This window comes from Clostridium paridis (genome assembly GCF_016765615.1).
Lineage (GTDB): Bacteria > Bacillota > Clostridia > Clostridiales > Clostridiaceae > Clostridium_T > Clostridium_T paridis.
This window is the reverse complement of sequence record NZ_JAESWA010000001.1, coordinates 1-57,671: the sequence shown is the minus strand read 5'-3', so window position 1 is coordinate 57,671 and position 57,671 is coordinate 1. Positions and strand designations below refer to the sequence as shown.

Here is a 57,671-nt window from a genome sequence, read left to right as displayed (position 1 = left end):
ATAGTATATTAATATCTTTATATTTTGAATATATTAAAAATCCCCCAATGAGTACTATTGGCAGAACCATTAATACTTGTGAATAACTTGAACTATTAAAACTACCCAAGGTCCAAAATATTATTTTATCCATTGCCTCCTTCTTAAGAATCATCATAAGTGAGATTAAGGAACTAAATAAGAAATTTACAGCTATTCCTGATAACAATAGCGTTTCTGTAGGTATTCTTCCGCCTACTTTAGCTATGTTATACACAAGCAATATTGTAGTTATAGCTCCTATAAATGCCAGAAGTGTTATGTATATATAATTACTACTCTCTAGATTAAACACTAATCCAACAGCTGCCCCTAAAGCTGCACCTGATGATACTCCTAAAACATAGGGATCCCCCATAGAGTTTTTAAATATCCCTTGAAAAGTGGCTCCGCTAACAGCCAAACCTATTCCTGTTAGCATTGCCATAAGTATTCTTGGTCCCCTAATATTCACTATAATTTTTGAGATTATATCTCCGTTATATTTACCTAGTATAGTATCTTTAATAATTGCTAGTACCTTATTAAATGAAATATCTGCTGCTCCCAATGTAAGAGAATATAATTCTAATATAACTAATAAAATTAAAACTATAAAAAACAACTTTCTATGCTTCACTTTTTTCTCCTATTATTTAAAAGCTTCTGGGTGAAGTATTTTAGCCAATGCTTCTAATCCATCTGCCTGTCTTGGTCCCTGTCTAGATAACATATTATCATCTATCTCATATACGTTTCCTTCTTTAACTGCATTTAATTCCTTATATCCTTCACCAGTTGTAAAACCTTCTTTAGAATTATATTTATCTGACAAAACTACAACTTGTGGATTTTTCTCCATAAGTTTTTCTTTTGAATAATTCCATCCATCTACATCTTTTGCTATATTATCCCCACCAGCTTTTTCTATGATTTGACCTATAAAAGTATTACCTCCTGCAGTAAAATCCGATTTTCCAAATCCTACAACATAATAAACACTTGGATGCGGTAATCCATTAATCTTCTTTTCTACATCAGCAACTTTTTTCTTCATTCCATCTATTATATCTTGCCCTTTTTTCTCTTTACCTAATATCTTTGAAATGTCTTCTATATTCTTATAAGCTCCATCAAAAGAATCTTCTCCATATAGTACCGCTACATTAATTCCTAATGCTTCAAGCTTATTTACTAATTCCTTACTAAAATGAGCTCCTGCTATTACTAAATCTGGCTTTAATTCTGTTATTTTTTCTATGTTTGGTTCAGTAATTTCTCCAACAGATTCAATCTCTTTAGCCTTTTCTGGATAATCACAATAATTTGATCTACCCACTAGTACTTTTTCATCCCCAAGGGCAAATATTGTTTCTGTCGCCCCTGGAGATACTGATATAACTCTTTGAGGAGCTTTATCTAAAGTTATTTCTCTGTTATATGAATCAGTTATCTTTATAGCTGTATCTTTCTTTTCTACGTTATTACTTGAACATGACACTAATACAAAAATTGATATTAAAGTTATGATTGCTGTTATTACTTTCTTATTTATTCTCATTAAATTTCCTCCTAAATTAAATTATTCAATTTTATCATAAGTAAGATATATATGACCATAATTAATATGGTTGATGCGTAAAGAAGTTTAATTGATTTAATTATGTCATATGCTTCTAGTTCTTTTTTCTTATCTCCTATATATGGTTTTTCTAATACTTTTCCAAAATAACTTGTAGGCCCACCTAGTCTTACTCCTAATGCACCTGCTCCTGCTGCTTCTGGATGAGCAGAGTTAGGACTTTTATGATTTTTTCTATCTCTAATAAAAATATGAAATGCCCCTTTAGTATCATATCTAAGAAAGAAAGATGAAATAATAATTAAAATTCCACTTATTCTTGCTGGTATCAAGTTAAACAAATCATCTACTTTAGCTGAAAAAAATCCTAAGTCCATATACTTTTCATTTTTATAACCAACCATGGAATCCAGTGTATTTACTGCCTTATATGCCATAGCTAAGGGAGCCCCCCCTATAATTGCAAAAAATAATGGAGCAATTACTCCATCTGACGTATTTTCAAGTATTGTCTCAACTGTAGCTTTGCATATTCCTTCCTTATCCAATCCTTTGGTATCTCTAGAAACCAAATAAGATATTCTTTCTCTTGCTTTACTTATATCTTCTTCTTTCAATGGCTTATATACCTTATAGCCTTCATCACTTAAACACTTGGGGGCAATTGTAGTCCACAAAATTAAAATGTTAATTATGTGAAATAAATATATGTTTACATTATAAGCTAATTTTAAAATTCCATATGTGACCAAAAACACAATTAAAATTGTTGAAATGCATAACAATGGTCCCCAAAAATATCTTAACTTCTTATTACCAGGATTTTTACTCCGTGCAAACTTTTCAAAAGTTTTTATATATTTTCCAATAAATTTTACTGGATGAGGAAAGCTGTATGGATCTCCTATTGCCGTATCTAGTAAAAAACTTAAGAACAAATCCATAATTATACCCCCTCATTTAAAATCTTATATATCTTCTCCATATCTAAAGACTTCCTAACTATTGATGCTAGTTCAGCATATTGACTATTCTTATAATCATAATAATTAAATACTTTATTTTGAAGTTCTATATTAAATGTTCTTCTAACTTTATTTAATAATTGTAGTGTAAATTCTCCATTATCAAAAATACCATGAAAATAGGTTCCTATAACCTTCTCATCTTGTGATAAAACTCCATCTTCGCCATCAGTTGATGTCAATTTTATGAAGTTTTTAATACCAGATGTTTCAGTTATATAAGTTTTTCCCATATGAATCTCATATCCTTTGACCTTATTTCCTGATAGGTTTTCGTATCCTTCTGAAAGCACAGTATTCTTGTCTTTCTGAAATTCTGTGTATATTGGAAGTAATCCTAGTCCCGTTTCCTTCGATAAATTGCTTTCTACACCTGAAACATCACTGACTTCTCTTCCTAACATTTGATATCCACCACATATACCAAAGATGAACTTCCCTTTCTCTCTCTCTTTAATTATCTTGTCATACATACCACTTTCCTTAAGTGCCTTTAAATCGCCAATGGTGCTTTTGCTTCCAGGTAGTATTATTAAATGATATTTATCTATCTCCTGATTTAGTTCAACAAATTCAACCCTAACCCCAACATTTAAAGCTAATGAATTAAAGTCCGTGAAATTAGACATATATGGTACTTTTATTACCCCAATTTTCAATTCCCCATCCCTATTAAACTTACTAAAGTCTGTGACACTATCTTCATCTTCCAAGTCTAGCTTAAAATGTGGAATTACTCCTACAACTGGTACTCCTGTAAGTTCCTCTATCTGCTTAAGTCCAGGTTCTAAAAGTTCTATACTCCCCCTAAACTTATTTATTATAATTCCTTTAATTAATTTTCTCTCTTCTTCAGGTAATAACATAATAGTCCCATATAAGGATGCAAAAACCCCCCCCTTATCTATATCTCCTACTAATAAAACTGGGCTTTCTGCAATTTTTGCCATACCCATATTTACAAATTCATCCGAAAGATTTATTTCTGCTGGGCTGCCCGCCCCTTCAATAACTATGACTTCATGTCTAGAGCTAATATCTCCATAAACATTCTGAATTTTTTCTTTTAATTCCTTTTTCTTTTTAAAGTAATCAACAGCATCTAAGTTATTCCAAACCTCACCTAATAAAACCACTTGAGATTTTCTGTCTGAAGTAGGCTTTAGCAAAATAGGATTCATTTTGGAACTTGGAACCTTATAACATGCTTCAGCTTGCATTATTTGTGCTCTTCCCATCTCATGTCCATCAGGTGTAACTCCAGAATTTAAAGACATGTTTTGCGACTTGAAAGGGAAAACATCATAATTATCTTCTGTAAATATTCTACATAACGCAGTACACAAAATACTTTTTCCCACTGTCGATGCTGTTCCTTGTAACATTATACTTTTTGCTTTTTCCACAGTTATCCCCTCCCCTAATTGTCCTTATTAACATACTTTATCTCTACTCCACCACCAAAAATATTTATTTCACTATAAGCTCCCTGTATAGGATTTACTCTATAAAATCCTTTTAATCCTAAAGACAAAATGCTACTAAATAAAGCTCTTATTACCCCTCCGTGAGTGACAATTAATATAACCTCATTATCTTGATCATTTCTGAGTTTATCTAGAAAACTATTACATCTATAATAAAAATCCTTAAAGGAATCTCCTTCTGGGAAAGTGAAACTGATATAATCTGCTATGAAACTTTTCCATTCCCCAGGAAATATTCTTTCTATTTCTTTATAATTTAAGCCTTCCCACTTTCCAAAATTAATTTCTCGAAGTTCTTCACTTAATACTATATTTTTAAACTTCTTATTCATTAATTCCAATGTTTCTATACATCTTTTTTGAGGTGAACAATATACTTTTGAAATATTATAGTCCTTAAGTAATTCTCCTAACTTAATTGCTTGTCTCTTTCCTTCTTCATTTAAGACATATTCACTTTTCCCTTGATATAAACCTTTGAAGTTTCCCTCTGTTTCACCGTGCCTAACTAATAATATCTTCATTATTTCTCCTAAAATAAATAACAACTATAAATCAAAAATACCAATAACTCATTTAATTCTACTGATGCACCTAATATATCTCCTGTTACGCCGCCTATTCTTTTCTCTATGTAATTTCTAAATAGTATCGTGAAGAAAAAGCAAATGATTAGTAAAATCACTCCTTTTATTCTTCCTATAATAGAAATCAACGTAATCCCAGTCAATAATGCAATAACAAAGTTCTTTTTCTCTAATACTCCAATAAACAAATCCCCCATGCCTTCTTTTTCTCTAGCATACTTTCTTTTATACATTAGAAGAGTAATCAAAGTTCTTGAAATTATAGGTGCTAAAATGATGCCCTTATATACTTCTATATGGTTTATTGAAGAGAGTGTAATAATCTTACCTACTATTAAAAATATTATTCCTAATGCTCCAAAGGTTCCAACTCTTGAGTCTTTCATTATCTCAAGTATTTTCTCTTTACTTCTACCTGAAAAAATTCCATCTATGGTATCACCTAAACCATCTATATGAATAGCACCAGTAATAACTACATGAGAAATTACGGTTATAAAAATAGAAATATTAAAAGGGAATACTCTACTACCTATATAAAATATAGCTGCTTCAAAAATACCAACAATAAGTCCTACTAACGGAAAAAAAGCTACGCCTTTTTGAAAGTTTTCTCTTTCAACTTTTAAATTAATATTTATAGGTATTCTAGTCATAAATTGAAGTATCAATATGAAATTTTTCAAGGTTATTCCCCCTTAATCTTAACTGGTATACCGCTTATAACTAAAAATACCTTATCTGCTTCTTTTGCAATATATTGATTTACTCTTCCTGCAATATCTCTAAATTCTCTTCCTAACTTATGTTCTGGAACAAGCCCTGCTCCAACTTCATTAGTAACAATGACTATCTCTGTCCCATAGTTATCTTCAATATTTTTAAATTCTTCTATCATAAAAGAAACTTCTTTTAAAATATCTTCTTCTTTTTTACTATAATCAACTTTAATTAGATCTTCCTCTTCAAAAGATTCCATATTCATAAAGAGTAGATTTGTAATCATAACAGTAATGCAATCTAAGATAATTCCATCATATACATCTTTAATTTTTGTAACTATATCCTCATAAGCTTCTAATGTATCCCAATTTGGATTTCTGCTACTTCTATGTTTTTGTATTCTTTTCTTCATTTCGCCATCAAAGGGTATTGATGTTGCAATATATAATACTTTTTCTTTGTCCTTAAGTAACGCTTCTCCAAAAGAAGACTTTCCACTTCTGGCACCACCTGTCACTAAGATCATATTTCTTCCCTCCATAGGTCTTTATAATCTTTTATATCTACATTTCCTTCCTCAAAAGTTCCCATTTCATTTATAACTTTTAATGAGTTTTCTATAATATTAATTGCTAGTGGGCATCCTGATCCCTCTCCAAGTCTCATTGAAAGATTTAACATTGGATTTAATCCTAGTTCATTCATTGCAATATTATAGCCCTGTTCCTTTGAAATATGGGATGGGAACATATAATTTTTTGTTTCAGGATCTATTCTATATGCAATTAATGCTGCTACTGCCGAAATATACCCATCTATAACTATTGGTAAATCATACTTTTTAGCTCCAAGATACAATCCAACCATTCCAGCTATATCAAAGCCTCCAACTTTATGTAATACATCCATAGGATCTTCTTTAATTGGTGAATTAACTTCTATTATTTTCTTGATAACCTGCTTTTTTAAGGTTAGTTGGTCGTCTTTAAGTCCTGCTCCTCTTCCTACGGCTTCGTCAATATCACAATTGGTTAGTGCAATAAGTGCTGAAGAAGAGCTAGTCGTGTTACCTATTCCCATTTCCCCTGTTCCGACAATATCATACCCTTGCTTTTTTAGTCCATGAGCTATTTCTATCCCAATATTAATAGCCTCATTTGCTTCTTCAAGAGTCATAGCTTCACCCTTTGCTATGTTAGATGTACCTTTTCTTATTTTTTTTATTATTAAACCTGGATAATTAATTTCTTCCTTAATCCCAATATCTATAACTTTAAGGTCACAATTATTAACTCTAGCAAGAACCCCTATGCCTGTAATTCCTCTTAGAAAATTTATTGTCTGCATAGCAGTAACACTTTGAGGTGCTGATGCTACCCCTTCTTCACATACCCCATTATCACTAGAAAAAATAACAATTGCTTTTTTATTTATTTGATTTTCTACCTTGCCTGTTATTCCTGCAAATTTAATTGCTATACTCTCTAATTCCCCAAGGCTTCCAATAGGTTTAATTAAATTATCTAACTTTTTCTTTGCTTCAATCATAGCATTCTTGTGCATCTTGATCCCCCCAATAATATCTAATAAATAAAAAAGCCAGCGGAATATCCACTGGAAACATTAATCTAATATTTTAGCAATATAAAATAAATCTATGTAATTCCTTTTATCTTTGATAATGCTAATCACTTAATGGTTTCCTTTCTCCCTCCGAAAAATTTACCTTATCACATCTTAGGCAGGTCTTCTGGCTTTGATTCATCCTACTCCCTATCCTTCCCAAGGTTTGTTCCCTCAGTGGTTTATATAGGTTTCATCCTCAATACAGTAGCGGGGGCTGCCTGGGCTTTTAACCCAATTCCCTTTTAACCAGTAAAATAACTTCTCTTAATCTTGAAAATACTATCTTTACTAGGCACCATAAGATATACTATTCAGTTTTATAAATAATATCACACTAACTATTCTTTGTAAATGCGCTATAAATTCTTCAAATTATCTATTAGTAATTTATTTAAATTTCTAGACTTTATTGCAAACCTTACATAAGTATCATCAAGCTTTTTAAAATTCGAACAATTTCTTATAAGTATTCCTTTGTTTAATAATATCTCATATAATTCACTAGTTTTCATTGTGTCTAGCTTACAAAGAATGAAGTTACAATTTGTGTCATAAACCTTTTTAAATATTGATAACTTAGCAAATTCATTTTTCATATAACCTATTTCATTAGCTATCCACTCTCGACTTTTACTTATATAGTTCTCGTCTTTGTAAGATTTTTCCAATGCTATTTCTGCAAAAGAATTTATATTCCAAGGAAGCTGATATTTCTTTAATTCTTCTATAAATTGCTTATCACTAGTTATTCCGTATCCAAGTCTAGCTCCCGGCATACCAAAGAACTTAGTAAATGCTCTAATTATTACTAAACATTTATAACTAGCTATTTTATCTACTAATGAACTGCCTTCCCTGGAGAACTCTACAAATGCCTCATCTACTATAATTTTTTTATTCTCTTTTTCTGCAAAATCTAATATATCTTTAAATTTCTCTTTGTCAATTATATTTCCAGTTGGATTATTGGGATTTCCTAAGATTATTCCATCTAACTTATTTAAAGAACTTAATATTTCACTATAATCATACTGAAAGTCACCGGTTAAATTTATATATTCAATTTCTGCATTATACTTTAATGCAAAATCTTCATATTCTACAAAAGAAGGCACAACTATTCCTAATTTTCTTATCTTACTTAAAGATAAGTCTAGTATCTCTGATGCACCATTACCTAGAATCATTTCCTCACTAGATACATTAACATTCTCATACCTTAATAAGTATTCACTAATACTTGCCTTTAATTCTCTATACTGATAATCAGGATATCTTACTACCTCATTAAATAATTCCTCTATAGAATCTTTAAGTAAATCAGAAACACCTAACGGATTTATATTAGAACTAAAATCTACAAGGTCTTTTCCCTTAAATACACCATTAGTATATATATCTCCACCATGCTTCCATCTTTCATCCTTCAAATTACTTCTCTCCTTTAGCAGAACTTACTATGAATTTATCTATTACAAATGCTACTCCATCTTCTTCATTACTCTTGGTTATAAAATCTGCAATATTTTTAATTTCTTCCTTAGCATTTCCCATCGCAACACCTAGTCCTGCATATTCAATCATTTCAACATCATTATCTGCATCTCCAATTGCGATTACTTCCTCTTTAGAAATTCCTAGATATTCACCTAGTTTCTCCAATCCCGAAGCCTTATTGCACCCTCTATTCATAAATTCCAACATAAAGTCAACGCTTCTAATAACATTATACTCTTCAAATAATTCCTTAGGAACTTTTGGTGTAATTCTATCTAATACATCCTTCTCTTCTTCTAAAACCACTTTAAGTATTTCATCATTATCTAATACATCTTTAATAAAATCTACTTGATTAATCTTTAAATTTAATCTCTTCTCTTCATTATCAGAAAACTTGCTTATTTTATTAACTAAGTCACCATTATTAGTAAATGCATGTATATATGTGTTAAGGCCTTTTACTTTATTGTAAATATATTTTAGATCTTTTCCTGTTAATGTGGCATTACTGCTTATAACTGAATAATCACTTGTTTTACAAATTAAAGCACCATTTAAGCCAATAACATAATCTTCTTCTCCTGTAAGCTCTAATTCATCTAAATAATTTTTTATACCTTGAATTGGTCTTCCTGAAGTAAGCACTATCTTTACCCCTAATTCTTGGGCTCTTTTTAAGCTCTTCTTTGTTATCTCAGATATGCTCTTATCATCTTTTAACAAAGTTCCATCCATATCAATAGCAATAAGTTTGTACATGAATAACCCTCCTATAATAAATGTCTTTAGTTATTTTGCATTAATTATAAACTTTTCTAGTGCATAAGCTACGCCATCTTCATCATTGCTCTTTGTTATATAGTTTGCAATATTTTTAATTTCATCTCTAGCATTTCCCATTGCTACTCCCAGTCCTGCATATTCTATCATCTCAAAGTCATTAAGTTCATCACCAATGGACATTATTTCATCTTGTTTTATCCCTAAATGTTTTCCAAGCTCCATTAACCCTGTTGCTTTGTTACATCCCTTATACATAAACTCACATAAGTGATCAAAACTTCTGACAATACTATATTCATTACTAAATTTTTTGTTTATGTCCTCATATATATCTTCTAGCACATCAACTTTTGATATGATTAAAAACTTAATAACTTTCTCTTCATCATCTAACTCTTTATTCAAATCAATTATCTTTGTATCTGATGAAGACAATCTCCAGTTGTTTGGTAATACATTTACAATATCTTTTTCTACTAATGAACCTCTATCCATATGAGCTTCAAAAGCTAGTCCATCTCTTTTGAATACTTTATATACTCTTTTAAGATCCTTTCCTCTTAAGTGTCTTTCATATATAATAGATAAATCCTTAGTATTATGCACTGTAGACCCATTATTGGCTATAACATATTCTTCATCTTTGTCTAATCCAAGTTCTTTGACTAAATCAATAACTCTATTAATTGGTCTTCCTGATGTTATAACAATTTTCACTCCTAGCTCTGTAGCTCTTTTGATTGCTTCCTTTGTTTTTTCTGATACTAGTCTATTACTTCCAAGTAATGTACCATCTATATCAATAGATACTAACTTATACACTTTATTCATTCCCCCAAATCTAATTCGACATAATGAATGTCTATATTTTATTATTACTTATATAATAATACTTCTATTTATAGCAGTGCAAATTTCTAAAAATGAAAATAAACATATATTTGAATTTCGTTCAAAATCAAATTCACTGTTATTTCTTCAATCTCTATACTTTTGTTCCTCTATTTTTAGTTGAATTTTCTCGCTTCAATTGATATAATGTAGTTTGTTTTAAAGATAGTAATTCTATTTGATTAATATATTCACTTAAGGAGGAACTCAAGGTGGCAGATTTTATTAGAGAAATTGAGAAAAGAAGAACCTTTGCTATCATTTCTCACCCAGATGCTGGTAAGACTACCCTAACTGAAAAATTACTTTTATACGGTGGAGCTATAAGACTTGCTGGATCAGTTAAAGCAAGAAAAGCTTCAAAGCATGCAGTTTCTGACTGGATGGAAATAGAACAGCAAAGAGGAATCTCTGTTACTTCCTCAGTTATGCAATTTAATTACCAAGGTTACTGTATAAATATATTAGATACCCCTGGACACCAGGACTTCTCTGAAGATACATATAGAACACTTATGGCTGCAGATTCTGCTGTAATGGTAATTGATGCCGCTAAAGGTGTAGAGGAACAAACAAAAAAATTATTTCATGTATGTTCATTAAGAGGAATTCCAATATTTACTTTCATAAATAAGATGGACAGAGAAGCTCAAGATCCATTCCAATTATTAGAGGATATTGAAAATGAACTTGGAATTAAATCATATCCACTTAACTGGCCTATAGGTTCAGGTAAGGACTTTAAGGGTGTTTATGAAAGAGATAAAGAAGCTATTGCAGTATTTAATGGTGGTAATCACGGTCAAACAGAAGTTGAAATGCTTGAAGGAAACATTGAAGACCCTGCATTTAGAGACCTTTTAGGAGCACCACTTCATGATAAACTTAAAGAAGACATTGAGTTATTAGATGTTGCTGGAGACGAATTTGATCTAGAAAAAGTTATAGCTGGAGAATTATCACCTGTATTCTTTGGTTCTGCACTAACAAACTTTGGTGTAGAAATATTTTTACAACACTTTTTAGAACTTACTACATCTCCATTACCTAGAAATTCTTCAATGGGAGAAATTGATCCATTTAACAAGGATTTTTCAGCTTTTGTATTTAAGATACAAGCAAATATGAATAAATCTCATAGAGATAGAATTGCTTTTATGAGAATTTGTTCTGGTAAATTCGATAAAGGACTTGAGGTTCATCATATTCAAGGTGGAAAGAAGATAAAATTATCTCAGCCTCAACAATTCTTAGCTCAAGATAGAGAAATTATTGAAGAAGCTTATGCTGGTGATATAATTGGAGTTTTTGATCCAGGTATTTTCTCTATTGGAGATACCTTATGTAGTGGTAAGAAGTTTAAATTTGAAGGAATTCCAACCTTTGCTCCAGAACACTTTGCAAGAGTTAGACCTGTAGATACTATGAAGAGAAAACAATTTATTAAAGGTGTTACTCAAATTGCTCAAGAAGGTGCAATACAAGTATTTAAAGAGATCCATGTAGGAATGGAAGAAATAATAGTTGGTGTTGTTGGTGTACTTCAATTTGAAGTATTAGAATATAGACTTAAGAGTGAGTATAACGTTGATATTAAGATGGATAGACTTTCTTATAGATACGTTAGATGGATTGAAAATACTACTATCGATATTGATTCATTAAATTTAACATCAGATACAAAGAAAGTTAAGGACTTAAAAGATAGAAACCTATTGATATTCCAAAATGACTGGGGTATTTCTTGGGCATTAGATCATAATAAAGGCTTAGTACTTTCTGATGTAGGTAAAAGTGAAGATTAATAATTTAACCCCACTAGATATTTTTCTAGCGGGGTTTTACATTAATTATTTATTCATATACTTCAAGTAATTCTTAATCTCTCTATAGTTATAATTTCTAATAAAGAAATCAAACTTTTTCCCATCTTTCATCTCAATTATAACCTCACTTTCCCCTCTTGGTCTCACATATCTACCTATATGATATCCTAAAAATATAGCTACTAACGCTACAATACCATTTACTATTTCATTATCAAATCCAATAGCATTTTTAAATAAATAATATGGATAAAGAAATAACATAGAAGTTGTCATGATTGGTACTATAGAATTAATAAGCTCCCATCTTGCATATTTACTTTTTTTCTTATCCTTTCTATAAAGGGGTATACTCTTATCCATTCTTATAGCTACAATTTCTTCTTTGTCATATATATAAGTGATATACCTATTGGATGTAATATTATAACCAACAATAATAATTCTTCTATTGGTGAAGAAATTTATGTGGCTATATTTTATATCTCCACCACCTATAAATGCTATAGGCATAATTGCTCCAAATGTCATCATTGCTTCTAACATCGGAGGATCTGTAGCTTTTACTGTCTTCTCTATATATTCACCTTCGAGTAAAAGTTCACTTACAAATTGTCCTATATCTTTAACTTTTTCTCTAGAATAGTTTGTTTGAAGATCGTAAGATATTTTATTTAACTCTACATCACTTATTGTTCCCCAAGCTTCATATTCTTTTAATTCATCTATATTAAAACTCATTCCATTTAATTCACTTACTATCTTATCCTCTAACATGGTTGCACCTCCATTTCTAATTTTATCTTTTTCCTTCCTCTTGATAACTTTTGATAAATATAATCATTTGATTTCCCTATATCTTTTGCAATCTTTTCTATTGACTCTTCAAATAAATATCTTTTTATAAATATTTGCTTTTCTTCTTCATTTAAGTTTTTAATTAAGTTATAAAATCCTTCATCACTATCATAATTAAATCCATCTTCTTGATACTCTTGCTCAAGTAAAAATTCCTCTTTTAGCTCTAACTGACTATTCTGCTTAACAAGCTTTCTTTTATAATCTATTGCTTTATATTTTGCAATTGCCACAAGAAAGTTTAGTAAACTTCCCTTATCTTCTCTATAGAAAACTATCTTATTCCATATGGTCATTAATAAGTCATTAAAGCATTCCTCTATTTCATTTCTTTCATATGATTCATGTAATACCTTATTTAAAACTCCAAATAGTATTTTTCCATATCTATTATTTAACTCTTTAATAGACTCTGGGTCACCGCACATAATTCCTCTCACTATTTCAATATCTTCCATGATTTCCACCTCCTATACCATTAATACGTTTTAAACTTTTTTCTTTCTGACAAATTTTATATGATAAACTATTTAATTTTGGAATATTCATTATTTTAATTATATTATAAAAAAATTAAATTTTTAGTATTTTTTATTGACAAGCATTTCCATTGATGTTATCCTACTTGTATCATAAAAATAATTTAAGGAGGTAGGAAATATGTTAACCATGTTTAGATTTAACAATTTAACAAAACAAAATAAAATATTTGATAGTCCTGTCTCTTTTATTATTCGTAATTAATAATAAGGGTTTATTACACCATGGACTATCGTTCCATGGTTTTTTTATACGTTTTTTTACGTTTTTTAGCCATGGTATATCCATGGCTTTTTCTATTTTAGTTAATAAAAATGCTCTCCATTGCTAGCGCGGAGGATGTATTTTTTGAAATAAAACCATTTAAAAAGGAGGTTACACTTTTATGAAACGTATACTAAATTATATATTTAAACACAAATGGTTACTCGCTATACCTACCTTTTCAATGCTTCTTGTTATAGTAGTATGTTTATTTGAACCTTATGTTCAAAAACTATTTATTGATAAAGTAATTACTGGTGGAGAAAGAACACTAATTCCATATTTAATAGGTGGAATAATAGTTATAAATATAATTAAAGCTGTTTTTGGCTATATAAAAGAATATTTATTTGATCTTTTATCTGCTAAGGTAACTAAAGATTTAAAGGAGGACTTATTTGGTCACATCCAAAAACTTCCCTTTGGTTACTTTGATAAAATGAATACAGGAGAACTTATGTCCAGAATTGGTGAAGATGTAGAGAATATCTGGAGAGCTATAGGTTTTGGTTTAAGACTGTTCGTCGAAAACTCTCTATACTTTGTATTCAGCAGTGTTATATTACTGTATCTTGATTGGAAACTCGCTTTAGCTTGTATAATAATAATGCTTCCAATCGCCTATATTGCTATAAAGCTTGAATCAAAGATAGTAGATTCTTATGAAAAAATTAGTGATCAAAATGCTGTTATAAATACAACTGCTCAAGAAAACATCTCAGGAGTTAGGCTTGTAAAAGCCTTCGGCAGGGAAAAACATGAAATTCTTAAATTTCTTAAAATGAATCGCAAGAACTTTAAGCTTAATATGGAACAAGCAAAAATTACTGCTGATTATTTTCCTCCAATTGAACTTTTAACTAACATTTCTTTAGTAATTATGATTGCTTTAGGAGGAATTCTTGTAATAAATAAAGAGATTACTCTAGGAACTTTAGTAGCATTCAGCGGATATATATGGAATTTAATCTGGCCTATGAGAATGCTTGGATGGCTTATAAATATAATTGCTCAAAATAACGCTTCAGCTAACAAAATATTTAAAATAATGGATATTGAACCCGCTATAAAAGATTCTTCTGACTCAGTCACTCTACCTAAAATTAGTGGTAATATTGATTTCAAAGATGTTTCTTTTAAATATGGTGAAGAGGAAGTACTAAATAATATCAATCTAAAAATTCCAGCTGGAAGCACAGTTGCTATAATGGGAACTACTGGCTCCGGAAAAACATCTATAATTAACCTACTTGGAAGATACTATGATGTATCAAAAGGAAAAGTATTGATTGATGGAATTGATGTTAAAAATATTAAACTCAATGACCTTAGAAGTAACATTGCTATAGTTCCTCAAGATGTCTTCCTATTCTCTGATACCATAGAAGAAAATATTCGTTTTGGAAATAGAAATGCAAGTGATGAACAAATTATTGAAGCAGCTAACTTAGCCTGTGCAAGTAGATTTATATCTAAACTACCTGAAGGCTATAGCACTATAATTGGTGAAAGAGGATTAGGTTTATCAGGTGGGCAAAAGCAAAGAATATCTATTGCTAGAGCACTAGTTAGAAGAGCTCCAATTATTATACTTGATGATGCTACTTCTGCTTTAGATATGGAAACCGAATTTCAACTTCTAAAAAACCTTAACTCCTTAAATGATAAATCTACTGTATTTATCATAGCTCATAGAATTTCTGCTGTTAAAAATGCTGATATAATACTCTTCCTTGATAATGGTGAAATAGTTGAAAAAGGTACTCATGATGAGTTAATAACGCTTAAAGGAAAGTATTATGAAATTTACAAAGAACAATTTAAAGATTTTGAAACTATTACTCAGGAGGTGATCGCATGAGTATAAACTCCACAAAACAAGATGAGATGATACTAACCTTACCAAGAACTAGAGTTTTAAAAAGATTATTTTCTTATTTAAAACCCTATGGACTTAAGGTTTTTATAGTAATATTACTTTTAATATTTGTAATGATTGTAGGACTTGTAAATCCATATTTTCTAAAGATTTCTATTGATAAATATATTGGTAACAGTGACTACAATGGATTGATGCTTCTAGCACTATTATTTATTGTTTTAAATGTTGCCTCTATGATTGCTTCAAGATTTAGAATATTGATAATGTCTTCTGTTACAAATAATGCCCTTGTAAATATACGTAATGATTTATATACTCATATACAAAAACTTGGCTTTGCATTCTTTGACTCAAGGCCAGTTGGGAAAATCCTAGCAAGAGTTATAGGTGATGTAAATGCACTTGGAGACTTGTTCACTAACAGTGTTACAAGTCTTATCCCTGAATTACTAAGTTTAATTTGTGTTACCTTTATTATGTTTTTTATGAATGCTAAGTTAGCATTGGCATCTATAGCACTACTCCCAGTACTATTTATCTTAATGTTTTCAATTGAGACAATTTCTAGAAGGAAGTGGGAAGTCTATAGAAGCAAAAGATCTAATTTAAATGCCTATACTCACGAAAATTTTTCTGGAGTCAAAATAGTTCAAGGTTTCGCAAATGAAAACTTAACAAATAAAAACTTCTCCACTTTGCTAACTGATATGCTAGATAGATTCATGGATGCAGTTAGATACAATGACTTCTTTTGGCCTCTTGTTGAACTATCTTGGGGAATTGGTACCATAATAGTTTTCCTAAATGGTATAAGACTAATTGATTCTAATGAAATAACAATAGGAACCTTAATTGCTTTTACTATGTATATCGGAATGTTTTGGAGACCAATTGTAAATATAAGCAACTTTTATAATACACTAATTACTAATTTCGCTGCTGCCCAAAGAATATTTGAAATCATGGAGATTAATCCAGATATATATTCTATAGATTCAGCTGAAGTATTTCCTGAAATAAAAGGTACTGTGGAATTTAAAGATGTCACCTTTAGCTATGATTCCAAGAAAAAAGTCTTAAATAATGTTAGCTTTAAGGTTAACCCTGGGGAAAATATAGCTCTAGTTGGACCTACTGGTGCTGGGAAAACAACTATTGTTAATCTTATAAGTAGATTTTATGATGCAACTAACGGTAAAGTCCTAATAGATAATAAGAACATTAAACACATGGACCTAGAATCTCTTCGTAGCCAAATGGGGATAATGCTTCAAGATACCTTCTTGTTTTCTTCCACTATAAAAGAAAATATACGTTATGGTAAATTAAATGCTACAGATGAAGAAGTAATTGCAGCCGCTAAAGCTGTTAATGCTCATGATTTTATAGTGAAGCTTGAGAATGGATATGATACTGAGGTAAGTGAGAGAGGTTCAAAATTATCAGTTGGTCAAAGACAACTACTTTCCTTTGCTAGAGCGCTCCTTGCAAATCCAAGGATATTAATTCTAGATGAAGCTACCTCAAATATTGATACTCATACTGAAAAACTTGTTCAGCAAGGAATTGAGAAACTTCTTACTGGAAGAACATCCTTTGTTATAGCTCATAGACTTTCTACCATTAGAGATTGTGATAGAATCATGGTTATTGATGATGGTCGGATTATTGAAAGTGGAACTCACGATGAATTAATAGAATTAAAAGGTTCCTATTATTCACTTTACATGTCTCAATATAAACTAATGAATGAAGGAGCTTAGCCTATAAAAAGTGAAAGGGAAACAATTATAAGTTGTTTCCCTTTATTTTTTAAAAAATCTTTTAGATAAGTACTCTGTTTTAATTTCTAAAATAAACAAACAAATTAAAATTACTATTATTATATAAAATATAGTTGATATTCTGATACTATCTCTAATAAATCTCAAAATTATATTTGAGGTTGTAGGTATAAACATTAATACAATCCCTAAAACTGAAATGACATTTATAGCTCTAATAATCTTAGCTTTGCTAATACCTAATTTAATAAAAAAAAGAGATAGTGGTTCAGTTATAAGTTTGCTTCCATCTAGAGGAGGTATAGGAATTAAGTTCAATAAAAAAAGTCCAAAATTAATTAAAACTGTTTGATTTAATATTATTGAACTTACGCTATTTACCTCATCAGTTAATAATAACGAAAAACTATTATCGTAAAAGGTTAATTTATCAAAACTTAGATAGTTTTTAACAAGTATAAATGTATCACTTATTATTGTAATAACTATATTTATATCGCCTTTAGCATATATAAATAATCCTAAAATCGCTATAGCTAAATTTGCTAAGATTCCACTTAAACATACAATTAATTTATTACCTAATTTCATTTCTTCGTAGTCTTCCTCTTCAGGCATTATCATTCCACCTATAGGTATAAGCTTTAAATTAAACTCTATTCCTTTTATATAAAAATTTAATATACTGGCCCCTATTCCAACCTGATATTTTTTTACTCTAATTTTAAATATATTTAATGCTATAAGATGTCCAAATTCATGAATGGCAATTGAAATGTATAGTATTACAATAAATATTACTTCATTCACTTGAGCTCCTTTAACGTTATCTTACTTATATTGAGGAGTCCATAAAATAAACACCTCCTTAAGTATATCTATACTAGTTTGGAGGTGTTTATAACCAAAAAGTTTGTATTTTCTACACTGTATCTATAAACTATTACAACGTAAAATTAAGTTAGCATAATTAAAACTTGAAATTATTCCTTTATAAGCTCCACTGCCTTTTCAACTACATCCTTCGGATTTTTAATAGCTTTTTGAGCTTCAACCCTATAAATTACTTTACCATTGAATCTTTTTTCTTCTTTTACTGCAACATCTGCTGCAAAAATTACCAAATCAGCTGCTTTAGCTTCCTTTTCAGTAATTCTATTCTCAATTCCTATTGATCCCTGAGTTTCTACTTTAATCTTGTGTCCTAACTTTTTTGCAGCTTTTTCTAAGGCTTCAGCAGCCATATAAGTATGCGCAATGCCGGTAGGACATGCTGTTATAGCAACAATATTCATAAATAATTCCCCTTTTCTTTTCACTTGCCCAATAATAATCTTAAACTAATACTAGTCTTCTACTTCCAAATCATCCAATTCCTCTTCTGGAACTTCCTTCTTCAATAAATTTACCATTATTGCAGCAACTGCTATTCCAACTAAAACTGCAATAATAAACATTACTCTATTGTCAACTACAGGAAGAACTATTGGTCCACCATGTGGTGCATGATCTCCAACTTTTCCTATTGCTGCTATTGCAGCTCCTACAGCTGAGCCAGTTACTATTGATGGTATAACTTTTAAAGGATCACCAGCTGCAAATGGTATAGCTCCTTCTGTTATTCCTATTAAACCCATTGCAAGTGCACCTTTACCAGCTTCTTTTTCTGCTCTCGTATATTTTTTAGGTGCTAATAATGTTGCTACTCCCATAGCTAGTGGAGGAATACAAATTGCTACAGCAACTGGACCCATTACAGTATAGATACCTTCAGCAATCATAGCCGAACCAAACATAAATGCAACCTTGTTTACCGGACCACCCATATCAAATGCTATCATAGCACCCATTACAATTGCTAATAAAACTGAATTTCCTGAACTCATTGATTTTAATCCTTCAGTCATAGATGACATTAATGATGCTATTGGGTTACCAATTACTAATAACATTAATAGTCCTACTGCCAAAGAAGTTAATAGTGGTATTACAAATATAGGCATTATTGGTCTTAAGTTTTTATTTACCTTCCATCCTTTAATCCATCTAGCTATATATCCTGCGAGCAAACCTGCTATAATTCCACCTAAAAAACCAGCCTTGATATTATTAGATAGAACACCACCAACTAATCCTGGTGCTAAACCCGGTCTATCAGCAATTGCATAAGCGATAAATCCAGCAAGCACTGGAACCATTAAAGAGAAGGATGCACTACCAATATCCATTAACTTTGTCAAAAATGGATTAGTTACAACCGCTCCTTGACCTTCTTGAACTCCGCTAAGAGCAATAGATAATGCTATAAAAACTCCTCCGATTACTACTATTGGTATCATGTACGATACCCCTGTCATTAGATACTCCCTTAGTCGCTTTAATTCCTCTTTCATTTTCATTTCTCCCTTCATTTATTTATATCAATTATCCTCACAAGATAAAGATATTCTAGATATTCTTTATTTCAATTTCATTTAATATTTCTAGTACTGATTCTACTGTTTTACTCTCTTTTAATCTCATTACGAAATCTTCATCCATAAGTTTTCTTGATAAATTTGATAATATCTTTAGGTGTATGTTATTAGCATTTTCTTCTGGTACCCCTAGCATAAAAATTATCTCAACTGGATCTCCATCTAGAGAATCCCACTCTATAAAATTCTTACATATTCCAAGTACTATCATGGCTTCATTTACTGCCTTACTTTTGCCATGGGGTATTGCAATACCATTTCCTACTCCTGTTGAAAATTCCTCCTCCCTCATTAAAACTGATTTCACAAATTCATCTACTGAAGATATTTTGTTAGCTTTGGCTGCCATTTCTGCTAATTTATTTATTGCTTCATTTTTATCCTTTACGTTAAGTTCGAGTTCAATTAGTTTTTCATCTACTATCATAAAAACATCCTTTCCTTCTCTATTAAATAGTTATAGCTATCTATTTTAACTTCTATATATTTAGTAATTACCACTTATTTCCATACCTTAATTATACTCCAAACCCCACTGATTTCAACGGTTTAACCGTTTACTATTATTCACAGAATGATGTGGTAAATTCCATACAATTAAACAGAAAAAAAATCACTAGAAACATATGTTTCAAGTGATTTTCAAATTATGCTCTTTTAAATTTCATAAAAGACATTCTCTAAATATTCTCTAACTATCCCTCTATCCATATAACTTCCTAGCTTTCTAATTTCTTCTTCAGATTCAACAACCTTATAGAAGTTTCTAAAGAATTTTATGAACTGTGTAGTATCCTTTTCCCTAGTACATACTAATAATACTATTTGAACCTGCTCTTCTTTCCATTTAATCGGTTCTTTAAGCTTAATATATACAACTATAGGTGCATTAACATATTTAAAACTTCCATGAGGTATTGCAACTCCATTTCCCACTTCTGTAGTGTATTTTTCCTCTCTTTCTAAGATGCTTTGTAGAAATCCATCATTTATATAACTTTCATTTCTTAATTTTTCACATATATCTTTTATTAGTTCTTCCTTGCTATTATAATGTTCATTAATATATATGAAATCCTCATTAATTACAGATTCCTTGTCTAAGCTAGGAGTTTTGTTTTTTATTGAGTTTATTACAATCTCTAATTTTCTTATATCTTTTTCAGAAAGCAGAGGACTTATAAGTATCTGTGGAATCTTCACATTTGTTGCAACTGTTGATATTATAAGGTCAACTCCATTCAAATCCATCTTTTTAATTGATAATGCTGAAATTACATCCAACACTTGTATGTCACTAAAATGTCTTTTTATCTTAAGTGCTAATAACTGCGAGGTTCCTATTCCACTGGAACACACAACTACTACTTTTAATGGCTTTCTATTTCTTTCAATTGCCACTGCAATATGGAGTGCCAAATATCCTATCTCCTCTCTTGAAATAATTTTTCCAAAATACTTTTTAAATATTGTATTACTAAGCCACGCTATCCCATATGCTTCAGGATAATTTTCCTCTATATCATCTGTTATTGGATTTCTTAAAGTTAATCCATATTTAATTCTATTTATTGTTGGGCTAAGATGCATTATAAGTGCATTCTTAAACTGCTTATCTTCTTGCAAATAAATTCCTAAATAATTTTCAATAATACCTGTAATTTCATTAGCAATTGTAACTGCCAACTCTTCTTTTTTATTTTCTATATTTGTGACTATAGATGAATCAATTTGTTCATATCTTTTAGATCCTAATATATGGACAGTTATATAGTAAACTTCATATTCTGGCAGTTTAACTTTAAAATATACATTTATTTTTCTTATTATACTTTTAGCTGCTTCATATTCCTTTTTGCCTTCAATTGGATTAATTAAACCTTTAACTATATTAGAACTTCCTTTTGTCTCTTTTCTTTTTATACTCAAGGCTATATGAATCATTAAATTTATAAACGCCTCATCTGAAAAATCATACTGTAACTCTTCTTCTGCTTCCGAAAGAATTTTTTCAATTATATAATAATCTAATTGACTTATAGAATTTAATTTATTTAAAACAATCCCATCCAATCTGCTATTAATATTTAAATTATCCTTAAATACATAATCTTTACTTTCACTATTATTTAACGTAGACAATAACGTAATAAATGCATTTCTCCAATCTTGTTCTTTTCCTTCTATTTCAATTCCTAAGTTTGGTTTCTTAATAAGCGTAAGATCAAATTCTGAAAGCCACTCTGAAACTGGAATTAAATCCTTATGAATTGTAGACTTACTTACATATAATTCTGTAGCTAGTTGCCTTATTGTTAAATTAGAGTTATCTTTAAAAAGTCTATTTAGTATATAATTCCTTCTCTCCTCTGATGAATAAGGTACTATGTTTTTAATATGTTTTACTACTTCCTTTAAACTAATAATATCTAACTCATTTCCTATAATTGAAACTCCACTTCCTGGTTTTCTATCTAGTTCTAAATTGTATTTATTTATTATCTCCTCAATTTTATTAAACTCATTTCTAATAGTTTTATTAGAAACCTTAAGTCTGTCAGCAATAGCATTAGTAGTTAAATAATCATTTTCAGAAAGTAACATATTTATTATTTCATTTGCTCTTTCCATAATTATCACCCTTATAATCAATTAATTAAATTTGTTTTGGGAAAAGAGCTGCCCCAAAAGTAGTATAATTTTCTTTTGAAACAGCTCCTCCCTTCACATTATTTGCCTAAGATTGTTTTTGCAATTATAGCTATATCTTGAATGTCAATTACTCCATCATAATTTAAATCATACTTTTCATTTTCTCCTGATACAGGTTGACCAAATCTTCTAGCTACTCTTGTCAAATCATCTATCATGACCTTACCATCATTATTTGTATCTGGACTACGCATAGTATTAAGTGAAGTTTTTACATCTTCTGTGGAAGTGAAAATCTTGCCATTAACATCAGTATAATTTGCTTCCTTATTCAAAACAAATTCCATATTTTTATCTGTCTTTTTAACCTTAAAAGTAAATGTTGCCAAGTCTGTCTTTTCACTTATTCCTGGATTATTTCCTACAATAGTACCTAATACTCTAACTCCATTTGAAATCACATTGTAATCACTAAATCCAAACTTTTCATTAACAGAAACTTTAGTTAACTCAAATAACTCTTTATTATATAAAAGTGTGAAATCAAATCCTGCTAACTCTTTTGCCTTATCAGCTGAAACCTTAAATTCTACTTCATCCCCTGCATTAACAACTTTCTTATTTGGTGTAAGTGATGTAACTACAGCTTCCATTGCACTTTCAGTAACCTTTATAGTAATTGTATTAGATTCTACTACTTTTCCATTTAAGGTAACTGCTGCTTTAACAGTAGTTTCTCCTGCCTTTAATGCAGTAACAACTCCATCCTTAACAGTTAATACTTGTGAATCTCCAACTGTATATTGAACCTTAAGTTTACTATTATCAGCTTCACTTCCGTCACTTAAAGTTGCTTTTATCTTAATGTTTGTTGTTTTTTCAGTTTCAAGAGCTAAAGTATCTGCGCTTAATTCAACTTTATTTAATGATATTTCATTTACAAAATTAATTTTGTAGTCTTTCTCTGTTCCGTCTTCTGCCTTAACCTTAATTGCTGCTGTTCCTGGGACCTTTTCTGCTTGAGTTACATCTACAATTGCCTTCGAATCTTCTGCAATTCCTGAAACCTTTGGTGTATTAGCTTCATTCCATGGAAGTATAACATTATACTCATAAGTTTCTTTGTTGAAATTAGCTAAGTCTTGATCTCCAATCTTAATTCCACTCAAGTAGGCATTATCTGATTTAGGAGTCTCAGCATCTAAACCTGTTAATGTCATAGCAAATATCTTAATGCCATCATTGTTAGGTAATGTTACGCTCTTAAGTTTCTTAGATTGATCTACACTTATACTATTCATATATATATTTGTTGCAGGACCAGTATAACCAGAAGAATTCTGAATTCTTTGTTCACTATATAGTACAGAAACCTCACCACTACTTGTTGCTGCACTCTTACACCAATCACTAACAATAAATTGTCTATTGTCAGTAGTTCCATCATCATAAGTTACTACTACATTTGCTGTTTGTGGATTACTCTTATTGGATGCTGCTAAGAAGTATATCTTATTTGCACTAGTTGAAGGTAATGTAATTTCTTGTCCAAGCGATTTAATTACATTTTTATCTCCATCTTTCTTTGAACCTAATTTAAATAGCAAGTTTTCGTAAGTTATTGATTCTGGAATAGTAGCACCATCATATGCCCATCCTTGTCCGTCAAAACTACCATCTGCTTTATTTTCTATTGTTGCTATTCCATCTAAATTAAATGAACTGCTTAGATCTACAGTTGTTATTACTGGTTTTCTAACAGTATAACTAACTTCCTCAGAAGGCTTACCTTGGCCAATAATATTAACTGGAGTTACTCTAAAGTAGTAAGTTGCTCCTATTGTTAATCCGCTTAATGAAATAGTATTTGTATTGATATTTTCAATTTTATTAGTATACTTTCCTTTTTCTGTACCATACTCCAATATATAGCTATCAGCTTTAGCTACTTCATTAAAATTTACTATAACAGAAGTGTTTTCCTGTTTCACATCCTTAATAACTGGTGCTTCTTCAGGAACTGATGCAACGAAATCCTTATCATCTCCTAATACTTTTATCTCATATAATCTTACTGCAGCATTGCCATCTGCTGTTGGTTTAGTTATATTTATCTTTATATATCTTCCCTTAGCAGGAGTTGTAAATTGATGTTCTGTAGTGTTTTTAACATTATTTGTTACTTTGTCTACTTCGGTTAAATTGTTCAAGTCATTTCCAACTAATACAGTGTAGTCGCTAGTATTCCAAGTAGCTGATTCTCCTCCTGCACCTGCATGGAAAAGTTTTAATCCATCAATTGTACGCTCTTGTTTTAGATCAATAGTTATCCAGTGTGGCTCAATCTTACCTGTATTTATACACCACTTAGTAGTAAGATCTCCGTCTACAGCTTTTTGAGGACTCTCACTCTCATTCATGGATCCATCAGCAGTTACAGTTGCTCCTAATGCTATATTTCCACATGCATAATGACTTGCTTTCTCTGAAGCTTCTCCAGTATTTCCTTCAAAATCCACAGCCTTAATTATATAAGTGTACTTGCCTAGCTGTTCAACATTTTCATCTCTATAACTAGTATTTTCAGATACTCCAACTAAAGTCAAATCTGATAAGTCTTCTTTTGATGCTCTATATACCATATAGTTAGCTACGCCAACATTATCACTTGCAGCATCCCAGGATAAATCTAAATATGGAGAATAATATTCTTTTGGACCTGTAACTTTAAGATTTTGAACTTTTGATGGTGCCACTGTATCAGAATTAGCTAGTATATCTCCATCAACAAAACTCATTGCTGCGATCTTAATTCCTTGTGAATCTGGCAATTGTATATCTTTGATTTCTTTATTTCCATCTAGTGCTATCTTGTAAACAAAAAGATTATTGTCTATATCATAAGTGTTTCCAGTAGGAACATGAGTATGTGTTAGGTTTATTGCAATATTATCCCTAACATATGTCTTTTGATCATTCCCTATGGTTGCTTGCCAATCTGTAAAACTCATATCTTTGATAGTAGATGAACCATCTTTATAATTCACCTTAAATTCTCCATCATTTCTTCCACCTGCTGATGCACCTAAAAGATATAGCAAGCCATGTTTTTCTCCTTGAGGAACTTGTATACTTTGCCCTTTTGCTTGAATAAAATTCTTAGCTCCATCATCTTTTGAACCAATATTAAAGCTAATGTCTTCGCTTACAACCTTATCTGGTAATAACTCTGCTGAGAAGGTTTCACCTTTACCATTAAAGTCACCATCTTTTCTATTTGCATCATAAGATATTGCATCTATATTAAAGTCCTTACTTAAATCTAATGGCTTTACTATTGGTTTCTCATCTTTAAATATTGATGAATTATTAAACTTCACCTTAAATGTCTTTATCTCGTACTTTCCTAGAGTTGTTGAAAGCGTATTACCTTTTATTCCTGGTACTGGAGCCCCATCTAAATTATCTTCGATTAAATTTGTCTCTACTGCACTTTCAATTCCTGCTGGAAGATTTATTTTGACATTTGTAGATGCCTCACCCTTTGATTCATATAGTCTTATGATATAATCATCAGACTTTTCAGCTTTCTTTAATACAGTTAATATAACGTTGTCTTTATCAACCTTACCAAATGATTGAGTTTTGGCTAAATCTCCTGCATGACTATCAACTTCTTGAGAAATTATTGGATAATTAAATTCATATCCCTTTTTAACTGTATTAGCTGCTTTCCAATCGTCTGCATGTGGATATATAGAATAATTAATTACCTGATGTCCTCTATCCTCTACTCCACCTCTATCATTTGCAGCCTTTAATAATGTTAATCGCATAACATTTCCAAATGTATTCCATCCATATTTGCTATCATTTAATATTGAAACACCATATCCATCCTTTGATATATCTGCCCATTTATGACCTGAAACTTCAAATTTTGAACTACTCTTATCTGTACTTCTATCTATTGACGAATATGCTATTTCATAAGTTGCCTTTTCTGGATTTGCTATATTCATTGGGAATGCAACTTTTAATAATTTTTGATATTCATTCCAATCAACATTCATTCCTACATCTACTCTATTTGTATCAGAGTAAAGAGAGATGTCTTGTACAAATGTAGAACTTGACCACTTCTTGGTAACTCTGAAAGTAGCTTTATTAGGTCCATTATTAACTAGATCAATAGATACAAGGTCATTTATAACATATGGAGTACTTCTCATGTCGTCTCCATCAACATCCCAAGCATCCCATTCTTTTGGAGTATCTTCTAGAACATGTAGTTCATTCCCTTGTTTTCCTGATTCAAATACTTCTCTTCCATTAACCTTATCGTAAAGACTAGAAATATTTCCTGTTTTTGTATCTAATTTTAATTTAAAGAATTGATTTTCTATTGTTTTATTGGTATTATCTACAGTAATAGTACTATTTTTAGCTGTAGAAGTTTTTTCTACTGCTCTATAAACAGTATATCCCATTGCAGGTACTTTTGCTTTATAGGAAACAGTAACTTTTGAGCCGTTCTTGTTTACTATTTGGCTTGGTACCTCTTTTCCGTTTTCATCTAAAATAGTTATATCTTTATCAGTAGCTGAAAGTATAACATCTGATTGAACAACATCTTCTCTATCCCAAGAAAGTGGATTGTATAATACTAATGCTTTTCCTTCTCCATCAGTATTTACTCTACTTGCTATTCCACTCATGGCATTTTTCATTGTCCCACCTAATTGATTTAATGCTATTTCTGCATCATTAAAGGCATCATTATATACAGCTGTTATTGCTGATCCTGGTAAAACATCATGGAATTGATTTAAATTTGTTTTATCCCAAGCTTTATTAATCTTACTTTGAGGATAGCTTTCGGATCCTAACAAAGTTGCAATGGAACTAAGCTTTTCTGTTTCTTCTGCCTTTATCTCACTTTCGCGATTATATTTTTTCATATATGCTGCAGAGGTTAATGTTCCTCTATGCTTTTCTAAATATAGCTCATCATCTACAGTTGGTAGTGTATTGGCCTTAGCTTCAATTTTACTAAAAGAGTTCAAAGCTGTATCAAATACAACATTTGGAGCATCAGCCTTACTATTTATATTTTTGAAGTTGGTTAAGTCTGTATTATTAGGTCCACCACCATGATCTCCTGATCCATATAAAAGTATACTATCAGAAAGTCCCTTAGAACTTGGATAATTCATTGTACTTGATACATTCGATTGAGTTATAGCGCTTCCACTAAACGAGTAATCAAAAGTTGGCTTATAGGTAAGAACTTCACTTCCATCTGGAGCTTTCCAATTGAAGGATTCATATGGGAACTTATTAGTGTCATTCCAATTTAATTTTGTTGTTATAAAGTAATCCATTCCACTTTTCTTAAGTATCTGTGGCATATTATAGTTAAAACCAAATACATCTGGAACCCATCCAACTTTTGCAGTCTGTCCATAGTTATCTCTAAAATATTGCTGAGCATATAAGGATTGTCTAACTAAAGATTCTCCGCTTGTTGTATTTAAATCCGGTTCAATTACTTGTCCACCTACAACTTCCCAATTTCCTGACTTTACTTTCTCCTTAATTCTCTTTGATAACTCTGGGTAATATTCATCTGCCCATTGATAAAATTTAGAAGAAGATTGTGTAAATTTATAATCTGGATTAGCATCCATTAAATCAAGCGCTCTTTTAAATGTTGTATTAACTTCTCTTATAGTTTCTTCATACCTCCAGTTCCATGCAGCATCTATATGCGAATTTCCTAGTGCATGAACTGTTTGACTTTTATCATACGCAAATACACTTGTTGCTGGTAAAGCTGTTACTATCATAGAAGCCATTGTGACAATTCCAACGAGCTTTTTAGATAACCTGTTCATGTTTCTCCCCCTTCATTAATTGTGTTTCTTTATAATAACTCCTAAAACTATCATGCCTAATCCTATTATTGGAAAGTAATTATATTTTCCAGTCTGTGGTAGTTTACCTATATCTGTATTTTTACTTGGCTCTTGTTCTCCTGGTTGATCATTAGAACCATTTCCACCATTATTATTACCGCCATTACCATTATTATTTGTATTCTCTTTATATACTTCCACACTACATACCGCTGTCTTATTACCATCCTCTGCTGTTACTGTTATTAATGCCTTGCCTTCCTTTATTCCTTTTATATATCCATCCTTAACCTCAACTATGCTGTCATTACTTGATGTCCAACTAACATTTTTATTTGAAGCATTTTTAGGTAAAATGGTTTGTATTAATTTATATTCTTCTCCTACCTTTAACCTGTATTTATTAGTGTTCAATGTTATGCTTTCTACATTCACTACTTGTGGCTTCTCTGTAATATTTAAACTTAATGAGTTAGCTTTAATTCCTTCTACCTTCTCTTCCTTACTATTTACAAATATTGTGGATGGTAATGTTACTTCTGTAGTTCCTGTTTTTAAAGCTTTAAACTCAAACTCACCTATTTTCACTTCTCCATTTACTCCTTTATCTTTTCCAAGGATAGAGAGAAGATATCTGTCTGTACCATTACCTACATTACTTCCCATCTCATTAAACACATCAAACTTAGCACTAATTAGCTGCAAGTATTCTATACTATAGTTCATTGATAAATCTACACTATATAGATCCTCTGCATTTGATGTTTTTACTATAACCTTAACAGTATCACCTTTTTGGTACTCTTTAGAATCAGTTGCAATTTGAATTGTATTCTCTTCAGCATATGTTATTGTTCTAAAAGTAAATAACATAAGAAAAGTACACAAAATAGTTATGACCTTCTTCACTTAAACTCCCCCATTTCATGAGATTTATCTAATCTTTGCCTTATCACCTCCTAAAAAATCGTCAAGGCGATTATGAGCCGTCTATTTTTTTCTCGCATCTGCCTTTCCAAACGCATGTGAGGATAATTTGGCAGGTGACTAATTCTATTTTTTACACATCCCTCCTCTACTTTATAGTCTTAAGAAATGCTTCCCATTTCTCAACATTTTCTCTATTAGAAAGAAGTTGTTCTCTTAAATAAGGTGAACCTATTTCTAAAGAACATATCTTAGCTCTTAGAGCGTATTCTTTCAAAAGGTTGTACATGGTTGGTGATGTCTCCTTTATTTTTGCTTCTAAATCCTTACTTGCAAATCTAACATCTTCTTTATCAGCTTCTTCTGCAATCTTTACTAGATTCTCTGAACTCAAATTATCTTTTAGATAAAGATCATTTTCTTGAGCAAACCATGTATATAATAGATATTCAAAGTCATTTAGTCTATTTACAACCTCTTTATTCTCACCTTCACTAGATTGGGCTAAATTCCATAACGGAACAATTTCATATCCTTTAATATATTTATTTATAAAATCCTCCCCATCTTCCTTCATTAATTCTTTAACCATACTATAAATATTGAAGGTTTTTTCATCTTTATTTGAAAGTATATAATTAAGTATGTTATCTTCTTTAGATGTTTTTTTACCTATTGCATCTTCCATATATTTAACTACTAGAGGTGATTGTGTATAGTGCAGAAATTCTATTTTTCCTGGTGAAGATGTTATACTTTCCTCATCTGATGGCGCAAAATTTAAATTTTCTGGTGACTTTAATTTCATGTAGGTATATCTCTCAAATAAATTTCCAAATTCTTTTTCCGGAAAAATGTTTAACCTATCTCTTAAATCCTTAGGCAAACTCATCATTGACATATTTTCATAATAAGTTGCCAATCCTTCGTAGAAATTTAACATAGGAGCTTCGTTAAATTTCTCTAATGCTACATTTGATTCAAAAAATGCATGAAAAAGTCTATGTCCCATAAGCTGCCAGTCTCTAGCATTTTCTGGGTTGAATGTACTTGCCATATTAGTTGAACTAGCTCCTCCAATTATATATCCCTTGTTTTCTCCTTCAGTTCTTAAGATTACTATTGAATAGTTATTTATCTTCTTCTTAAATACTTTTGAATAGTAGTTATATAAAGCATCTAAGCCTTTCTTTGCATCTTCTGTATAAGAGCCTTCAGCTTCTGGATCAATATAAACTGTATATCCTCCATCCCCCGTAATGTGTTCATCTTTTTTAAAACTTCCAAATGTAAATGTAGATTTTCTTATCTCATATAAATCAAACCATGATGGATTATTTATTTCAGAAGTTGACTTAGATTCTTTACTTTGAAAAGGAACAATACTATCCCACTTATCAGGAACTATATTGTGAATTTTAATATCTTCAACCCTATCTGCTTTTTTATTTTTCTCATCAATTGCAGCAATCGGCATTGCAAGTACTGACTCCCCCTCATAAGATAACATTTTGCCATAGACTTCACTATTATAGCCATGTTTACCTAACTTAGCTATTTCAACATTATAGTTATAATCAATGTATTCTGATTTACTCTTCAATCCATCTATTTCTACAATTCCATTCTCACCTTTAAAATTAATTTGATTTTTCTGATCATCTATACAACTTTCATTATCTACACTCATATTTCCATTAACTAAAACAAATTGCTTTGGCTTAAATAAGCCTTTAGCTTTTATTCTTACATTGACATTAAGTGTTTTACTATCTATATCTTTAGGCCCAATGGTATATTCTATCTGAAATTTTCTAGGTATGGACTTTAATATAGCTATTGAGCCAGATATTAGTATAATTGCTAAAACAATAGCTGATATTACCCTATTTCTCTTAACCCACCTTAAAATATTGAACTTCTTTGGCTTTTTGACCATATCATTCATCCCCTATCTTTTTTGGTTTTCAGCTTATCTTTTATCTTTTTAATTACTTTAGTTTTATAGCCTATTACTATAAAAATTGTAACACCGCTAGCTAATATTAATGGTATATACCCCTTAATTCCTTCACTTTCTCCATTTATAGCTTGTCCTTCTTTCACATTTGCACTACTCTTTAATGTCCCGTTATTTTCTTTATTTCCTACTATATTACTCTTCTCTTCTTTATTAGCAACTTCCTCATTATCACTTGCTTTATTTTCTTCTTTATCTGCCTCTTCCTTTGCTGGTTCCTTATCTTCACTTGCACTTTGTTCGTCCCCTTGCTTAATGTTGTCATCTTCTGTTTGGGGTTTTGCTGGAGAAACAGAAACTACTTCACTTGATACTACATTTATTGGAATTGAATAGTTGGTATTCTTACTTATGACTACTGCATCGCTATCTACAGCTTTAATGTTACTAACATTTAATATATTTCCACCTTTATTCTTTCCTTTAAACACCAATTCTCCAATCAATTGTTCTTTTAGTAATTCTTTTTTTGAATTTGAATTTATTAATGGATATGTTATTACTCCTTTGGCCTTATCTACAGTCTCTCCTCCAAAACTTTTAAATCCATTTTTCATATCTAACGTACTGGAAACCAAATTCAAAAGTTCAGTGTCATAGTTTATAGTAAACTGCACTCCATATAAGTCATAAACATTTTCCGCCTTAATATATACCTTGAATTCTTCCCCTATTTTAACCTCATTCTTATCAATTGCTGTAATAATTGTAGTTCTCTCTTGTGCTTCAACAGAGATAGCTCTGAAGAATATTATTGTAAATGCTAGAAATAATGTAACTAAAAATCTCCTCCTCATACTTCCCCCTTAACTCCTATTTCTGTAAACGTTTATCATGCTTTTATTATATATTCCCATATATTTACAGTCAATGTTTGAAGCTATCTACTTATTGCCTTTATAATGTGGCAAAAGTACAACAATACTATATTTAAATAAAAAAAACACCACTAAGTTAAGTGGTGTTTATAAAAAAATTATTCAATTTAGTTTCAGTTAACAAATGGCTATCTATTTGTTAGGCTTACATAGTATTTAATTCATTTACTGCTGACTCTACAACTTTTACCAAGTCATTTTCTGCTCCAAGACTAAAGTTAAATATTACTCCTGAGCCCCCTCCTGCACCTATGGCTGAAATAAATATTTCACTATTGCTTCCCACTATAGTAATCGTCAAACTCGCCCTACTTTCATTACGCATAAAATACTTATCATATACACGGACTGCTACTAATGTTTCACCACAGACATAATTACTTTCATCTACTAAGTTCATACTCATAGCGCTATTAAGTACCTTTTCATCAATTGCATTAACAACTGAGCCAAAATCTCCCTTTATAATCTTTTCATATTTTGCCACTTTTCTTTTCCCCCTTCTCTAAATATTATTAATTTAGAACAAACTCTTTATCTACTATAATTTTATATGTTCCATCTGCGTTAATATCTAAGATATCAATCTTTATATCTTTATTATCTCCCCATATAATGCTATCACTTATTAAATACTCATGTTTTAAATTGTTATTATCAAGATGGTACATAAATAACTTTTTATATGTTTTGGCTTTTGTTGTTACTATTGCTTTAGCTTCCATCATATTCTTTCGAACTTTTTTAAACCTTATATCAGATCCTTCTATTCCTTCAAGTGTAAAATAAATATCTTTTAAAACTTCATTGGTTGAGTTATCTACATATACATTTGGGAAAATTTTCACATAGTACATTTTTCTTCTCCTTCTTCTTTTAAGATATTCTCTCTTATTTTCTCTCTTCCTCTAATTAAGCGTTTATATATAGCTTCCTTACTGATCTTTAGTTCTATAGATATTTTTTCTATCGGTTCATCAAGTAGATATTTCTTAACAAATATAACCTTATCTTTTTCATTTAAGTTTTCTATCAGATTATAAAATGCTTCATCATCTACTTCTGTAATATCTTCTTTTCCATCTCTTTGATCTATAATTTCTTCATTTAACTCTAAATGTATTTTAATCTTACATATTTTCCTTTTGTAATCAAGTGCCTTGTATTTAGCTATTGATATTAAAAAATTCCTAAGCTGCCCTTTATTTTCATCATAGCAATCTATGTTATTCCATATAGTTAGTAATACATCATTAAAACATTCTTCTATATCCATCGTATAACTTATAGAGTTTAATGTCTTATTTATAACTCCATATAATAATCTTCCGTATTTTATCTTGAGTTCTTCTAATGCACTTTCTTTGTGAGCCATTATAGCTAAAACAATATCCCTATCTGTCATAGCTATTACCTCGCATAATCCAAGACTTGTACAAATAGCTATGGATATCTTTATAATCATAATTTCTAACTATCAAATCATAACTTGTTCCATCTTTTATTTCCACTAGTATTTCTGTTATGAGTTTTGGACGAACAATTAGTATATATAAGAATATAAATACAATAATCCTCGCACATGTTATAGATATTAATTCAGAATTTATAATAAACTCCTCAATAAATATTTTAATAAAGTATCCTGACACACCTATTCCAAATAATATTGGCAGAGAGGAAAAAATCATGAAAAGAATCTTAAAAATAGATCTATTGTCTTTTAAAAAATTATTTAATCGGAATCTTCTTTTTACCTTCTTTCCAATACTTATCTTTTTTATGTCTTTCCTATGATAACTTTTAATTCCTAAAGGATTATTATAATAATTAGATGCGATAACAATTATTCTTTCATTTGTACAAAACAATAATCTATTAAAGGAAAATCCATCACCTGTCATAAATGGAATAGGCATCATCATATTCACCATCGCCGAACTCTCAAGCATATCTATATCTGTTCCTTTAATTACTTTCTCAATTCGCTCCCCTTCATATAAAATACTTTCTACATATATTCCACATTCTCTTAAAGCATCCTTAGCAATTTTCAGTTTAATATCATTTGTTATTCTATTTAATTTCGCTTCATCAATAGTTGCAAAGCTCATATATTCTTCAATTTCACTATCTTCATATGCGCTTTCATTTAGTAATCTTAATATGTTTTTATCCATTTTAATTCACCTGCTTTTAACTCTTTATCCTATATTCGTAATTCTCCATGACTTTTTGGACAAATTTTCCTTAGTGCTTAAAATATTATAAAAACAAAGCGTACTAATTATCCTTAGCACGCTTTATGATTTCTCCATAATACCTATTTTGCTTTTGTAAGTCCTTTTAAATGTCTATTAGAAATTATGCATTCTTCATCATTTATCATATATGCTATCCTATCTCTGGTATCAATTTCCTTAATATTACGCCTATTGACTATATAAGATTTATGACATCTATAAAATCTATCATCTAATTTTCCCTCGATGTCACTAAGCTTACCATTAAATTCAATATGCCTATCAGTAGCATGAACAACTACTTTATGCGCTCTAGTAGATGTTTCGAAGAATAGTATTTTATTAAATTCTATATTGATTATCTTCTCATTTATCTTAACATTAAACACTTCCATATCGGAATTTTTTGAAGAATATTTCTCATTAGCATTTAAAATACATTCTCTTATTCTATCTTTTACTTCCTTTGGATTATCCTTGATTATATAATCTAATGCTTCCACCTTAAAGGTAAATGTCAAATAACTCATTTCTCCATGTGTTGTTATAAATACAATAAATCCTCTAGGATCATATTTTCGTATTTCTGCTGCAAGCGCTATCCCATTAAGCTCTTGTTTTAAATCTACATCTAAAAAATATAAACTAGTACCCTCATTATTTTTAATATACTCTATAACATCTTGGGGCTTAGGAGTAACTAAAGCTATACTCATATCGAAATTTTCAATAATTATTGTATCATTAACTGCCTTTTTATAGGCATTTCTTTGTTCATCATTATCCTCACATATAAATACTTTAAGCATCTATACTCCCCCATCTTATACAAAATTACTATCAATAGTTATTTTTTGTATGAACTCCTCATTTTCTATTGTCGTGTCTATAGAAACATTATTATACTTTTCAAGTATCTCTTTTAAATTACTAAGTCCAACTCCTCTATTTTCTCCTTTTGTAGAATACCCCTTCTTATAAATCTTATATATAGGAGGCGTATCTTCTGGACATTTGTTTAATATTGCTATAATCAACGCTTGTCCCCTCTTAACAAATGCAATTTTTACCGTAGGATTTTCGCATTTTTCACCTGCCTCAATAGCGTTGTCTAATAATATTCCCAAAGATCTACTTATATCTATAATATCCATATCTATATTTTCAATAGGCTCTACTATATCTATAAATAATTCAATTCCCATTTCTTGTGCCCTTATAAGCTTTGAAGATAATAACCCCTTGATTTCTGGAATCTTTATATTTTTAAGCAGCGCTATTTTAGAATTATTTTTACCCATCTCATTGCTTAAAGGTAATATATTTTCATTGAAATGCTTCTTTAGTCCTTCCATATCATCATCTTCAATGTAACCAATCATTGAAGAAATTATATTCACGTAGTCATGTTTAAATGCTCTCATGTCACCATATAGATTTTCTAAATTATCTGTATACTTTTGTAAGCTCTCAAAGTGAGTCTGTTTGTTTTTTAGTTCCATCTCTTTAGTAATACTCTTAAATAATATAAGCATAACTACACCTAAAAGAATAAAGTATATAAAAAATAATAATCCATTTACCTTAAGAACTTCATTTGTAAATCCAAATTTACTTCCCAATATAATATTTATGTAAAATATTATAAGCGTTATTAATAAGCTTAAGGTTATTAATATTGAGAACTTATTTTTTAGTTCAATATTAAAAATATTATTTCTCTTTTTTATAACAAACCGTATCATTTTGGTAGTTACGTATATTAATATAAACTCTGTCAATGCAAATTCAGCATATAACATACTAATATCTGTAATCTTACTTGGTTCAATGTTAAATATAAACATAAAAATATAACTTGCACTATAATCTATAACCACAGCAATAATAATTGATAGTAGCGATACTATTATACCCATTAGCATGTTCTTACTATTTTTATATAAGAATACAATGCTAATCATTATAATTGGTAACATAATTATAAATTCATTAATATTAATAACAGCTGTTGCTACAAGTACTGACAAGACTATCATTGATATTATATCTTTTATTTTTATTTTAAATGGTGCTATATTAATTATAGCTGTGTATATAAGTAATACAGTTACCAATACCTTTATATATATCTGCATAAAGCACGATTTTCTCCTTACATTACATTTTATTACATTATATCACAATATTATTCTATAAAAAATAATAAGAGATACAATTTGATTTAAAATTGTATCTCTTATTACTTTTAATGGTCTTTACTTATCTTCATTCTTTTTAAGCATTTCAGCTGGTATCTTAGGTTCATATAAACCGATCATTATACATTTACCCATTGCTTTATCGCTTATTTTTGATGAAGCTTCACCAATCTTAGTTAATAATTGCTTTTTCATATCCTTCATAATTCCTATACCTCCTATTTAATACTTTATATGTAATTGGTAATATACTAACAACTTCAGCACATGATGCTAAGGTAATTAAATTTCTAATGGTTTCACTTGGAACAATTAAAGCTATTACCATTAAAGTTACACCAATTATTACTGCTTTCTTTCTTAGACTTTTTCTAAATGCTTGTCCTAAAAGTGGATGATATTCAGTATCTGCTGGTGCATATTGATACAGTAATACATTAATTATCATAAAGATAAGAAATACTATGTATCTGCTAAGCAAAAAAATGTGACTTAAATATCCTCCCCCTACAAACAATAACAGTGTTGTTATTGTGCAAACAATGCTGCTTTTAGAATGAATTCCAAAAGCATTGCTTCTTAGGGCAGCAAATACAATCATAATAATAAATGCTTCAATAATTAAATTAGTTTTGAAAGCTACAAAAAATACTATTAGAAACTTTGAAATATTTATTAATAGTATCTCCATGCCTAATTTCATTTTTTGTAGTTCCAAGCCTTCCTTGTTAGTTACTTTATTTATTCTTAAAATAATTATTTCTGCTAATCTCTCCATTACATTCATATGTCTTTCGGCTCCACTCTCCATGTATATCACCCTCTAAAATTGTATCAAAAAATCACATATATTTTATATATTTGTCCTAAACGTATGAAATCTTATACTAAACGTAACCTTTAAATATAATTTAATTAAATATCCCTAAAAAATAATAAAAATCACAGAATAACTCTGTGATTTTAAAGCTACTTATTTAAAGTGTTTTAGATCAACTAATAATTTGTTCATGCCTGAAAATGTCCAGATACCAGCATTTTCAAACAAGAATAAATTAAGTTTCCTATAAAAACCCTATAATATAAACTTATTAATAGCCTTTCCAACACCGGAATTTTCATTATCATCTGTAATATAATCGGCCACAGCTTTTAGGCTTTCAGTTGCATTGCCCATGGCTATTCCAAGTCCAGCGTATTTTACCATAGATATATCATTCTCATGATCTCCTATGCAAATAATCTCGTCTCTATTTATACCTAATATTTCAGCAAACGCTTTTACTCCACTTCCCTTTGAGGTTCCTTCTGCCATAATCTCTATATTATCTGGACCAGAACTTACTACTTCAAGGCCTCCAAGTTCAATTAAATCCATTTTTATCTTTTCTATTAGTTCAGGGCTTTCAGGAAACATTATAGCTTTAAGAACTTCTCCCTCATATATGTCATATACTTCTCTCATATTCTCATGAACTCCAAATGCTACTTGTAAATGCTTAGGTGCAGTTTTATTGGTAATCATATAAGCATTATCTTCTGCAGGAAGTTCTCTGGTTATAAATCTATTAAAAGTATTAAAATTTGTTCTTACATTATATTTTTCAATAATATCACAAATTTTATTAAACTGATCTCTGTTTAATGGATGTTTAAAAATAACTTTATCTTCATCCTTCTCTCTAATATAAGTACCATTTGATGATATAACTGCTACCTTTACACCTATAAGTTCTGCATAAAGACTAGCCGAAGTATATAATCTTCCAGTCGTAATAGCGATTTTCACTCCTTTTTCCACAGCTTCTCTTATAGCTTTTTTATTTAATTCTGTTACTTGATGCTTACTATTTAGCAAAGTACCATCCATATCGATACATACTAGTTTATAACTCATTTCCTCACTCCTAATCTTCTTAAGTAAATAAGCTTCAATTTTTCTCAAACTTGAAACTTAATTTATATTTACATTATTCTATTTATAAATTTAAAATACTCATTAATATCCTTACTTATTATACTCTAAAATATATAAAAAAACTAATCACTTATATAATTCTATTTTTATACTAAAATGCAAAAAGATAAGGATATTAATCCTTATCTTTGAAAATTCAAATATATAAATTATAGTACTGTTTTCCATAATCCATGAAGATTACAGTATTCTCTTACTTCTATAACATCCTCATCTACTTGGAAAGTAGCTTCTGGTTTATCCGCTGGAGTTAAATCTTTCCTTAATACCTTAGTTGCAGTAACTACTTCAATCCATTGTATTGAATGTGCATCTGTCATTGGATGTTCAACTTCTCCAACTACTACATGTACTCCACCATCTACCTTAGTAACAACTGGAATATGTTTTTCTGTTGCTGCTTCAGTTGTATTTCCTTCTAAAAGTGTCATTGGTTTTCCACAGCAAACTAAAGTTCCTCCGCCTGCATTTAAAACCTCTACTATATTACCACATAATTCACATCTGTATATTTGCTTTTTTTCTATCATTACTCTACCTCCACTTTTTTAATTTTCAACTAATTATGTTCACTATTAAACAATAATTATTATTACCTAATATCATTATATAATATCTTCCTAACTTTTACAATAGTATTTTTTGATTTTTAGTTAAAAATATACTTACGAAGGGAGGTTTATATATGAAAAAGAATAAACATAGAAGTAAAAATAATCTAGCTCATAATATTGTAGATGAAAATAAAGATTACCTACCAAACAACAGAGATTTTTATAAACCTGAAGAACATGAGCTTAGAAGCTATTCTCCAAATGGTGATTACTCAAAATTACCTGATCCTACTGAGGATCCTATTGTTTGTAATAATATTTCCTATCAAGAATTTGATTACACTGACCAGAGCTTATATAAAGAATAACTTTTTTGTCTATTTATATAATTAAAAAATCATATTACATCTCATGGAGTAATGAAGTGACATATAAATTCTTTAATGCATTATATAGTTTAAAAACTTGGGTTCACCAAGTTTTTAAACTAAGAAAATTATTACAGGATTCTAAGTTCACTAATAACATATTCAAATAAGAATAACTTTAGCTTCCGATAAAAAACTCTACAATATTATTTAAAGCTTATAGAATTCCTCAAAAGACTTAATTGTATAATAGTGATCTTTTACTCCTCCTAGCTCTCTAATTGAATGCATTCCCAAAATAGGACTTCCCATATCTACAGATTTTATATTTAAATGTGATGAGCTAATAGGCCCTATAGTTGAACCACCTCTCATATCTGAGCGGTTAACAAATTTTTGGCATGGAACTCCAGCTTTTTTGCATATTTCTTGATATACCGCAGATGAATCTGCATCCGTTGTATAGCTTTGAGATGCAGCTATTTTGATAACAGGACCCCCATTTAATATAGGCTTATTTACTGGATCTGATTTTTCACTATAATTTGGATGTATAGCATGAGCTAAATCAGCTGAAATCATAAAACTCCTAGCTAAACTTCTTAAATAATCTTCTCTATCTCCTTTAAGTGAAAGTACTATTCTTTCTAAGGTACTAGCCAAGAATTCTGAATCAGCCCCTTGTTTTGTTAAGCTACCAACTTCTTCATTATCATAGCATACTAAAACATTGGTTCCATCAGTTGTTTTACTTGATAATAGAGCTTCCAATCCTGCATGTACCATTGATAAATCATCTAACCTAGCAGAACTTATAAATTCCTCATTTAATCCAATGATACTTCCTTTCTCATACTCATACGGAAATAAATCAAAATCAAGAATTTCATTTATATTTATTTTCAACTCTTTTGCTATTAGTTTTAATATTAAATTACCTTTTTCTAATTCATCATTAATCATAGATATAAGCGGAAGTGTATCTTTTTGTCTATTTATTTTAACACCATCATTTACGTCTCTATTCATGTGTATAGCTAAATTGGGAATGATTAATATAGGTTTATTTATATTAATAAACTGCACTTTAGGACATAAAGGATTTTCAGCTCTTAAAGTCACTCTCCCTGCTAAAGCTAAAGGTCTATCAAACCATGTCGGAAGTATAGGCCCGCCATAAACCTCAGTATTTAATTTAATATATGCATTCTCTGCAACCATTTCTGGGTTTGGTTTTATTCTAAAACCAGGAGAATCTGTATGTGCTCCAATAATTTTAAATCCACTTTTAGCTGGAGATTCTTTTCCAACTGCAAATGCAATAATTGCAGAATTATTTTTTGTAGTAAAATACTTACCTTTACTTGTAATTTGCCATCTATCTTCTTCTCTTAATTCTTGAAATCCATTTGCCTTAAGCTCTTTCTTTACTCTTTCTGTAGCATGAAATGCAGTAGGACTTTCATATATAAAATCTATTAAATTTTTTGCTATCTTTTTTTCCAAATTAATCACCTCTTCAATAATATTATTTTAATTTATATGTTAATTAATATTTACTTTAACTATTCTCCCCTATTTTCATAAAAAATCCCATGTAAACAATTATATCATAGTTTTTAATATATCTAGTATTTGATATAAATTTAAATATTAGTTAGAATATTTATAATACATTTAGATTGGAGTGTTGACGTGATGATTTTAAAAAGTATTCAAGTTCTCTACGATAAAAATCAAAAGAATTTTGATGATAAAACCAGAAATGAGATTGGACTTTTTGCAGGTATAATTGGCATTATTATAAACTTTATTTTATTTTTAATTAAAATATTCGTTGGATTATTTTCAAATAGTATTGCCATTACAGCTGATGCATTTCATAGTCTATCTGATTCTGCCTCTTCTATTGTTACGATAATAGGATTTAAAATTGGTTCAAAACCAGCCGACGAAGAACACCCTTTTGGACATGGACGTATGGAATACATTTCCGCTCTTATAGTAGCCTTTATGATACTAATTGTTGGTTTCGAATTTGTAAAATCATCTTTAGAAAAAATATTTGTTCCAGAACCTGTAACCTTCAAGGCAATCCATTTTTTACTGCTGTTGTTATCTATAGCATTTAATATTGTTCTTTCTATTTTCAATAGAACTGCAGGCAATAAAATAAACTCAACTGCATTAAAAGCTATTGCAGCTGATAATATGGGAGATGTTTTAACAACTTCAGTAGTTGTATTTTCATTTTTGATATCTAGATTTTTACCTTTTCATATAGATGGATATGTGGGCATTCTCGTTGCTTTAGCTATAATTTATGCTGGATTCACATTTATCAAGGAAACTATTAGTCCTTTACTTGGCGAATCTCCTGACCCTAATTTAGTTAAATCCATAGAAGAAGGAATTCTATCATATAAACCAATTTCAGGAGTACATGATTTAATAATTCATAACTATGGACCTGGAAGATGTATGGCCTCAATTCATGCTGAAATACCTTCAGATATTAATATAATGAAAATTCATGAGGTAATAGATAAAGCAGAAAAAGAATTATCTGAAATGTTAAATATTTACCTAGTTATACACATGGATCCCATATGTATAGAAACTGAAGAAGTTCTATCTGCCAAAAATGAGTTGGATAGAATAATTGAAAATAATCCTTTAGTTAAATCCTATCATGATTTTAGAATTGTAGGAGAAGGGGAAATTAAGAACTTGATTTTTGATTTAGTTATAAATCCTAATGAGTTAAATAAAACAATTAATGAATCAGATTTAAAATCAAGTATTTCTAGATCTATTAAAGAATATCATCCTCAATATAACTGCGTAATTACTATTGATTATATTTTTAGCTAAATTTATTATTATAAAATACAGACAAAAACTGAAGTGCACTCCAAATGTTAGACATATGTAACATTTGAAGTGCACTTTATCATTTAGTTATTTCTTTGAAAAATAATTACCTAAAACAACTTTATTAGCCACATCTAAAGTTTCTTTTAAATGTTGTTCTTCCTTAGCATCCTTTGGAGTTCCTATTATTTCACCTGAGTTTAAAACAGTTGCATCTCTATTGGTATTTACTAATACTCTTCCCATAGAAGTTGAGCCAAATTCCTTTCTATCAACCCCAAGAAGATATGATATAGTAGGAAGAATATCAACTCCTCCTCCATTTACTTTAAACTCTTCTCCATTAATACTTGGATTATATATAATGTACGGTATTTTCATATCATTTGGTTGCCACCAGTTACCTTCGAATTTCACATCTTTAAGTTTATCTGGATAGAACTTATGAACTCCAGTATGGTCACCATATATCATAATAACAGAATTCTTTAATACACCTTCAGAATCAAGTTTCTTAATAAAGTTCCCTATAGCCTCATCAGTATATCTAACACTTTGGAAATATGAACCCAATATAGTTTTATCAAATTCTTCTGGAAGTTTTAAAAGCTTTTTATTATCTGGTATATCAAAAGGTCCGTGACTAGTTAATGTTACCATATAACCATAAAATGGCTGTTTTAATGCGGTTAACTTATCAGCTACTTGATTTAAATAGGATTGGTCTGATAATCCTAATCCAATAACCTCATCTACATTATAACTTGTGATATCCAATGTTTTGTCAAACTTAAGACTTCCTTGATGCACTGGTGCCCAGTTCCAATTACCAGCTACCTCTGGATGAGTAGATAAGGAATTATACCCTTTATCCTTTAACAACTCTGCTAAGGTTGTATATTCACGTTGAGGATATCTAAAGAAGGTTGCCCCTTCTCTTATCGGGAATACAGACGTATTTATCATAAAATCTGCATCTGAACTTGTACCACTATTATTTTGTTCATGTACACCTGAGAAATATAGTGAATTAGACAATAATCTATTTAAATTTGGTGTTATTTCTTGTCCATACGCTTTTTGTCCTATTACAAAGTTCTCAAGAGATTCTACTTGAATTGCAATAAGATTTTTTCCTTGAAGCATACCTTTATATTTATTATCGGGTAAATTTTCATTATTATATTCAAACCAATTAGCTATTTGAGTTTTGTCACTATCACTTAATTTTTCAGTCCTATTCAAAACTAAGTATTCATATATATCATAAGCATGATATCCTAAAGGACTCATATTAGACATACTTTGAAAAGGTGCCCAGCAAGTTCTAAATAACATCTTTTCTCCCTTAGTTTTATCTGCTACATCAATTGCATAGTGAGCATAACTAGTATATCCTACTCCTAGTAAGAAAAGAACAATAAATGCTATTATACTTCTACTCACTTCATATGTCTTTTTAAATACATTTGTTTTAATAATAAGAATTATTGAAATAAAAATATCTATAACAAATATTAAGTCAACTGGTTTAAAATTAAACAAATTTTTATGAAGTGGATTAAATGTACTTGGATATAATATATTGCTTATAGATAAAAATGTTCCATTACTTCTGTAGTACCATATATCTGCAATAAAAAATATTGATATTAAGGTATTTATGATCAGATTATATCCTATCTTCCCTTTACCTTTAAATAAATAAGAAAAACTAACTACTATGAGTGGAAAAACTAAATGTGCTAATATATCTGGTTTTCCAAAATACATTAACTTAAAATCAATAGATGCTGATCCATTAGTTCTAATCATCGCTAGATATATATCACTTTTAATAACTAAAAGTATATAAGTTATAATTGCAAATACATCTATATATTTGATAAATTTTCTATTATTCATACTCTACCTCCAGTTAAACATTCAAATGCTATTATACACTAATAAATAAAAAAATATAATGGTTATAATTATTAATAATTTGTAATAATTCTTTATTTTTGATATATTTATGTATAAGGTCTTTAAATTAGTAATATATTCAATGCTTAATTATAAATAGGCATTATAATAAAAACATATTTTTAAGGAGGCTATATATGATTTGTCCTAAATGTGGTAGAGAGTATGAAAATTCTACTGAATGTCCTTATTGTGCTTCAGAAATGAACACTAGCAATTATTCTAATAATTCTTATTACGCTTCTTCTGAGGTAACAACTGAAGATTTAGAAAACTATGTTGGATTAAAGAAAGCTGATTATTTCTTAACAAAATGGTCAGATATGGATGCAACAGCATCAAAAATATCTTGGAACTGGCCTGCATTTTTTATCAACTGGGTATGGCTACTTTATAGAAAAATGTATGCATTTGGTTTTGCTGTTTTAGGCTTTAATATCATTTCAAGAATGTTTATTAAGAGCTCAGGATTTAGTTTTATTTTAAGTGTTGTAGAAATGATTGCTGGAGGTTTATTAGGTAATTGGATCTATAAGTACTCTGCTGAAAAGAAAATAAAGGAAATCAAGAGATTGTCCAACGATGAAGAAGTTGCAAGAAGACGTATTTCCATGGCTGGTGGCGTAAATATCGCTGTCCCAATAATTTTCGGAGTGCTTTATGGCCTTGTTATTATATTCCTTGTGCTTTTAGCTGTCGCAGCATTTTCAGCAAGATCAACCTATAATTTCTAAAATATATTTATACAAAGTTAAAGAGATGGCAAATGCCATCTCTTTATTTTTATAATACCTTAGATAAGAAGTCTTTAGTTCTTGGATGTGTAGGATTTCCAAATATCTCTTCTGGAGTTCCTTGTTCAACTACATTTCCTCCATCCATAAATAGAATCCTATCTCCTACTTCTCTTGCAAATCCCATTTCATGTGTAACTACTATCATAGTCATACCTTCTGAAGCTAGTGACTTCATAACAGCCAATACCTCTCCAACCATTTCAGGGTCAAGTGCTGAAGTTGGTTCATCAAATAGCATCACATCTGGTTCCATTGCTAACGCTCTTGCAATAGCTATTCTTTGTTTCTGTCCGCCTGATAAACTACTTGGATATGCACTTGCTTTGTCTTCTAAGCCTACTTTTTTAAGTAATTCCATTGCTTTCGCAATTGCCTTTTCTTTGCTCCACCCTTTAACCTTAATAGGAGATAATGTTATATTATCTAATACCGTCTTATGGGGAAAGAGATTAAAGCTTTGAAAAACCATACCCATTTTTTCTCTAATCTTATTTATATCAGCTTTTTTATCTGTGATATTTTGTCCTTCAAAAATAATTTCCCCTTTAGTAGGTACCTCTAGAAGGTTAAGACATCTTAAAAATGTAGATTTTCCTGAACCTGAAGGTCCAATAACAACTACAACCTCTTGTTTTTCTATATGCTCATTTATTCCTTTAAGCACTTCATTTTTACCAAAATACTTATGAAGATCATTAACGTGAATCACTTGCTTTTAACCTCCTTTCAACCACACCCATAATTCTAGTTAGAATAAAGGTTATTACAAAGTAAATAGCTGCTGCTACTATCAAAGGTTCTAATCCTAAGAAAGATGCTGCTCTTACTGTACCAGAGTTATACATAAGTTCTGCAACACCAATTACAGAAACCATAGATGACTCTTTTATAATTGAAATAAATTCATTTCCTAGTGCTGGAAGGATATTTTTAAACGCTTGAGGAATTATGATTTCCTTCATAGCTAAACCATGCTTCATTCCTAAACTTCTTGCTGCTTCCATTTGTCCTTTATCGACAGCTTGTATACCTGCTCTGATTATCTCTGCTACATATGCAGCAGAATTTAATGATAGTGCTATAATACCTGTAGCCATATCTGGCAAATCTCTTCCAATAAGTAGAGGTAATCCTATGTATATTATCCAAATTTGAATTAAAAGAGGAGTTCCTCTAACAAATTCAATATAAGCTATTGAAAATGCTTTTAGTATCTTAACTTTTGAAAGCTTCATCATACTTAAGAACAATCCAAGGATTGTACCTATAATAACTGCAAATAAAGCCAAAATGATTGTGTTCTTAGTTCCTACTACAAAATAATTACTGTATTTTGACAGAAAATCAAAATGTAATGTCAAATCTCTTCCCTCCAATTAAATCAATTAAGGATTTTCAAAAAAATATTGAATAAATTCATCAATTTATCCAACATTTTTTGAAAATCCATAGATCACTATTTTTATTAAAAGTTCTATTCTCCAGCTAATGCATTTGCATCATCAAAGAATTTCTTTAGCTTACCTTCTTTTTCTAATCTATCTAGAGTCTTGTTTATAGCTGCTTGAAGATCAGTATCTCCTTTAGCCATAGCAATTGCATATCCTCCAACTTGATCCTTAATTACAGCTGATGATAAAGCTAAATCAGGATTTTTAGCAACATATGCTTCAGCAACTGGTTGTTCTAATAACACACCATCAATCTTACCACTCTTTAAGTTCATGATTACATCACCAGTCTTACCTAAAGAATTTAATTCTGGATTAGTTATCTTTTCTTTAACTGTATCTTCTTGAACAGTTCCTTTTTGTACTCCGATTTTCTTGCCATTGAAATCTTCTGGTTTAGTATACTTATCCTTATTTTCTGCCTTTACTACAAATACATTATCAGTTTTATAATATAGGTTTGAAAAATCCGCATTTTGTTTTCTTTCTTCTTTTGGAGTCATACCTGATAATATCATATCGAACTTTTTACCTTGTAAAGCTGGTAATAATCCATCAAAATCCATCTCTTTTATCTCAAGCTTTACTCCTAAGTCCTTTGCAACTTCTTGTGCAATACTTACATCCATACCAACTACATTACCTTGAGTATCCTTAAATTCAAAAGGTGGAAAATCTGGTGATGTTCCCATAACTATTTTCCCGTTATCTTTAATTTTTTGCAAAGTTGTTTTTGATTCTTCTTTCTTACCACATGCCATTAATCCTAATGCCATTACACTTACTAACGACAATGCCATTACCTTTTTTAACATTCCTTTTTTCATAATAAATAACCCCCTTATTATATTTATATATCCATCAAAAATAATATCATTTTTAGTATAGGAATAATTATACACCACTATTTTATATTTATGCAATACTTTTATAATATTTTCGTATAAAAATTAAAATTTATCTTACTTTCACCTTTTTAAGCTTAAAACTTTCTTTTGATGAATGTAAATTATGCATAAAAATATGCATAATTTACCTTTTTTCAATTTTTATACTAGTCAATTTATGGAGGGCTCTTGTACTCATAATATACTTTATTAAGTTCTCTTTATTATTATCTTCATCTTCGTCTAATATTATTACTCCATCAAATTCTAATCCTTTAGCAAAATATGATGGTATTAGAACTATTCCCCCATTATAGATAACTTCTTCTCTGTCAAATACAACATTACTTACTTCTTCTTTAATTAAGTTCCCCAATTCTTTTAATCCATTAATGTCTTTTTTTATAACTGCAATACTTCCCAAACCTTCTTGTTGCATCTCTTTTATTACTTTTATTATTAGATTTAGAAGATCTTCATTGTTACAAGTATATTCCCTAACTGCATCTCCTGATCTAACTAACGGGATTATCTTTTCTTCTTGAAGATATTTATTAGCATACTCCATAATTTCCTTTGTAGAACGGTAACTCTTATTAAGTTTAAATTCATGAATATTTCCATCAAAAATATCACTTAAATTAAGCATAGCAGGTTTTTCATCAAGCTTCACTAGTCGTTGATTGGAATCTCCTAGTATTGTAAAGCTATTACATCCTATATATTCTTTTATAGCCATAAATTGAATCTTAGAATAATCTTGTGCTTCATCAATAACTATATGTTTTATATCTCCTTTATACTTAGCTCCCCAAAGTTTTACCATTAGATATAATATAGGTGCTAAATCTAAGTGAGTTAGTCTTCTATATTCATTGATTCTATTATATAATTCAATTGGTTTTTCACAGTTTATAAATTCATCTAATGCTTTTCTTGAATTAATAACTTCCCTAACAATTTCTCTTATTTTTATTCTTCTGCTAAACTCTAAATTTAATTCCTCTAAAGCTAACTGTTCTGATGTTAAAGTCTTCTTATATTCTTCAACTTCCTTATTTAATTTCCAAACTCTTTCATCTCTTTTATTTTTAATTTTTGAAATAATTACTCGTTTAATTTTTTCATTTCTTTTAAATAAAGGCATATACTTATAATCTTCAATAAATAGTTTTTCTATTTCTTCTTTTGAGTAAACAACTTCACCATAGTAGTAAACATCTTCTAATTTAAAATAGTCATGTTCACAGTTAGCTATAAAATCCTCTATGAACTTAGTAAATTTATTGGAATTCTTATATCTTACTTCATTTAAAAACTCTTCTTCACCAGAATATATTTTTTCAATATATTCTTGAAACTCCATTACTTCTATATCCTTAAGCTCATTTAGTGCAAAATTTACAAAAGTATCTTGCTTAACACCAACTTCACCTAGACTAGGTAACACTTGAGAAATATACTCCATAAATATAGAATTAGGTCCTAAAATAAGTACTCTACCTTCCAATGCTTTTCTATAGTTATACAACAAATATGCAACCCTATGTAATGCTATCGTGGTCTTACCACTTCCAGCTACACCATCTACAACCATATTTATTTCTCTACTCATTCTAATGATATCATCTTGCTCTTGTTGAATTGTCATTATGATATCTCTTAATTTTTCAGAAGAATTTTCACTTAAAACCTTTTGAAGTATATCATCCTTAACATCTATTTCTGAATCGAATATTCCTTCTAAAGCTCCTTTTTTAACAATTATTTGTCTTCTTCCAAGTATTTCTGTTTCTATCTCTCCCATAGGTGCCTTATATTTTGCTCTTCCTAATGTTCCATGATAAAACAGTGAGGCTATTGGAGCTCTCCAGTCTATTACCACTGGTTCTAAATCATCTTCATTCGTTACTCCAAATCTTCCTATATAAAGACTTTCAGGATACTGCTCTTTATCTTCAACAAACGTCACTCTTCCGAAATAAGGTGATTCCTTTAATATGGTCATTTCTTTTAATTTTCTATCTATTGTTTTAAAAGCTTCTTCTTTCGCATATCTTTCATGATCAAAAAATTCAATTACTGCATCTTCATCATCTTTATATTCCTCTATAAAGTTCTTTCTGGATTCCAATATATACTCAGTAATAGCTTTTCTTTTTGCTAATGCTCTTAAAATCTCATTATTCAATATTTCTAAAGTCTCACTTAGCTTCTTTTTCTCAACTAAAAATTCAACATCTTTATTATCCATGTAAAAGCTTCATCCTTCCTATGATGTAAAAAAGTTTCCCTAGGGAAACTATTTTACTCAAATAAACTTTTATTATTCTAGTGATATATTTTCTATCTTCTCTTCTATTCTTTGATTATTATTTTCATCAGTGGTATCTTCTGTAACTTTTTCATTATTTATGCTTAAATCTTCTTCTTTGCTTTTAGCATAAATAGCTTTTCTTGCTTCTTCTCTACTTTCTCTCTCTTTATCTTTTTCTTCTTTTAGGGCTTTAAGCTCTGGATACTTTTCAAATACCATTTCTAAGAACTCATCCCCCATTAAGGTTTCTTTGTCCAATAGTGTATTTGATATCTTAGTTAAAAGATCCCTATTTTCATCTAAAAGCTTTATAGCTTTCTTATGACAATCTTTAATAATATTTAATGTTTCTTCATCAACTCTTGTTAATGTTTGTTCTGAGCAGTTGGCTGCGTTTCTTCCATCTAAATATCTATTTCTTACAGTTTCTAAAGCCATCATATCAAAGGTCTCAGTCATTCCATAAAGCGCAACCATACTTCTTGCTGATTGCGTTGCTCTTTCAATATCATTTGACGCACCAGTTGAAATTAAGTTAAATTCTACTTCTTCAGCTGCTCTTCCTCCAAGCATAACTGTAATTTGATCCAATAATTCATCCTTTGATACCAAGTACTTTTCTTCCTCAGGAAGTTGCATAGTATATCCTAAAGCTCCCATAGTTCTTGGCACTATAGTTATTTTATGCACAGGATCAGTATTCTTTAATAATGCTGCAACTAATGCATGCCCAACTTCGTGGAAAGCAACTATTTTCTTTTCACGAGGTGATAAAATTCTATCCTTCTTCTCTTTTCCTGCTATAATTACTTCTACTGCTTCTTCTAAATCTTCTTGAATAACCTCAGTTCTCTTATGTTTAACAGCCCTTAAAGCAGCCTCATTTACAATGTTTGCCAAGTCTGCTCCTACAGCTCCGGGAGTTCCTTTTGCTATAGACTCTAAGTTAACTTCTGAATCTAATTTTACATCTTTAGCATGTACCTTTAAAATCTCTTGTCTACCAATTAAATCTGGCCTATCTACAATTACTCTTCTATCAAATCTTCCTGGTCTAAGCAATGCTTTATCCAGTATTTCCGGTCTATTTGTAGCTGCTAAAATAACAACCCCTTTTGAAGAATCAAATCCATCCATCTCTGCAAGTAGTTGATTTAGCGTTTGTTCTCTTTCATCATTTCCACTTATATTTCCTTCTCTGCTCTTACCAATTGCATCTACTTCATCTATAAACACTATACAAGGAGCTTTTTCTTCTGCTTGTCTAAAAAGATCTCTAACTCTTGAAGCTCCCATTCCCACAAACATTTCAACAAAATCCGAACCTGACAAAGAAAAAAATGGCACCTTAGCTTCTCCTGCAACTGCTTTTGCAAGCAGTGTTTTACCTGTACCTGGAGGCCCTACTAATAGAGCTCCTTTAGGTAGTTTTGCCCCAATCTCAGTATATCTTTCAGGTTTATGTAAGAAATCTACAATTTCTTTTAAGGATTCTTTTGCCTCTTCTTGTCCTGCCACATTATCGAAGGTTATTCCTGTCTGATCCTCTGCATATAGTTTGGCAGTATTTTTACCAAAGGACATTACTCCTCCACCCATTTTTTTATCCATTTTACCAAACATCAATCTTCCTACGAAGATCACAAATACCATTGGTAAGATCCAAGAAAGAAGAAGTTCCATAACTGGGAAACTATCTGGTTTTTTTCCACCATATTTTACACCTGCATCATCTAATTCCTTCACTAATGATGGATCATTAAGATTTACAGTATATATACTTTTTCCGTAATCTTTATTTTCCTTAATAGGATATATGTTTATTACATTAGTATCAATTACGACTTCTTCAATCTGCTTATCTTTTAGCATAGTCTTGAATTCGTTATATTTTAACTGCTTAGTCATGAAAAGTGACTTAGAATAATTAAATGTAACTAATATAGATATTGCAATTAATCCATATATAAGTAAATATTTTAATTTCTTATTATCTTTAAACATAAATGTTCTTCACCCCATTTTTCTCTAGTTAGTTATTTAACAAAACCGAATCTATTAAATGGATAAACTCTTAATTGAGCTTTACCTTTTATATCTTTGCCATCTATAAATGGATTGTTCCAATATCTTGCATCTTCTGAATTTGCTCTATTATCTCCCAAAAAGAAAAATTTTCCTTTAGGAACTTGAAACTCTCCGTCGTATGAAGATGGATATTTTACATAATCCTCATTTATTTTTTCATCATTAATATATACCTCTCCACCCTTTATTTTTACATTATCTCCAGGGATTCCGATTAGCCTTTTTATAAGTGTATCTCCTAGTTCACTAGAATAAAATACAATTATATCACCATGTTTTAGATTTTCGGGTTTATATACTCTAGTTACAAATAACTGATCATTTACTTGCAATGTTGGTTTCATTGACTCCGAAGGTATATATATCTTAAATAGTAAAAACTTATTTATTATTACTGTTGCAATAATAGCCAATACTATTGGAAATATCCAATCATATATAAATCTTTTAAAACCACTTATACTTTTTTGTTCAACTTCTGAGTTGTTAGTATTATCCTCCATTATTCCTCCCATATTCCGTCTGCTAATTTATTTATTTCTTCTTCTCTCTGCTTTGTTAATCTCTCATCAACAACGTAAGATTCATTCTTACTAATTATAACTTTTCCACTTGCAACTTCCCCTAGGATTAAAGAAATATCAATATCTTTAAGTTCTCCTGCATCATTTTCGCAAACAGCAAAGTCTCCTTCAATTCTATCAATTATATATTTCAAAATATTCTCCTTCTATAAAGATATTATTAAATAGTATATCATATTTGTATTATTTATTTTAACCTTAATAAAATAAAAAATCTATAAAGAATTTATAAAATATTAAACTAACTAGTCAATATAAAAAAACAAAAAAATCGCCAAGGCGATTATGAGCCGTCGATTTTTTCCTCTCATCTGCCTTTCCAAACGAATGTGAGGAAAATTTGGCAGGCGACTAATTCTATTTTTTTACTCTTTAGGTATGTCTAGTAAATCCTTAGATTATAATTCAAACTTATAATATTATCTATAACCTTAAAATATTATAAATTCCTAAAGAGTAAATAAGATTCAGCTATAAAATAACTGAATCTTATTTGTATTATATTTCATTTCTTAATATATCTTCATAACTTTCTCTTTTACAAATAACTCTAGCCTTACCTTCACTAACCATAATAACAGCAGGTCTAGGAATCTTATTATAGTTGTTTGCCATAGAATAACCATACGCTCCAGTAGAAAATACTGCCAATATATCTCCACTTTCAACTTTGGGTATTGATATATCATTAATAAGTATATCTCCTGACTCACAACACTTACCTGCGATGGTTACCTCTTCATATTGTTCTTCCCCTAATCTGTTTACAACTAAACAATTATATTCAGCTCTATATAATGCAGGTCTTATATTGTCAGTCATACCCCCATCTACTGAAACATACTTTCTTACTTCTGGAATATCTTTAATTGAACCTATAGTGTATAAAGTTGTACCAGCATTTGCTATTATTGATCGTCCTGGTTCAATAGATAAAGTTGGTATCTCCATTCCAAGTTTCTTGCATACAACTTCTGCCTTATCAAGTATTGCTTTACAATACTCCTTGGTTTCTCTAGGTTCATCTCCTTCATTATAATAAACCCCGAATCCTCCACCTAAATCTAATTCAGGTATTTTGATTCCTAGTTCTTTTTGAACCTTAAATAATAAGTTCAACATTATTTCTGTTGCATCTTCATATGGTTCTATTTCAAATATTTGAGATCCAATATGACAATGAAGCCCACTTAATTCAATGTTTTTGTAAGATGATGCTGCTTTAATAGCTTCAAAAATCAGATCTCCAACTGGAGCAAATCCAAATTTTGAGTCTATTTGGCCAGTTTTTATATATTCATGGGTATGCGCTTCTATTCCTGGGGTTATTCTTAGATATATCTTCTGAACAACTCCATATTCTTTAGCAATAGAATCTAATATCTCTAGTTCATATAAATTATCTACTACAAATCTTCCAACTCCATTACTTATACCCATTTTAATCTCATCTATAGTTTTATTGTTTCCATGAAAATAAATTTTTTCAGCAGGATATTCAGCCTTAAGTGCAGTAAATAATTCTCCTCCAGATACTACATCTAGATATAAGCCTTCATCTCTAATTATTCTACACATTTCTAGTGTTAAAAAGGCTTTCCCAGCATAAGCAACTCTATTTCCTGTCTCTGAACACTGAAAGTTTTTATAGTAATCTCTACAATTATTTCTTACTAGCTCCTCATCAACTACATAAACAGGTGTTCCATATTCTTTAGCTAAAATACTAGCTTCAACGCCTCCAATATAAAGCTGATTGTTCTCAATTTGTGCTGTACCAAATAATTTCATCTTTATTCCCCCTTGTTTATTTGCCCCAAAATATAAAAGTCACAGAAAAATCTGTGACGGGTAGAGTTCTTTTGTATAGGATATTGTAATTATTACAATATAAACATCATAATTAATTGCAATTAGCCTACCTTGTAGCTCTCCACTTATAGTGACAATCATGAATATGTTCTATTCATGACCAGAGATAACTTCTGCCGTTGCTATCTCTTCGGCTATTTCTCCTTTCCTTAAAGATCATCACTTGCCAGTTCCTTTTAAGTACTAATAGTAAATAGCTCCTCTACCCTAGGTATATATTATATTGTATTCAACTTGATGTTAATATGATAACATACTCTTTTTAGTTGTCAATAAAAAATTAAGAATTCCTATATCTATCCATTAAACTACTCATTATATCTGCTCCAAGAGGTGGTGTATATGTTATTGCATTTGCACCAGCTTTTATTGTTTCTTCAACACTTTCTTCTGTTGGCCCTCCTGTTGCAATTACTGGGAACTCAGTAAACTGACTTCTAATTTTTCTTACAATTGCAGCAGTATCCTTACCACCTGAAACATTTAATATAGTTGCACCTGATTCTATTCTCTCTTCTATGTTTTCATTCTCAGATACAATAGTTACTATAATAGGTATATCAATAGTTTTTCTTATCTTACTTATAATCTCATTTGATGTTGGAGCATTTAATACTACTCCCATAGCTCCCTTAAATTCAGCATCTAATGCCAGGTTAATAACTCTTTTTCCTTGAGTTATACCTCCACCAACTCCACAAAATACAGGTACATCTGCTGCCATAACTAGAGCCTCAGTGATTACAGGTTGAGGTGTAAATGGGTACACTGCAATAATAGCATCTGCATTTGTATTTCTTATTATTGCTACATCTGTGGTAAATAATAATGATTTTATTCTCTTGCCAAATATCTTAATTCCACTACAATTTCTAATAACTTGAGGCACCTCAATAACATGATTCCTTAAGGTTCCCTTAATCTCAGGTACAAACTTAGACTCTTTTTGTGACATACAATTACCTCCATGAAAAATTATTCTAAATATATTATAATACTAAAAATTTCAGTATAAAATATATTCACATTATCTTAAATAATTTGTAATATTTATCTTAATATGAAATATGAAACAAAAAAAGAGTTCCTAACTTATTCAAGATACTCTTTTCAAACTACAAACACTAATATAAATGCAAATTAATATTAATAATTATATTTTTCTAGTATTTTTTTTACTACTTTTTTTCCTATAGCATCTTCTTCCATCTGTTCCAATGCCTTTTCTAAAGGTATCCATTCTAAGGCTTCAACCTCAGATGATTTATTTATATCTCCACTCTTATATTTTGCCATAAAAGTCAACATTAATAGTTCTTTGCCATATACAAAATCACTACCTAAGTATTCTATGTTCTCTATCTGTATTCCTGTTTCTTCCATAACTTCTCTTGCTACTGTTTGCTCTACAGTTTCATCTACTCCAACATATCCAGATACAAGCACTTTAGAATTTTTATATATATAACTTTGCTTCAATAGTAAAATCTCTTTTTCCTTAATAACTGCTATTACTGCACAAGGCTTTGGTAAATCAAAAAACAACGTATCATCGTGCTCGCAGAATGGTACTGCCCCTTCATCCCAACTATCTTTTAGTTCTAATTCTCTTCCACATAATGGACAATACTTAAACTTCATTCTACCCACTCCCCAAATAACCTATAAATTCACTTCAATTTCCTTTAATATTTCAATTGATTTTTCTGTCACCTTACAAGAATACGCATAAATATCAACGTCATTTTTTTTTGCAAGTTTTACTACTTCTCCAAACTTAGGATCCATAATATAGTTTGGTGTAAAGCTCAGTACCTCTTCCATTTGAATCAAAAACATTATTCCTGCTCCGTAACCATTTTTTTTCGCTTCTATTAATTCTAAAACATGTTTAGTTCCTCGCTCAGTCGGTGCATCTGGAAATGATGCTTTTTCATTGAATTCAAGAGTAACTCCCTTTACTTCTAAATAATATACTTCACCTAGAGAATTTGTCAATCTAAAGTCAAACCTACTACTTCCATAGAACTTTTCACTTTCTATAATCTCATAATCATTCAATTCTTTAATCAATCTTTTTTGTAAAGCCTCTTTCACTACCTTATTAGGTATTTGTGAATCTATATTTATTAATTTACTTTCATCTTTATAAGCCGCAATTAAATCATACTTTGTCTTTCTACTTGGGTTTAATTCTTCACGTAAAATAATTTTAGTATTAGGCTTTAATATTTCCCTACATCTTCCTGTATTAGGAACATGTACTACTATCTCTTCTCCATTTAGCATTACTCTAGCATTAAATCTATTCGGCCTTTCTACAAATACTCCCACTTCAATATTATTTTTGAATTTCATATTATCACCTTGATTTCATTTTGTGAATGTCTTTCATCTGTTCTTATTTTATAGCTTTCTTGTTTTTTTATCCACAGTTATATTTAATTAATTAACAGCTTATCTGTATTTCCTTGTTGATTATTTAATTGTTATACAAGTTTATAATATTATACTCATGCTTAAAATTTCTAAAGAGTAAAAAAACTTCATATGCTATATGCACATGAAGTCTTTGGTGACCCCTAGGGGAATCGAACCCCTGTTACCACCGTGAGAGGGTGGTGTCTTGACCGCTTGACCAAGGGGCCATATTTTATTTTAAAAATAACAAAAAAGATTCAATTGGCGATTCCGCTTCGCCACTGGATAATTTTTAACGCAAAACAAGTTTTGCTAAATTATCCGTCAAATGCATAACATGCATTTAACCTCTCCCACACAGTCTTTTAAATAACAATAAAGATTCAATTGGCGATTCCCTACTCTCCCACACAGTCTCCCGTGCAGTACCATCGGCATCTCAAAGCTTAACCGTCCTGTTCGAAATGGGAAGGGGTGTTACCTTTGTATCATCATCACCAATTACTTCTAAAATTGCTATCTCCTTCGTATTACTTCGTCACCGTCGTCATTCCGGTGCTCACATAGCCTATAGTATGCTGCGCTCCTCATTTCCTAGGTTCCTCGTACTACTCGGATCTATCAATTTTATTGTGAATTTACTCTTATGTGAATAAATCCTTTTGTGAATTAACTCTTATCGAATTAATTATTTGCTGAAAAAACCTTATGTTCTTTCAAAATTGCACATAATATCCAGTTGTTTTTATTTGGTCAAGCCCTCGATCTATTAGTATGAGTCAGCTAAATATGTTACCACACTTACACCCCTCACCTATCAACC

51 protein-coding genes, 1 tRNA gene, 1 rRNA gene and 2 riboswitches (1 of these 55 running past the window's edge) are annotated in these 57,671 nt (G+C 30.1%); of the genes, 6 read left to right on the top strand and 47 right to left on the bottom strand.

The genetic code is table 11. From position 1 onward, the window contains the following. The 11 genes from JK634_RS00265 to JK634_RS00215 all read right to left on the bottom strand — a co-directional run. Positions 1-658, bottom strand: partial view of an iron chelate uptake ABC transporter family permease subunit gene (locus JK634_RS00265; protein ID WP_202765631.1) — the 5' portion only. 341 nt of this gene lie to the left of the window's left edge; only the first 658 of its 999 coding nucleotides appear in the window; the start codon lies at positions 656-658; the stop codon falls past the left edge of the window. A gap of 12 nt (positions 659-670) precedes the next feature. Further along, complete coding sequence (locus tag JK634_RS00260) at positions 671-1,579, bottom strand: ABC transporter substrate-binding protein (RefSeq protein WP_202765630.1); 909 nt, start codon at positions 1,577-1,579, stop codon at positions 671-673. Between the two features lie 11 nt (positions 1,580-1,590). Beyond that, entirely contained in the window at positions 1,591-2,544 is a 954-nt protein-coding gene (gene cbiB, locus JK634_RS00255) for an adenosylcobinamide-phosphate synthase CbiB (RefSeq protein ID WP_202765629.1), read from the bottom strand. 2 nt (positions 2,545-2,546) lie between these two features. Further along, positions 2,547-4,010, bottom strand: a complete 1,464-nt coding sequence (locus JK634_RS00250; protein WP_202765649.1) for a cobyric acid synthase — start codon at positions 4,008-4,010, stop codon at positions 2,547-2,549. 35 nt (positions 4,011-4,045) lie between these two features. After that, positions 4,046-4,636, bottom strand: coding sequence for an alpha-ribazole phosphatase (gene cobC, locus JK634_RS00245; RefSeq protein ID WP_202765628.1), 591 nt, complete (start codon positions 4,634-4,636; stop codon positions 4,046-4,048). An 8-nt stretch (positions 4,637-4,644) separates the two neighbouring features. After that, on the bottom strand, positions 4,645-5,385 hold the full coding sequence (cobS, locus tag JK634_RS00240; protein WP_202765627.1) for an adenosylcobinamide-GDP ribazoletransferase: 741 nt from the start codon (positions 5,383-5,385) through the stop codon (positions 4,645-4,647). Positions 5,386-5,387: 2 nt separating this feature from the next. After that, on the bottom strand, positions 5,388-5,948 hold the full coding sequence (cobU, locus tag JK634_RS00235) for a bifunctional adenosylcobinamide kinase/adenosylcobinamide-phosphate guanylyltransferase (protein WP_243425527.1): 561 nt from the start codon (positions 5,946-5,948) through the stop codon (positions 5,388-5,390). Further along, positions 5,945-6,985 (bottom strand): nicotinate-nucleotide--dimethylbenzimidazole phosphoribosyltransferase, encoded by a 1,041-nt coding sequence (gene cobT, locus JK634_RS00230; protein ID WP_202765625.1) that lies wholly within the window; start codon positions 6,983-6,985, stop codon positions 5,945-5,947. The genes cobU and cobT overlap by 4 nt, the downstream gene beginning before the upstream one ends. 161 nt (positions 6,986-7,146) lie before the next feature. Beyond that, positions 7,147-7,363: riboswitch (cobalamin riboswitch) on the bottom strand. Positions 7,364-7,404: 41 nt separating this feature from the next. Then, positions 7,405-8,478: a pyridoxal phosphate-dependent aminotransferase gene (locus JK634_RS00225; protein ID WP_202765624.1), complete on the bottom strand. Its 1,074-nt coding sequence runs from the start codon at positions 8,476-8,478 to the stop codon at positions 7,405-7,407. Between the two features lies 1 nt (position 8,479). After that, the gene (locus tag JK634_RS00220; protein ID WP_202765623.1) at positions 8,480-9,307 is read right to left on the bottom strand and encodes a Cof-type HAD-IIB family hydrolase; all 828 of its coding nucleotides are present in this window, start codon (positions 9,305-9,307) and stop codon (positions 8,480-8,482) included. Positions 9,308-9,337: 30 nt separating this feature from the next. Continuing rightward, positions 9,338-10,153, bottom strand: a complete 816-nt coding sequence (locus JK634_RS00215; protein WP_202765622.1) for a Cof-type HAD-IIB family hydrolase — start codon at positions 10,151-10,153, stop codon at positions 9,338-9,340. A gap of 281 nt (positions 10,154-10,434) precedes the next feature. Between JK634_RS00215 and JK634_RS00210 the strand changes: the two genes are divergently transcribed. After that, a complete protein-coding gene (locus JK634_RS00210; RefSeq protein ID WP_202765621.1) occupies positions 10,435-12,027 on the top strand; it encodes a peptide chain release factor 3 in 1,593 nt (530 codons plus the stop codon). 45 nt (positions 12,028-12,072) lie between these two features. Here the strand turns inward: JK634_RS00210 and JK634_RS00205 are convergent, their stop codons facing one another. Both JK634_RS00205 and JK634_RS00200 read right to left on the bottom strand, forming a co-directional pair. Next, entirely contained in the window at positions 12,073-12,825 is a 753-nt protein-coding gene (locus JK634_RS00205; protein ID WP_202765620.1) for a hypothetical protein, read from the bottom strand. Continuing rightward, positions 12,819-13,364: a sigma-70 family RNA polymerase sigma factor gene (locus JK634_RS00200; RefSeq protein ID WP_202765619.1), complete on the bottom strand. Its 546-nt coding sequence runs from the start codon at positions 13,362-13,364 to the stop codon at positions 12,819-12,821. Before JK634_RS00200 ends, JK634_RS00205 begins: the two co-directional genes overlap by 7 nt. 467 nt (positions 13,365-13,831) lie before the next feature. On the opposite strand from JK634_RS00200, the gene JK634_RS00195 reads away from it, so the two are divergent. Next, positions 13,832-15,571, top strand: a complete 1,740-nt coding sequence (locus JK634_RS00195; RefSeq protein WP_202765618.1) for an ABC transporter ATP-binding protein — start codon at positions 13,832-13,834, stop codon at positions 15,569-15,571. Beyond that, on the top strand, positions 15,568-17,355 hold the full coding sequence (locus JK634_RS00190) for an ABC transporter ATP-binding protein (RefSeq protein WP_202765617.1): 1,788 nt from the start codon (positions 15,568-15,570) through the stop codon (positions 17,353-17,355). The genes JK634_RS00195 and JK634_RS00190 overlap by 4 nt, the downstream gene beginning before the upstream one ends. A gap of 42 nt (positions 17,356-17,397) precedes the next feature. Here the strand turns inward: JK634_RS00190 and JK634_RS00185 are convergent, their stop codons facing one another. The 19 genes from JK634_RS00185 to JK634_RS00095 form a co-directional block, all read right to left on the bottom strand. Further along, complete coding sequence (locus JK634_RS00185; protein WP_202765616.1) at positions 17,398-18,186, bottom strand: site-2 protease family protein; 789 nt, start codon at positions 18,184-18,186, stop codon at positions 17,398-17,400. Between the two features lie 173 nt (positions 18,187-18,359). Next, positions 18,360-18,671, bottom strand: a complete 312-nt coding sequence (locus JK634_RS00180; protein ID WP_202765615.1) for a PTS fructose transporter subunit IIB — start codon at positions 18,669-18,671, stop codon at positions 18,360-18,362. A 51-nt stretch (positions 18,672-18,722) separates the two neighbouring features. Next, the gene (locus JK634_RS00175; RefSeq protein ID WP_202765614.1) at positions 18,723-19,769 is read right to left on the bottom strand and encodes a PTS fructose transporter subunit IIC; all 1,047 of its coding nucleotides are present in this window, start codon (positions 19,767-19,769) and stop codon (positions 18,723-18,725) included. A gap of 55 nt (positions 19,770-19,824) precedes the next feature. Next, positions 19,825-20,280: a PTS sugar transporter subunit IIA gene (locus JK634_RS00170; RefSeq protein ID WP_202765613.1), complete on the bottom strand. Its 456-nt coding sequence runs from the start codon at positions 20,278-20,280 to the stop codon at positions 19,825-19,827. A 230-nt stretch (positions 20,281-20,510) separates the two neighbouring features. Next, positions 20,511-22,484: a BglG family transcription antiterminator gene (locus tag JK634_RS00165; RefSeq protein ID WP_202765612.1), complete on the bottom strand. Its 1,974-nt coding sequence runs from the start codon at positions 22,482-22,484 to the stop codon at positions 20,511-20,513. 98 nt (positions 22,485-22,582) lie between these two features. Further along, a complete protein-coding gene (locus tag JK634_RS00160; protein ID WP_202765611.1) occupies positions 22,583-28,402 on the bottom strand; it encodes a glycoside hydrolase family 38 N-terminal domain-containing protein in 5,820 nt (1,939 codons plus the stop codon). A 15-nt stretch (positions 28,403-28,417) separates the two neighbouring features. Then, positions 28,418-29,332, bottom strand: a complete 915-nt coding sequence (locus JK634_RS00155; protein ID WP_202765610.1) for an Ig-like domain-containing protein — start codon at positions 29,330-29,332, stop codon at positions 28,418-28,420. Positions 29,333-29,498: 166 nt separating this feature from the next. Further along, complete coding sequence (locus JK634_RS00150; RefSeq protein WP_202765609.1) at positions 29,499-31,289, bottom strand: hypothetical protein; 1,791 nt, start codon at positions 31,287-31,289, stop codon at positions 29,499-29,501. A 5-nt stretch (positions 31,290-31,294) separates the two neighbouring features. Then, positions 31,295-32,167 (bottom strand): cohesin domain-containing protein, encoded by an 873-nt coding sequence (locus tag JK634_RS00145; RefSeq protein ID WP_202765608.1) that lies wholly within the window; start codon positions 32,165-32,167, stop codon positions 31,295-31,297. A gap of 226 nt (positions 32,168-32,393) precedes the next feature. Further along, positions 32,394-32,735 carry a DUF6054 family protein gene (locus JK634_RS00140; protein WP_202765607.1) on the bottom strand — a complete coding sequence of 114 codons (342 nt, stop codon included), beginning with the start codon at positions 32,733-32,735 and terminating at the stop codon, positions 32,394-32,396. Positions 32,736-32,763: 28 nt separating this feature from the next. Beyond that, positions 32,764-33,105: a hypothetical protein gene (locus JK634_RS00135; protein ID WP_202765606.1), complete on the bottom strand. Its 342-nt coding sequence runs from the start codon at positions 33,103-33,105 to the stop codon at positions 32,764-32,766. Continuing rightward, positions 33,093-33,653 (bottom strand): sigma-70 family RNA polymerase sigma factor, encoded by a 561-nt coding sequence (locus tag JK634_RS00130; RefSeq protein ID WP_202765605.1) that lies wholly within the window; start codon positions 33,651-33,653, stop codon positions 33,093-33,095. Before JK634_RS00130 ends, JK634_RS00135 begins: the two co-directional genes overlap by 13 nt. Then, positions 33,643-34,428, bottom strand: a complete 786-nt coding sequence (locus JK634_RS00125; RefSeq protein WP_202765604.1) for a hypothetical protein — start codon at positions 34,426-34,428, stop codon at positions 33,643-33,645. The genes JK634_RS00130 and JK634_RS00125 overlap by 11 nt, the downstream gene beginning before the upstream one ends. A gap of 143 nt (positions 34,429-34,571) precedes the next feature. Continuing rightward, positions 34,572-35,300 (bottom strand): LytR/AlgR family response regulator transcription factor, encoded by a 729-nt coding sequence (locus tag JK634_RS00120; RefSeq protein WP_202765603.1) that lies wholly within the window; start codon positions 35,298-35,300, stop codon positions 34,572-34,574. A 15-nt stretch (positions 35,301-35,315) separates the two neighbouring features. Further along, positions 35,316-36,629, bottom strand: a complete 1,314-nt coding sequence (locus JK634_RS00115) for a sensor histidine kinase (RefSeq protein ID WP_202765602.1) — start codon at positions 36,627-36,629, stop codon at positions 35,316-35,318. 120 nt (positions 36,630-36,749) lie between these two features. Then, the gene (locus tag JK634_RS00110; protein WP_202765601.1) at positions 36,750-36,896 is read right to left on the bottom strand and encodes an AgrD family cyclic lactone autoinducer peptide; all 147 of its coding nucleotides are present in this window, start codon (positions 36,894-36,896) and stop codon (positions 36,750-36,752) included. Beyond that, entirely contained in the window at positions 36,865-37,503 is a 639-nt protein-coding gene (locus JK634_RS00105; protein ID WP_202765600.1) for an accessory gene regulator B family protein, read from the bottom strand. Before JK634_RS00105 ends, JK634_RS00110 begins: the two co-directional genes overlap by 32 nt. Before the next feature lie 264 nt (positions 37,504-37,767). Further along, positions 37,768-38,589: a Cof-type HAD-IIB family hydrolase gene (locus JK634_RS00100; RefSeq protein ID WP_202765599.1), complete on the bottom strand. Its 822-nt coding sequence runs from the start codon at positions 38,587-38,589 to the stop codon at positions 37,768-37,770. A gap of 230 nt (positions 38,590-38,819) precedes the next feature. Next, positions 38,820-39,200 (bottom strand): desulfoferrodoxin, encoded by a 381-nt coding sequence (locus JK634_RS00095; RefSeq protein ID WP_202765598.1) that lies wholly within the window; start codon positions 39,198-39,200, stop codon positions 38,820-38,822. A 155-nt stretch (positions 39,201-39,355) separates the two neighbouring features. On the opposite strand from JK634_RS00095, the gene JK634_RS00090 reads away from it, so the two are divergent. Next, a complete protein-coding gene (locus JK634_RS00090; RefSeq protein WP_202765597.1) occupies positions 39,356-39,592 on the top strand; it encodes a hypothetical protein in 237 nt (78 codons plus the stop codon). A gap of 210 nt (positions 39,593-39,802) precedes the next feature. Here JK634_RS00090 and JK634_RS00085 read toward each other — a convergent pair whose 3' ends face one another. Continuing rightward, the gene (locus JK634_RS00085) at positions 39,803-41,104 is read right to left on the bottom strand and encodes a M18 family aminopeptidase (protein WP_338031197.1); all 1,302 of its coding nucleotides are present in this window, start codon (positions 41,102-41,104) and stop codon (positions 39,803-39,805) included. Positions 41,105-41,290: 186 nt separating this feature from the next. Between JK634_RS00085 and JK634_RS00080 the strand changes: the two genes are divergently transcribed. Further along, positions 41,291-42,466, top strand: coding sequence for a cation diffusion facilitator family transporter (locus JK634_RS00080; protein ID WP_202765648.1), 1,176 nt, complete (start codon positions 41,291-41,293; stop codon positions 42,464-42,466). Positions 42,467-42,553: 87 nt separating this feature from the next. On the opposite strand, the gene JK634_RS00075 is transcribed toward JK634_RS00080, so the two are convergent. Then, positions 42,554-44,371: an LTA synthase family protein gene (locus JK634_RS00075; protein ID WP_202765595.1), complete on the bottom strand. Its 1,818-nt coding sequence runs from the start codon at positions 44,369-44,371 to the stop codon at positions 42,554-42,556. A 197-nt stretch (positions 44,372-44,568) separates the two neighbouring features. Between JK634_RS00075 and JK634_RS00070 the strand changes: the two genes are divergently transcribed. Continuing rightward, a complete protein-coding gene (locus JK634_RS00070) occupies positions 44,569-45,165 on the top strand; it encodes a DUF2628 domain-containing protein (protein ID WP_202765594.1) in 597 nt (198 codons plus the stop codon). Between the two features lie 49 nt (positions 45,166-45,214). On the opposite strand, the gene JK634_RS00065 is transcribed toward JK634_RS00070, so the two are convergent. From JK634_RS00065 to rrf, 13 genes are all read right to left on the bottom strand, one after another. Continuing rightward, positions 45,215-45,937 (bottom strand): ATP-binding cassette domain-containing protein, encoded by a 723-nt coding sequence (locus tag JK634_RS00065; RefSeq protein ID WP_202765593.1) that lies wholly within the window; start codon positions 45,935-45,937, stop codon positions 45,215-45,217. Next, complete coding sequence (locus tag JK634_RS00060; protein WP_202765592.1) at positions 45,924-46,589, bottom strand: amino acid ABC transporter permease; 666 nt, start codon at positions 46,587-46,589, stop codon at positions 45,924-45,926. Before JK634_RS00060 ends, JK634_RS00065 begins: the two co-directional genes overlap by 14 nt. 113 nt (positions 46,590-46,702) lie before the next feature. After that, positions 46,703-47,506, bottom strand: a complete 804-nt coding sequence (locus JK634_RS00055; RefSeq protein ID WP_202765591.1) for a transporter substrate-binding domain-containing protein — start codon at positions 47,504-47,506, stop codon at positions 46,703-46,705. Between the two features lie 205 nt (positions 47,507-47,711). Further along, on the bottom strand, positions 47,712-49,820 hold the full coding sequence (locus tag JK634_RS00050; RefSeq protein ID WP_202765590.1) for a HelD family protein: 2,109 nt from the start codon (positions 49,818-49,820) through the stop codon (positions 47,712-47,714). A gap of 72 nt (positions 49,821-49,892) precedes the next feature. After that, positions 49,893-51,887: an ATP-dependent zinc metalloprotease FtsH gene (gene ftsH, locus JK634_RS00045; RefSeq protein WP_202765589.1), complete on the bottom strand. Its 1,995-nt coding sequence runs from the start codon at positions 51,885-51,887 to the stop codon at positions 49,893-49,895. Positions 51,888-51,919: 32 nt separating this feature from the next. Further along, positions 51,920-52,474, bottom strand: coding sequence for a signal peptidase I (gene lepB / locus JK634_RS00040; RefSeq protein WP_202765588.1), 555 nt, complete (start codon positions 52,472-52,474; stop codon positions 51,920-51,922). Continuing rightward, positions 52,474-52,689, bottom strand: coding sequence for a DUF3006 domain-containing protein (locus tag JK634_RS00035; protein WP_202765587.1), 216 nt, complete (start codon positions 52,687-52,689; stop codon positions 52,474-52,476). The genes lepB and JK634_RS00035 overlap by 1 nt, the downstream gene beginning before the upstream one ends. Before the next feature lie 364 nt (positions 52,690-53,053). Beyond that, complete coding sequence (lysA, locus tag JK634_RS00030; RefSeq protein WP_202765586.1) at positions 53,054-54,346, bottom strand: diaminopimelate decarboxylase; 1,293 nt, start codon at positions 54,344-54,346, stop codon at positions 53,054-53,056. Between the two features lie 127 nt (positions 54,347-54,473). Continuing rightward, positions 54,474-54,640: riboswitch (Lysine riboswitch) on the bottom strand. A gap of 67 nt (positions 54,641-54,707) precedes the next feature. Next, positions 54,708-55,382, bottom strand: coding sequence for a hydrolase (locus JK634_RS00025; protein WP_202765585.1), 675 nt, complete (start codon positions 55,380-55,382; stop codon positions 54,708-54,710). Positions 55,383-55,573: 191 nt separating this feature from the next. Next, positions 55,574-56,068, bottom strand: a complete 495-nt coding sequence (locus JK634_RS00020; RefSeq protein WP_202765584.1) for an NAD(+) diphosphatase — start codon at positions 56,066-56,068, stop codon at positions 55,574-55,576. Between the two features lie 21 nt (positions 56,069-56,089). Further along, positions 56,090-56,785, bottom strand: a complete 696-nt coding sequence (gene sfsA, locus JK634_RS00015; RefSeq protein WP_202765583.1) for a DNA/RNA nuclease SfsA — start codon at positions 56,783-56,785, stop codon at positions 56,090-56,092. 215 nt (positions 56,786-57,000) lie between these two features. Beyond that, a tRNA-Glu gene (locus tag JK634_RS00010) sits at positions 57,001-57,075 on the bottom strand. Positions 57,076-57,233: 158 nt separating this feature from the next. Then, positions 57,234-57,350: ribosomal RNA gene (rrf, locus tag JK634_RS00005) — 5S ribosomal RNA — on the bottom strand. Positions 57,351-57,671: the final 321 nt, after the last annotated feature.

What these genes read in the sequence shown, in the direction of transcription:
- JK634_RS00115 (WP_202765602.1), bottom strand. Translation starts at nt 36,629, where the DNA reads ATGCAGATATATATAAAGGTATTGGTAACTGTATTACTTATATACACA.
- JK634_RS00145 (WP_202765608.1), bottom strand. Translation starts at nt 32,167, where the DNA reads ATGAGGAGGAGATTTTTAGTTACATTATTTCTAGCATTTACAATAATA.
- ftsH (WP_202765589.1), bottom strand. Translation starts at nt 51,887, where the DNA reads ATGTTTAAAGATAATAAGAAATTAAAATATTTACTTATATATGGATTA.
- JK634_RS00180 (WP_202765615.1), bottom strand. Translation starts at nt 18,671, where the DNA reads ATGAATATTGTTGCTATAACAGCATGTCCTACCGGCATTGCGCATACT.
- JK634_RS00095 (WP_202765598.1), bottom strand. Translation starts at nt 39,200, where the DNA reads ATGATAGAAAAAAAGCAAATATACAGATGTGAATTATGTGGTAATATA.
- JK634_RS00175 (WP_202765614.1), bottom strand. Translation starts at nt 19,769, where the DNA reads ATGAAAGAGGAATTAAAGCGACTAAGGGAGTATCTAATGACAGGGGTA.
- JK634_RS00130 (WP_202765605.1), bottom strand. Translation starts at nt 33,653, where the DNA reads ATGACAGATAGGGATATTGTTTTAGCTATAATGGCTCACAAAGAAAGT.
- JK634_RS00250 (WP_202765649.1), bottom strand. Translation starts at nt 4,010, where the DNA reads ATGTTACAAGGAACAGCATCGACAGTGGGAAAAAGTATTTTGTGTACT.
- JK634_RS00190 (WP_202765617.1), top strand. Translation starts at nt 15,568, where the DNA reads ATGAGTATAAACTCCACAAAACAAGATGAGATGATACTAACCTTACCA.
- JK634_RS00105 (WP_202765600.1), bottom strand. Translation starts at nt 37,503, where the DNA reads ATGGAGAGTGGAGCCGAAAGACATATGAATGTAATGGAGAGATTAGCA.
- JK634_RS00120 (WP_202765603.1), bottom strand. Translation starts at nt 35,300, where the DNA reads ATGCTTAAAGTATTTATATGTGAGGATAATGATGAACAAAGAAATGCC.
- JK634_RS00075 (WP_202765595.1), bottom strand. Translation starts at nt 44,371, where the DNA reads ATGAATAATAGAAAATTTATCAAATATATAGATGTATTTGCAATTATA.
- JK634_RS00170 (WP_202765613.1), bottom strand. Translation starts at nt 20,280, where the DNA reads ATGATAGTAGATGAAAAACTAATTGAACTCGAACTTAACGTAAAGGAT.
- JK634_RS00165 (WP_202765612.1), bottom strand. Translation starts at nt 22,484, where the DNA reads ATGGAAAGAGCAAATGAAATAATAAATATGTTACTTTCTGAAAATGAT.
- JK634_RS00020 (WP_202765584.1), bottom strand. Translation starts at nt 56,068, where the DNA reads ATGAAGTTTAAGTATTGTCCATTATGTGGAAGAGAATTAGAACTAAAA.
- lysA (WP_202765586.1), bottom strand. Translation starts at nt 54,346, where the DNA reads ATGAAATTATTTGGTACAGCACAAATTGAGAACAATCAGCTTTATATT.
- JK634_RS00080 (WP_202765648.1), top strand. Translation starts at nt 41,291, where the DNA reads ATGATTTTAAAAAGTATTCAAGTTCTCTACGATAAAAATCAAAAGAAT.
- JK634_RS00090 (WP_202765597.1), top strand. Translation starts at nt 39,356, where the DNA reads ATGAAAAAGAATAAACATAGAAGTAAAAATAATCTAGCTCATAATATT.
- cobU (WP_243425527.1), bottom strand. Translation starts at nt 5,948, where the DNA reads ATGATCTTAGTGACAGGTGGTGCCAGAAGTGGAAAGTCTTCTTTTGGA.
- sfsA (WP_202765583.1), bottom strand. Translation starts at nt 56,785, where the DNA reads ATGAAATTCAAAAATAATATTGAAGTGGGAGTATTTGTAGAAAGGCCG.
- cobC (WP_202765628.1), bottom strand. Translation starts at nt 4,636, where the DNA reads ATGAAGATATTATTAGTTAGGCACGGTGAAACAGAGGGAAACTTCAAA.
- cbiB (WP_202765629.1), bottom strand. Translation starts at nt 2,544, where the DNA reads ATGGATTTGTTCTTAAGTTTTTTACTAGATACGGCAATAGGAGATCCA.
- lepB (WP_202765588.1), bottom strand. Translation starts at nt 52,474, where the DNA reads ATGGAGGATAATACTAACAACTCAGAAGTTGAACAAAAAAGTATAAGT.
- JK634_RS00205 (WP_202765620.1), bottom strand. Translation starts at nt 12,825, where the DNA reads ATGTTAGAGGATAAGATAGTAAGTGAATTAAATGGAATGAGTTTTAAT.
- JK634_RS00100 (WP_202765599.1), bottom strand. Translation starts at nt 38,589, where the DNA reads ATGAGTTATAAACTAGTATGTATCGATATGGATGGTACTTTGCTAAAT.
- JK634_RS00025 (WP_202765585.1), bottom strand. Translation starts at nt 55,382, where the DNA reads ATGTCACAAAAAGAGTCTAAGTTTGTACCTGAGATTAAGGGAACCTTA.
- cobT (WP_202765625.1), bottom strand. Translation starts at nt 6,985, where the DNA reads ATGCACAAGAATGCTATGATTGAAGCAAAGAAAAAGTTAGATAATTTA.
- JK634_RS00070 (WP_202765594.1), top strand. Translation starts at nt 44,569, where the DNA reads ATGATTTGTCCTAAATGTGGTAGAGAGTATGAAAATTCTACTGAATGT.
- JK634_RS00050 (WP_202765590.1), bottom strand. Translation starts at nt 49,820, where the DNA reads ATGGATAATAAAGATGTTGAATTTTTAGTTGAGAAAAAGAAGCTAAGT.
- JK634_RS00160 (WP_202765611.1), bottom strand. Translation starts at nt 28,402, where the DNA reads ATGAACAGGTTATCTAAAAAGCTCGTTGGAATTGTCACAATGGCTTCT.
- JK634_RS00220 (WP_202765623.1), bottom strand. Translation starts at nt 9,307, where the DNA reads ATGTACAAACTTATTGCTATTGATATGGATGGAACTTTGTTAAAAGAT.
- JK634_RS00200 (WP_202765619.1), bottom strand. Translation starts at nt 13,364, where the DNA reads ATGGAAGATATTGAAATAGTGAGAGGAATTATGTGCGGTGACCCAGAG.
- JK634_RS00260 (WP_202765630.1), bottom strand. Translation starts at nt 1,579, where the DNA reads ATGAGAATAAATAAGAAAGTAATAACAGCAATCATAACTTTAATATCA.
- JK634_RS00195 (WP_202765618.1), top strand. Translation starts at nt 13,832, where the DNA reads ATGAAACGTATACTAAATTATATATTTAAACACAAATGGTTACTCGCT.
- JK634_RS00135 (WP_202765606.1), bottom strand. Translation starts at nt 33,105, where the DNA reads ATGTACTATGTGAAAATTTTCCCAAATGTATATGTAGATAACTCAACC.
- JK634_RS00055 (WP_202765591.1), bottom strand. Translation starts at nt 47,506, where the DNA reads ATGAAAAAAGGAATGTTAAAAAAGGTAATGGCATTGTCGTTAGTAAGT.
- JK634_RS00125 (WP_202765604.1), bottom strand. Translation starts at nt 34,428, where the DNA reads ATGGATAAAAACATATTAAGATTACTAAATGAAAGCGCATATGAAGAT.
- JK634_RS00110 (WP_202765601.1), bottom strand. Translation starts at nt 36,896, where the DNA reads ATGAAGGATATGAAAAAGCAATTATTAACTAAGATTGGTGAAGCTTCA.
- JK634_RS00150 (WP_202765609.1), bottom strand. Translation starts at nt 31,289, where the DNA reads ATGGTCAAAAAGCCAAAGAAGTTCAATATTTTAAGGTGGGTTAAGAGA.